Here is a 56,601-nt window from a genome sequence, read left to right on the forward strand (position 1 = left end):
CGGGATGTTTGCCCGAAGCGGCAGCGCCAGCACGGCGGAGGCCGGGATCTGGCCCATCGGGATCAGAATGCCCGTCACCATGCCAAGCGCGACGCCGCGCGGGACCGAGCGCCGCGTGAAGCGCCAAAGCTCGGGAGCAAGCACGCGATGCGCCACCGGGCGAAGCCAGCGGTTCTCCCCCATGCTTTCGCGCGTCGGCATGTTCGCCGCCGCCCACCGCAGGATGCGGACGCCGAGCTGCTTGTCGCGCAAGCGCGTCAGCCGCGATCGCGCAGCAGCCGCTGCTGCTCGCGCTTCCAGTCGCGTTCCTTGATGGTGTCGCGCTTGTCGTGCGCCTTCTTGCCCTTGGCGAGCGCGAGCTCGACCTTCGCGCGGCCGCGGCTGTTGAAGTAGATCGACAGCGGAACCAGCGTCATGCCCTCGCGCGCGACGGCGCCGTGCATCTTGTTGATCTCGCGCATGTTGAGCAGCAGCTTGCGCGGGCGCTTGGGCTCGTGATTGTAGCGGTTGCCGTGGCTGAACTCGGGGATGTTGGCGTTGACCAGCCACACCTCCTCGTCCTTCACCTCGGCATAGCTCTCGGCAATCGAGCCCTCACCGAAGCGCAGCGACTTCACCTCGGTACCGGTGAGCGCGATGCCCGCCTCGTAGGTGGTCTCGATGAAATAGTCGAAGCGTGCGCGCCGGTTCTCGGCGACGGTCTTGCGCTTGTCGAAGGTGGCGGGTCTGGGTCGGGCCATGGGAGGCCGGACATAGGCGCTCGCGTCGCGCAGGGAAAGGTACTCGACGGTGCGATGTGCACGCCGCTGGACGGCGCGGCCAGGCGACTGCAAGAACGGGGCATGACCGAACCGCTGCGCAGCCTCTACCCGCCGATCGAACCCTATGAGAGCGGCATGCTCGACGTCGGTGACGGCCACCGCGTCTATTACGAACGGTGCGGCACGCCGGGCGCCAAGCCCGCGGTGTTCCTGCACGGTGGCCCGGGCGGCGGCATTTCCGCCGACGTCCGCCGGCTGTTCGACCCGGCGCGCTATGACGTGCTGCTGTTCGACCAGCGGGGCTGCGGGCGCTCGACCCCGCACGCTTCGCTGGAGGCGAACACCACCTGGCATCTGGTCGCCGACATCGAGCGGCTGCGCCGCCAGGTTGGCGTGGACCGCTGGCTGGTGTTCGGCGGCTCCTGGGGCTCGACGCTCGCGCTCGCCTACGCCGAGACGCATCCGGAGCGGGTGAGTGAGTTGGTGCTCCGCGGCATCTTCACGCTGACCGAGCGCGAACTGCACTGGTACTATGAGTTCGGCGCTTCCGAGGTGTTCCCGGACTATTGGGAAGCATTCCAGGCGCCGATCCCGGAAGCCGAGCGCGGGAACATGCGGGGCGCGTACCGCCGACGGCTGGTGGGTGACGATGCAGAGGCGCAGATCGAAGCGGCCAAGGCGTGGAGCCTGTGGGAGGGACGCACGATCGCGCTGCTACCTGATCCGAAACTAAGCGCCGGTTTCGAGGACCCGCACTTCGCGCTCGCCTTCGCGCGGATCGAGAACCACTATTTCATGCACCATGGCTGGCTGGAGCCGGACCAGCTGATCCGCGACGCGCATCGCCTGCGCAGCATCCCGGGCACGATCGTACACGGGCGCTACGATATCGTCTGCCCGCCACGCACTGCCTGGGCGCTGCACAAGGCATGGCCGGAGGCGGACTTCCGGCTGGTCGAGGGTGCGGGCCACGCGTGGAGCGAGCCGGGAATCCTGGACCAGCTGATCCGCGCGACCGACCGCCACGCGGCGGAGTAAGCGCCCTTCCCTCTTCCTCGTACTCCGGCGCAGGCCGGGGCCCAGCGACGACGGATTCGGCGACGTCGCGCACGCTTCGGAGGCTTTCCCAACTACGCCCCGGCCTGCGCCGGGGTACAGAGAAGGGCGAACCCCGCGGTGGCTCGTCTTCGTTCAGTCGGACTTCTTCGGCGTGACCCACACCGACACCGGCACCACCACCTTGCCCGGCGCGGGCTTGCCGACCTCGACGCGGTCGGCGGTGACGAGCTCGCCGCTCTCCAGGTTGAACGAGGCCCAGGGCTTGGGCATGCGGCCGAAGGTCATGCGCTGGATGGGCTGACCGGTGGTGGTGTTCATGATCGTAGCAATGATGGGCATCGCGGGCGGATAGCGGCGGCGGCGCGCCGCTGTCCAGCCGCGATGCGATCAGTCGCCGTGCTTCCAATAGCGGACGTAGTCGACCGACATCCGCTGCGGGAGACTGGCGTCGTCGATCCCCTTTGCGCCACCCCAGTCGCCGCCCACCGCCAGGTTCAGGATCAGCGGATAGGGTCGTGTGAACGGCCATGCCGCCTTGCCACCCGGCTGATCGTTCGCGACCCGCATATAGGCGCGGCCGTCGACGCCGATGGTGATCGAATCCGGCCTCCAATCCAGCTGGTAGTTGTGAAAGGCGGTGCAGGCCGTCGCCACTTGCTTCTGGGCGCCGCGCTGCGTGCCGAGCCGATGGTTGAAGGCGCCGCTGTGCAGGGTCGCGTGGATGACGTTGGGGTCCCAGCCGACCATCTCCATGATGTCGATCTCGCCGCCGGCGGGCCAGGAGGCGTCCTCCGGAACCATCCAGATCGCGGGCCAGGCGCCGCGGCCGCAGGGGAGCTTCGCGCGCACCTCGTAGAAGCCATAGCCGAGCGTCTGGCGGGTCACGAGCTTGGCGGAGCTATAGACCTGTCCTCCCCAATCGGGGAACTTCGCCTTGGAGAGCGGCTCCCGCCGCGCCTCGATCACGAGCACGCCGTCTTCGACGCGGGTATTTTCCGGCCGGTCGGCCGCGTAATATTGCTTCTCGTTGTTGTACCAGCCGGCGGCGTTGCGGGAGGTGTCGTACCGCCAGATGCTTTGGTCGACTTTCTTGCCCGCGAATTCGTCCGCGAAACTGGCCGGGGCGGCGGGCGGCGCCATTGGCGCGTCCACGGCATAGTTGGTGGCCCCCAGCGTCGCCGCCTGAACCGCGAGCAGCATCCATTGCATCGGCATCTCCTCCGCTTCTCCGGTCTCCAACCGCCGGATACGCAGATCCTAGGCGGTACCGGCGAGACTGGGAAGCGGATGCCGGCCGTCTACTCGCTCGCGCCGAGCCCGCGAAGTGCCCGCGCGCGTTGCACGTCGTGCTCGACCACCGCAGTGGTGAAGCGCCGGAACAGGCGCTGTGCTTGCCGCCAGGAGCCGCCGACGGGCGCGGTCCGCTCGCGGGTGCGCACGAGGCCGCTGCTCCAGTCGGAAGCGATGCGCTGCAACTCCGCATCCTTCTCGTCGATCGCATCGCCGATCACCAGCGAGGAAAACGGCATCGCGATCCGGGGCGCAGCGAAGCGGCCCCGCAGATCCTCCCGCGCTTCGCCCGGCGCGAACAGCAGCGCGCCCGCGACCCGCGCGGCATAGTTGGCGGGCGAGAGTTTCGCCCACCAGCCGACGGCAAAGCAGCTGAGGCCGCTGGCGATCAGCAGCACCGACCGGTCCGACTCGGTGACTGCCCGGTCGAGCTTGGCCGCCCAGCGCGCCCGATCGGACCGCGTCGCGAAGCCTCCAGTCAGATGCCGCGCGCCTTCGGCGGGCCACCCGAGCTTCTGCCAGGCAGGCAGCGGGTCCTGCGGATCCGAAAGCGTGATGACGGAGAGATCCTCTCGCCACGTCGCCAGACTGGTCATAGGCAGCTCCCTTTCCTGTTTCGTGCGACGGCCTGCGGTCCCCTGCGCGTGCCGCCTTCCTGTTTCCCTATGCCGGCCTCACGCCGGACGTGCTTCGAAGCCGCCGAAGTCCGCGCGGCGCCGCACCTCGCGCGCGACAAGGCTGCGTGCTTCCACCGGGGCGGTGCCATGTCCCCCCGCCTCGAAGCTTTCAAGCAGGACACCGTCGAGCAGTTCCTGTCCCGCGCGCCACTCGCCGAGGCCGCTGTCGGCGTTCAGATGGCCGCGCGCGCCCGCATCGATGAACTCGCTGCCCCAGTCGGCGGCGAAACCGCGCGCACGCTCGAGCGTGATCCACGGGTCGTTCCGGGACGCGACCACGATCGAGGGAAACGGCAGCCGCAGGCGCGGCGTCGAGGCAAAGCCCTTTACCTCCGCGGGCGCCTCCGGCCGATCGACGTCCGCCGGTGCGACCAGCAGCGCGCCGACCACCGGCCCGTCCGGCAGCTGCGGCGAAAGCTCCGCCCACCAGGCGACGGCGATGCAGCCCAGGCTGTGCGCCACCAGCACCACCGGCGCCTCCGCCCGGCGGATCGCCTGGTCGAGCTTGGTCACCCAGCTGTTGCGGTGAGGGGTGTGCCACATGCCGAGATCGACCCGCACCGTATCCGGGCGGCTCTGCTCCCACAGCGTCTGCCAATGGGAGGGACCGGACCCGTTCAGGCCCGGCACCGTCAGGACGGTCGGATGCAGTGCTTCGTTCGAAGAGGAACTCGCCATCGCGCTTCTCCTGGTTCCGAGAAGAACCCTTTCACTATCACGCCTGCCAGCCGGTTCGAAGATAATCCTACTATGCAGCTGGACAATCAAGCTGCGCCCGAACGGCCTTGCCGTGCGGCCAATGCTATGCCCGTCAGGCGGAAACGCCGCCGGCGCGGGAGGGGTGCGCGGCGTCGCCGGCGTGGTAGCGCACCGGGTCGAGCATGCCCGCGCGCCGGGCGATGACGGTCGCACCAGCCCCTGCCCGGCGACGTCGATCGCAGGGCCTCCCATGTCCAGGATCGGATCGATCGCGAGCAGCAGCGCACCGCGGCAGCTCGCGCCGCAGTCCCGAACGACCGCGGGTGCTACCGCCTAGAGATAGGCGAGCGCCTGCAGCACGCTGGCGTAGTAATCGGCCTGCGGGGTTGGCGCCGGCAGCGGCTGCCCCAGCAGGCGACGTACGCCCACCATTGCCCCGCTGGAGAGGGCGAAGGGCGCGGTCTGCCCCGTGCGGACGTCGACCCAGGCGGGAATTGGCCCCGCACCGAAACCGCGCCAGAAGCGCGCGATCGTGTCCGCCTTGGCGCCGCGACCGGCCATCGCAAGATAGAGCGGCACGCGCACCGCGTCGAAGCCGAACCGCGGGTCGCGGCCCGGCGTCGGCGACATGCTGCCGTCCGGCGCCACGTCCACCCAGTCGGTGGGCAGCCCATGCTGGCCGAACCGCGCGCGGGCGATCAGCGCCTCACCCCCCTTGATGACGGCGCCCCATTTCTTGTCGCCGTCCGCCGCCCGGAAGCGTTCAAGCGCGGGCCAGACGTAATAGGAAGGGTTGAGCGTGAGCCGGCCCTGCTGCTCGAAGCCGGTGCCGCCGGGAACCAGGAAGAGGTCGTTGCCGACCTGCCGCAGCATGGTGTCGTGCAACGCGTTGCGGATGGCCGCGGCCCGCTCGGCCAGGAAGCGCTCGCGCCAACGGTCCGCACCGATCATCAGCCCCCAGGCGATCAGCATGTCGCCGTCGGTGGCGTTGTTCGGATCGCCGACAGGCTGGGCGGCATTGGGATCGTAGCGCCAGGAATAGAGCGGGTCGCTGCTGCGCGTCAGGGTCTTCTCGGTCCAGGCGAGGATGCGATCAAAGGCGTCGCGGTCGCCTGCCGTGGCGGAAAGGACGAGCGCATACCCCTGCCCTTCCGTGTGGCTGACGCCGTTGTTGCCGGTGTCGATCACCCGGCCGTCCGGCTGCACGAAGCTGCCCTTGAAGCCGGTCCAGAGCGACGGGATCAGGGCGGGGTTGCCGCCGGTCACCGAGGGCGTCTTGCGCGGTGCCGCTGCATTGCCGGCGGTGTCGTGGCCATTGTCCGCCGCGCGCCCCGAGCATGCGACAACGAAGCTGCTGCCGGCACCGAGCAGCAGCGCACGTCGATCAAGCACCATAGAAGAATTCCACGCTCCGTTCGCTTGAACCGATGACACGCGTGCGGATGCTCGCACCGCCGCCGAGTTGGCCGAGCCAGTGATCGTAGATGCCGGAGAGCACCGCTACCGTCGTCTCGTGCCAGCGGCCCTCGTCCATGCCGGAGGGTGCCAGCGGCAAGTCGGAATGCTCGATCTGCAGCCCTCCTCGTGCGAAGCGCAGCACCGCCCTGCCCCAACCGCTTTCGGCCCAGAAGGCGTTCATCGCGGCGAAGATCTCGTCGTTGGAATGCGCCTCGCTGAGTGGATAGGCGCGCGCGATCCGGGCGCCAATGGCACGGAAGAAGGCCTGCGCCTGCACCGGCTCCGCCACCTCCCACGCCTCGTCGACCATGTGGCACGCGAGCATGACCGGGGGCTGAAGCCCGGCTTCTGACGCATCAAGCCGCCAAGGCATCAGCATCGGCTTGCTCACTTGTCGCCTCCCAACGTCTGTTTGATACCTACCGAGGTACGAACTTCGTTGTATTGGCCAAAAGTGTTAACATTGATGTCACCACCCACGCGGGTGCTGCCGGCGAGCCCGTAGTAGACGGATGCACCTGCGGCGAGGCCGAAGCCGGTGTCGCTGAGACTGTCATAGCGCGCCCGCACGTCGGTATTCCGGGCCTTTAGCTGCTCCAGAACCGTCTGCGCGCCCGGATCGGTCGGATAGAGCGGCGCCTCGTCCTGGTCGTAGCTCTGGTAGCCGGGCGCCGCGTTGGCGCTGATCTCGAAACGGTCGGTGTTCATGGCGAAGCGCACCGGGAAGCTCACGCTGAAGAAGCTCTGCGGGCTGAAGTACCCGCCGTGCCCGTAGCTGAAGTAGTTCTGATTGTTCCCGAACGTCTGGTAGTTCGCATTGATCCCGACGGTCAGCGAAGAACGCGTATCCCGGTAGGCGCGCGTGTAGCCGCCGGCGTTGAACTGCATGGAGTGGTTGTCGCGCACGCCGGTGCCGTCATAATGGTGCCAGGCGCCATCCACATAGGCGCCGGTGCCGTCACGATCCCACGACAGCGAAGCGCCGCCGCCGGTCCGCATCACCGAGCCCCAGAAATCCCCCGTCACCGGATCGATCGTACCGGCATAGGAGACGATGCTGTCCGTCACCGGCCGGCGCTCGGCCCAGATCCGCCCGCTCGCCTGCGGCGAGAAGCGCGGGGTCAGTGCGACACCGCCCGCAGCATGGCGCTTGGCGAAGCCCAGCGGCGTGGTGCCCACGTCCGCCTGGACGAGATCGCCCTCGTAGGTGGCGGCCACCGCGACCCCGGCGTCGTGCTGGGTAGCCGCCTGCGTCAGCTGCGACGGCTGCTGGGCGACGATCCCTTGCGCTTCGGCGGTGCCGTTGCGCCCGAAGCGGGCAAGGCCGGAGCCAGTTGGACGGCCCGAGTCGAGCACGACCGCCTGCGCCTGCACGCCGAGGCGGCCGCCGGCAAAGCCGGTCGAAACCTTTGCAGTGCCGCTCAGCTCCTTGAGCGAGCTGAGCCCGGTTTCGCCCGAGCGATCCCGATAGCCGGTGGTGACTTCCGCACGAGGTGCGCTGCTCGCGGCGAGCCGGCGCATGTCGGCCTCGATGCCCTGGAGCACCGGATCGCCGCCTTGTGCGGCCATCTGGGGTGCCGGGCCGGGCGAGCCGGGAGCGCCGGGCATCCAGCCCTGTGGTACCGCCGCAGCGCCACCCGCCGCGTAGGGGGCGGCATAGCCGTCGGACCGTGGCGAAGTGGCGAAGGGCGACCCGGGCGCGCCACCGACCGGGGCGAGGGCCACCGGCGCCGCAGACGCGGTCTGTACACCGCCCGAGCCGAAGGCGAACGGATTGCTGCCCGAAGCGACCGGAGCGAAGGGATTGGTCGCGACCGTTGGCTGCGCCATCTGCGCGAACGGGTTGCCGGCAAACGGGTTGGCACCGCCGGCACCCGCCTGCCCCACATAGAGGGTGCGCGCCTGCTGGAGATATTTGCGCGCAGCACCATCGTCCCCGCGCGCCTGCTCGACGCGTGCCGCGGCAAGATAGGTGCGATAGTCGCCGGGCGCGGCGCGGATCGCCTGCCGGGCCGCCTCGCGCGCTGCGCCGTGCTCGCCGGCCGAAGACGCCGTCTCGGCAAAGCCGATCAGCGCATCCCGATTGTTCGGGTCCTTGGCCAGGATCATGCGATAGGTCTGCGCCGCCTGCGCGTTCAGCCCGCCGGTCTGGTAGAGCCGGCCGAGCGAGGCGAGCACGTCCGTGTCGCCGGGCGTCGATGCCCAGGCCTGCTGCAGCACGTCGAAGGCGGGCGCGTACTGGCCGGCCAGCCGCAGCCGGTCGGCCCGCGCGACGGCCATCGCAGAGCGCAGGGTCGCCACCGTCTGCATCCCCTGCGCGGTCCCGCCGGCGAGCTGGGTCGCGCGCGACAGCGCTTCCTCGGCCGCCATGTCCTGGCCGGTCGCCGCAAGGACGCGAACGATCGGGTCATAGGCCTCGGCAGACGCCACGGGCATGCCCGCAGCGCGCTGCGCGAGCATCGAGGCGGTCTGGGTGTCGCCCAATTCGAAGAGGGCAGTCGCGATGGTGGCCGTCTGCGCCGCCGGGAGGCCGGGCATATCGGCGATCTGGCGGAGCGACTGGAGGGCGGTCTGCTGCTGCCCCTGCGCACCCAGCGCGCGGGCGCGGGTGACCGCGGCCTCGGCGCGCAGGCCAAGCACGAAGCCGTTCATCTCCTCGCTGCGCGACCCTTCCGGAATGCGCGCCATCAGCGTCTCGGCCGCACCCAGTTGACCGGACTGCTGGGCGAACAGCGCCGCGGCGTAGAGCGACTCCGGAGCCGCCGATTGGGCGAGCGGGCCGATGATCGTGGTCGCGTCCATCGGCCGGCGCTGGTCGCGCAGGAACCGGGCATAGTCGTAGCGCAGCCAGGGATCGTTCGGATCGAGCGAGATGGCCCGGTCGTAGAGCTGCTGTGCCTGGCCTGGACGGCCGGCGGCCACCTCCGCCTGTGCCTGGGCGCGGATCGCGCTTACCCGCAGTGCGCCTACCTGGGCGCCCCCGCTCGCGCGTGCGGCCTGGGTGTAGAGATTGGCGGCGTCCGCATAGCGGCCCTGCTGCTGGTAGATCCGTGCAAGCAGCTCGGTTGCGGTCTGCGCGGCGGGATTGTCGCTGCGCGACAGGCGCTCGGCCGTCGCCTGCGCCTCCGCGACGCGCCCCGCGTCGAAGTCGGCCTGTGCCGCGCGGAGATCCGCAAAGAAGCTCGCCGACTGGAGCGCCTCCGCCCAGCGGCTGCCGTTGCCGCGGCGCGAGGCGCGCTGAAGCAGATCGCGGGCTTCCGCAAAGCGTTCGCGCCGCAGTTCGACGAGGCCGAGGCCGCCCAGCGCGTCGCCGTCGTTCGGCGAACGCTTGAGGGCGCTGCGGAACAGTGTCTCCGCGCGATCGAGATTCCCGTTGTCGAGCGCGACGAATCCGGCTGCGCGCGCATCGCCGCCGGCATCGCGGGATGGCGGGGGCGCTGCCGGACGACGCGGGGCGGCGGGTGCGGCGGGAACCGGAGCGGCCGGCGCGGGCCGCGCCGCAGGCTGCTGCGGCTTGGGCTGCGGACGTGCTGCGGGGGGTTTGGCCGGTGCAGGCGCAGGCGCCGGTGCGGGGGAGGCCGCAGGACCTGCCACGCCGCGCTTCGCCGTGGCATTGTTGGGGTCGATCGCGAGGACGCGGCGATATGCCTGGAGGGCAAGGTCGCGGCGACCGCGACCCTCCCAATACTTCGCCTGGCGAAGCAGTGCCGGCACGGCATCCGCCTGCGCCTGGACCGCCACGGGGGGCGCCATCGTGACGAGGACGGCGCCGCTCAGCAGCCACTGCAAGGATCGGGTTCGCATCACTTTTCCACCGCTTGGAGCCGCTTGCGCTCCTGTCGCTTGAGCAGGAAATAGGCAGGCCAGGACAACAGGATCGCGGCCAGGATGCCGGCAAACGCCAGCAGCCAGGGACGCTGGCTGGTCCAATAGGCCGCCTTCATCCAGAAGGGCAGCGCGCCGACCCAGTAGCGATCACCGACCGCGAAGCTGGCCATGTCGTCGCCCGTGAAGATCGAGAGATCGCCCTGGACCGCCGCGTTGATCTTCACGTCGGCCAGGCCTGCAACCATCTGGGGCAGGTTCAACGGATCGTTCGCCAGCAGCGCCACCACGGTGCGATCGCTGTCGAACGGCGACTGGAAGCTCACGATCCCGCTGAAGTTGTCGGTGCTGTAGAGCGCCTCCCCCACCGACTCCTCGGCGTCACGGCTATCGGGGGAGACGAACTGGACCGCGCGCATGATCGCGTTCCGCTTGCGCACTTGCAGGCGGCCGTTCTGATACTGGACCGGCGCGTCCGCGAAGAGCGAGCCGCTGGCGAGCTTCATGTCACCGACCACGAGCACGTTCTTGCCGGTCGCGCGGTCAGCCGCGCCGTCGGTGATCACCGTCACCTGCGTGGCGGCGGCGCCGGTAGAGTCCCCGAGGCGCCCCATCACCGCCAGCAGCGCCTCGACCGTCGCCGGGGCCGGATTGGCGCCGACCATCACCACCGTCTCGCCCAGGTCCGGGCGAATGGTGAAGGGATAGCCCGCACCGGCAAAGGTCGCGAGGTCCGGCATGCGGATGGCGTGATAGGCGTGACCGAGATCGATCGTGCTTTCCGGCAGGATGCTGACCCGGACGTTGTCCGGAAGCGTGCCTTCGCAGCGCTTCTTGTCGGCGACGATCAGGTTGTAGTCGAGGATCAGCTGGTTCTGCCCGAACAGGTTGTAGTCGGGCAGCACGATGTCGGCGGTCGACGTGTAGGATTCCGCCGCATCATCACCCGTCAGGCGCCGCCACCAGGAGGCGCCGCGCAGCGGCTCCGTACCGAGATACTGGTTGTTGATCGAGATATCGAGCCGCGAGGCGCGGCGGTCGAGCCACGGCGCCCCCGGGTAGCGATAGTGCAGCCGCAGGTCGCCGCCCTGACGCGGCCAGAAGAACAGATCCGGCGCGACGCGGAAGGACGTCGTAAGCGGCCCCGGCGGCAGTCCCTGCCCCTGAAGCGCATAGGCCTGAGTGAACTCGCCGAGTTCCACCGGGCGATCGGTCCGCAGCCAGCGCGGCGCGCTGTAGCGCGGCATCGACGGGATGCGCACGCCGGCAAAGGATGCGGTCGTTCCGCCGGCCAGCCCACGGCTGAGCGCCAGGGCCGCAGCCGCCTGCTTCAGTTCGCGGTCGTCGCGTCCCATCACCAGCAGCAGGGTGCCAGATGGATCGGCCGGGTTGCGGACCACGGAGGCCGAGGGCCCCTGGATGTTGCCGCCGAAGTTGCCCATCCGGCGCGTGTTGGTCAGGAACAGCACGGCATTGCCGCGCGGCAGCTGATTGTACCGTGGCGGGAAGGAAAAGCCGCGGTAGCTGGCAAGGCTGCCGAACCAGGAAGCGAGCGCAGAGGCCGCCTCCAGTTCACCGGCCGTCGGCGTGCTCAGGAACACGAACGGCAGGTTGAGCGCACGGGGATCGGCGCGATCGACGAACGGCGCCGGCCAGCGCGAGAGATTGGGGTTGAGCGGCAGCGGCTGGACGGAGAGATCCAGATAGGTGCGCGTGTTGCTGATGTTCGCCCACAGCGAGCTGTGGAACGGGTCCTCGCAGTCGCGGGCGTAATGGCCCAGGAACCGCAGGTTGAGGCGGTTCTCCCCCGGCAGGAAAAGCGCCGGATCCACCGCGAACGTCAGCTGGGTCCCGCCTGCAGCCTCGCGCACCAGCGGAATGGTGCGGACCGTCTCACCGTTGACCAGCACCACCATCTGGCTGAGGTCGCCGAGCAGCGCGGGCGAATAGGCGAAAGTCAGTGTCATCGTCGCTGCGGTGACGACCGCGTCGGAGCGCACGCCGAACGGAATGCCGATCTCGCCATGGGTGCTCCCCAGACGGATCGGCTGGCGCTGCTGCAGGTCGCGCAGCGTCAGGCGGATCTGGCGCGCCGTGCCGTCGGCAGCGGGAGCGACAGCCGCCTCGGCGGTCTCCGGCGCCACCTGTGCCCGGGCAACTTCCGGAGGCAGCATCGCCGCACCGACCACGGCAAGCGCCAACGCGGCAGCAGCCTTGATCGGCGCCGGGGTACCGGCCGCCATGTTCTTGGGCTCCCGCCGGAAGATGTTGCCCAGCGTGCCGACGCCGATCGCGGTGATATGCGCGAGCGAACGGAAGCCGGAGACGGTCGGGTGCGGCCCCTCGGGCTGCCAGGCATCCGCGCGGCCCATCACCGAACGCACCAGCAGGCGGACCCGGTCGGGCGACAGCTCGGGAAAACGAAGAAACGCATTCGATCCACGGGTTCGCATCGTCTCCACCGGCAGTGTCAGCATGTCGTCTCCCATCGGCAGGGCAACGTCAGTCACCGTTCGCCCTGTCAGCGATACGCCTTCAGGAAGCGTGAGCGACAGACCGCCCAGCGACACGTCATTGGTTGTCCCGTCGAGTACGTAGCCATCGTCGAGGTACACAGTCACCGGCAGCTTCACCGGTAGCCGGATGTGCTGGCGCGTCTGGCGCCGCTCGCGCGCGACCGACACGGCCGCAAGCAGAATGACCACGCTGAACAGCGCCCAGGCGGTGTTGAGGAACAGCGTGTCCAGCTGCACGTCGAACTCGCCCGGGAACAGCAGCCGCCGCGCGAAGCCGAAGGCGATGCCGAAGAGCAGCAGGCCGATAGTGATCAGGTGCGGCTTGACCGTGGCGAAATCGAAATAGGTGCGGTCGAGCAGGCTGCCCTTGTCCGTCACGTTGAACTTGCCCTCGTGCGGGCGGAACAGCGTGTAGACCGTCGGCTTGACGAGGTGGAAGGCAAGCAGGGTCTCGTAGATCTCGCCCCAGAACGGACGGCGCTCGCCGCCCTGGATGCGCTCGCTGGACTGCATCGCCAGGAACAGGTGCGGCGCGGCATAGGCAAAGATCAGCCCGGCCGAGGCGTGGATGATGTTCGCGCCGGCAAGCAGATAGGCCAGCGGCGAGGTCAGGAACACGATCCGCGGCAACGGAAACTGGAAATGCAGCATCGCGTTGATGTAGCAAAGCCGCTGCTGCCACTTCAGGCCGGGGCCGAACAACGGATTGTCGATGCGCATGATCTGCGTCATGCCGCGCGCCCAGCGGATGCGCTGGCCGATGTGGAGGACCAGCCGCTCGGTCGCGAGGCCGGCCGACAGGCGCGCGCCGATGTAGGCGGTGTTCCAGCCCATGCGCTGCAGCTTGAGCGCGGTGTGCGCGTCCTCGGTCACCGTCTCGCCGGCGAAGCCATTGGTCTGCATCAGTGCCTCGCGGCGGATGATCGCGCACGAGCCGCAGAAGAAGGTCGCGTTCCACAGATCGTTGCCGCGCTGCACCGCGCCGTAGAAGAGGTCCCCCTCCCCCGGCATGTCGGCGGCGCCGGCCAGGTTTCGCTGCACGGGGTCGGGCGAATAGAAGTGGTGCGGCGTCTGCAACAGCGCGAGCTTGGCATCCTTCTGGAACCAGCCGACCGTCAGCTGCAGGAAGGCGCGGGTCGGCACGTGGTCGCAGTCGAAGATCGCGATCAGCTCGCCCTCCGTCTTGCGGAGCGCGGCGTTCATGTTGCCCGCCTTGGCGTGGAGATTGTCGGTGCGGGTCAGATAGCCGCAGCCGACCTGCCGGGCCATCGCCCGGAACTCCGGCCGGCGACCATCGTCCAGGATGAACACCCGGAAGCGGTCCCGCGGATAGTCCATGTCCATCGCCGCATAGGCGGTGTTGCGGACGATCTCGAGGCTCTCGTTGTAGGTCGGGATGTAGAGGTCGACCATCGGCCAGGTGTCGGGCGTCCCCTCGATCTCGATCACCGGCCGATCGAGCGGCCAGCTGGTCTGGAGGAAGCCGAGCACCAGGATCACCCAGGCATAGACCTCGGCCAGGTAGAGCCCGGTGCCCAGCAGCATCTCCGGAATCGAGTCGAACTCCAGCGTCGTCGTCGTCCGCCAGATCAGGTAGCGCGTCGACATCAGCAACGAGAGCGCCGCAATCGCAAGCGTGCCCCGCCGCGACTTGTTGCGCCCGATCAGCAGCGCCCCGATGATGGTGGTGCCGGCGAAGATCCATTGCGTGCGGAAGTCGAGCGGAATCAGAAGCACCCCGATCACCGCCACCAGAACGGGAACGGCAATCAGCACACGCGCCACGCGCGACATCCGCGAGGCGGGCTCCGTCATCGCCGCCCCTTGGCTCATGCAGCGGCGTCCTGCAAGCGCCCGCCGGGCGTGAGGCCGCAGCGCGCGATCACCGTCTCCGTCAGCTTCTCGACATCCGTGAGGGCCGCACTGGCCGGCGCGAAGGTGGCGAGCGGCTTCATGGCAGCCAGCGCCTCCATCACCGCCTCGTCGCGACGCACCGTGCCGAGCAGCTGATCCCCCAGCAGCGTGCGAACCAGCTTGTGGATGTCATTCGACAGGCGGCGGCGATCGTCCATCTGATTGAGGACAAAGGCGGTGCGCGTGAGCGACAGGACCGAGGTCAAGGCATCGACCTTGGTCAGCGAGGCCAGCGCCAGCGGCGACGGCGCCAACGTGCAGATCTCCAATGCGGCATGCGGCAGCAGGCGGTCGCGCAGCTGCGCGCCCGCCGTGCCGAGGTCGACGAGGCAGACCTTCCCCTTCGCGCAACGGGCGAGCAGCTGGTCAGCCACGTGTTCCACGTCCTGCTCAGGATATGCCTGGAACAGCTCGACGCCGGCGATGGCATCCGGTGTCGCGTCGGCGTCCAGCATTTCCAGCGTCTGCGCAGGCGACAGGCCGAAATAGAGCTTCAGCGCCTCCTGGGTGGTGCAGTCCACGGCCGAAACATCATGCCCCCGCCCCGCCAGGGCGATCGCCAGCCGGGCCGTCAAGAACGTGGTGCCCACACCGCCCTTGGGCGAGCGCATCAGGATCATGGTCATGCGCGGCCTTTCCCGAGCTCATGGAGGAAGTTGCGGAGGTCGGGCTCGCGGGGCGGTTCCGGCGGCTTCGGGGCCGGTGCCGCTGCACGGCCATATCGACCGAACAGGCCGGCGGTCGGACGGGCCTCGGCCTCGGCGGAAGGAGTGCGCAAGGCGGCGGGCGCGGCTTCCTGGGCTTCGGGCTGCGCGCGGTCGGCAGCGGCCTGCACCGGCTCGGACTGGTCGCGGTTCCCGACGATTCGGGGATCACGAAGCAGCGTCTGAAACAGCGGCCACAGCTCGATTTCCTCGGCGACGGCCGTGAAGTCCTGATATTCGAGATAATGCCGATCCAGTCGATCGAGCAGCGTTTTCGCGTCCTGCCGCATGGCTGTCCCCTTGTTCAGCTCGGCACCTACGGCAAGATAGTTAACGAAGAATATTTCTTAGCGGCCCTGCCAGGGTTTTGCCACGGAGCACACCGATTTCTTCGTTGCGGCGCGGGTCGTGCAGAGTTGGCCCGTCAGGAACCCTGTGCCATCCGACCCATTTCAGAGCGGTGTACTCAGTTCTTAACTATTCCCGCGTACCGATGGGGCACCTTGTTGGGGTGTGCGTGTGAGACGAGCGAAGATTAGTGTAGACGAAGGGGCGCGGCTGGCTGCGGTTGCGGAATACGGCCTGAGCGACCCCAAGACGGATGCGCGTCTGCAGGAAATCGCCGGCCTGGCAGCGCGCAGGTTCGAAGCCCCCGTCGCACTGGTCACCCTCGTGCGCGAGACCGACCAGATGTTCGTGGCCGTCCTGGGCCTCCAGGAAAGCGGCACCCCCCGCGATATCTCCTTCTGCTCGCATGCGCTGGACAGCGACGACCTGCTCATCGTGCCGGACGCCACGCTGGACCCGCGCTTCTCGGGCAACCCGCTCGTTCTCGGTCCGCCCCATGTGCGCTTCTACGCGGGCGCGCCTCTCCGTTCCCCATCCGGCCATGTCGTCGGCACCCTGTGCGTGATCGACCGGCGGCCCCGCAGCGGATTCTCGGCGCGCGATCGGCAGGCGCTGCGGGCCCTGGGCGTACAGGCCGCGCAGAGGCTGGAGGAACTGCGGCTGGCGCACGCGCGGGCCGGTGGCCCGCACCGCTTCCGCCAGGCTGCGGGCGCTTCTCCCGACGCCGTCGCCTCTACCAATGCGAAGGGGCAGGTCGCCTTCTGGAACGAGGCGGCGGTGCGCCTGTTCGGCGTCCCCGCTTCCGAGGCGATGGGGCGCGACCTGGTCGAATTTCTTCCTTCGCTCCGGAACCAGCCGGATACGTCCGCGCGGCCCGACGAGCGGGTGGACGGGGATGCGCGAGGGCGAGATGGATCGCTGTTCCCGGTGGAGGTGCTGCTCCATGCCAGCCCCAGCGGGCAGGACGTCGTGGTGCGCAGCATCGAATCCCGGCGGCGGAGCGACGATCTGGCCTTCCACGCCGCCAATCGCGACACGCTGACGGGCCTGCCCAACCGGGTCGTGCTGATGGAACGGATCACCGAACATCTTGCGCGGGGCGAGCAGATCCATCTGCTGCACGTAGGCCTGGAGGGGCTTCATCACCTGGACCCGGCGGCATCGCCCGGAAGTCGCGACCTCGCGCTGCAGAAGGTCGCGCGCCGGCTCGTCGAAAGCGTCTCGCCGGCCGACACGGTGACGCGACTGGACGAGGACGAGTTCGCGATCCTGCGTCCGGCGGAAGCCGGGGAGCCTCGCTCCGCGGCATTGGTGGTGGCGGATCGTATCCTGGGGTCGCTGATTGCTCCTGTCGAAATCGGCAAGCAGCGGCTGCGTCTCCGCGCCCAGGTGGGCATCGCCTGCTTTCCCAAGCATGCCGACACTACCGACGCACTGATGGCCGCCGCCGGCGTTGCGCTGCAGGATGCCCGCCGCGAGGGACGACGGACCCGCCGGGTCTATGGGGAAACCCTGAAGCACGAGCCCCTGGAGGAAGGGGAGTCCGGCGAGACGCTGGCCCAGGCGCTCGCCCGGGGGGAGTTCGAGCTGTTCTACCAGCCGCAGGTGGATCTGGTGGACGGAAGCCTGATCGGTGCCGAAGCGTTGATCCGCTGGAACCACCCGGAACGCGGCCTGCTGATCCCGGGCGAGTTCCTCGACCAGATCGAGCACGGGCCGCTGGCGGTGGATGTCGGCACCTGGGTGCTGGAGACTGCCTGCTCCCAGGCCGTCGGATGGCGCCGGCGCGAGCCGCGGTTCCGGATGGGCGTGAACCTGTTCGAGGCACAGTTTCGCGGCCGCGACCTGGCAGGCGAGGTCCGGGCGATCCTGGACCGCACCGGCCTCAGCCCGGCCGGGCTGGAACTGGAGGTCACCGAAAAGATCATGCTTCGGAACGATGCCGCCACGCTTGAGGCATTGGTGTCGCTGCATGCTCAGGGAGTCCGCGTCGCGTTCGATGATTTCGGCACCGGCTATGCGGCGTTGAGCATGCTCAAGGCCTGCCCGCTGAACCGGCTGAAGGTGGATCGCAGCTTCGTACAGGACATCAAGAATGATGGCCCCGATGCCCTGATCGTGGCTGCGATCGCGACCCTCGGGGCGGGGCTCGGCCTGGATGTGCTCGCAGAAGGGATTGAAGACGAGGCGCAGTGGGAGTTGGTCCGTACCAGCGGCTGCCGGAGCGGCCAGGGATATCTGTTCGGTCGGCCCATGCCGGCCTCGCAATTCGAGGATTGGATGCGGCACCAAGCGTCGCCCCGGTCCAGCGAGGTGCGCGCATGAAGCTCCTCGCCTCCCTGAGCGCCCGCATCTATGCAGTCATGGCGCTCTGCGCCGTCGCCACCCTGTCGCTCGGCGGCTTGCTCCTTCACAGCAGCTACGAGTCCCGCGCCGCGTTCAATTGGGTCGGCCACTCGCAACGAGTCATCATCAGCCTGAACTCGCTGCAAGCCAATCTCGGCCAAGCCGAGTCCGGGCTTCGCGGTTACCTGATGACCGACGATGCCTCTTACTTGGCAAACTTCGACGACAACATCGCCCGTGCGGCCGCGCTTCGCGAAGCGGTGATCGAGCTCGTGCAGGACAATCCGCAGCAGTTGCGACGAGCCGAGGCGCTCCGGACGCTCGCCTCCGACAAGGCGCTGGTCATGACCCGGGCGGTGCAGCGTGGCCGGAAGGTGGGGGCAATCCAGGCGACAAATCCGGTCGCGCGGGAGCGCGGCCGATCGCTGATGGAGCAGATCAACGCCATCACCGTGGCGATGCGGGACGACGAACGCCGTCTCCTCCTCCACCGGACCGAGGCAGCGAATCAGAGCTACGAAGTGGTGCGCGTCCTCCTGTTCGTGGGCTGCCCTCTGCTCGCATTGTTGATCACGCTGCTCGCCTGGCAGATCCGCACGGGAATGACCCGGCCGCTCGAGAACCTACTCGAAGCCGTGAATCGCTTCGGTGCAGGGGACCGGGATGCCCGCGCGCGGGTGGCGGGCGGCGTCGAATTCCGCGAACTCGCCCACGCGCACAACGTCATGGCGGAGCAGCTGGCAACCGCCATCGAGCAGTCCAACATGGCGGAGGCGCAGCTCGCCCGCGCCAACGCCGAACTGGTCCAGCGCAGCCGGGCCCTGGAGACCAGGCAGAAGTCGATCGAGCTTCTGAGCGGGATGGCGCGGAGGCTGCAGGCGATCCGCGACGAGGGCGAGCTCACGACCGTGCTGGACTGTTTCCTGCCGCAGGTGCTGCCGGACGTGGCCGGCGCGCTCTACGTGCTCAACCACTCGCACAACCTGCTCGTTCGCATTTCGCGCTGGGGCGAGCCCTACGCCAATCCGGAGACGTTCCTGCCCGACCAATGTTGGGCGCTGCGGCGCGGCCAGTCGCACGAGGTCGTGCGGCCGGGAGCCGACATCGTCTGCGTGCACGCCGGTGGAAGTGTCCCGGTCGAACGCCTGTGCGAGCCGGTGATCGCGGGCGGTGAGGTCCTGGGCCTGATCTACGTAGAGGGCCTGTCGAGCCCGGAGGACCGCTTCCGGCTCGAACTGCTGATGGAGAATGTGGCGCTCGCGCTGGTGAACGAGAACCTGCGCGCCCGCCTCCGCGAACAGTCGATCCGCGATCCCCTCACCCGCCTCTTCAACCGGCGGTACCTCGAAGAAGCCATGCAGATCGAGGCCGCGCGCGCGCAGCGGACGGGCGCGCCGCTGGCCGTCGTCATGGCGGACGTCGACCATTTCAAGCGCTTCAACGACACGCATGGACACGAGGCCGGCGACGCGCTGCTGCGCGAGGTGGCCGGCCAGATCCAGTCGCACTTCCGGCATGGCGACATTGTGTGCCGCTATGGCGGTGAGGAGTTCACGGTGATCGCCCCAGGTGCGTCGCTGGAGCTGATCTGCCGCCGGGTGGACGAGCTTCGTCGCGCAGTGCGCGAGATGACGATCGAATTCCGGGGTCAGCGGCTCGGGCCCGTGACCATGTCGTTCGGCGTCGACGTCTGGAATGCTGCCGATGAGCGCTCGACGGACACGCTTATCGGAGAAGCCGACCGGGCTCTGTTCCGCGCCAAGCGGCTGGGCCGTGACCGCATCGAGGTGGTGCCGCCGCGGGTGGACGAGGCGGCGGAATAGGCTGCCCGCTCAGGCGGCGGGTGGTTGCGCCCGCATGCCCGCACTCTCCCGAAGCACGTCGATTTGAAGCGAAAGCCAATTGCGCACCGCGCCGGCGGTGTCGCGGATGGGTACGACGGTCCATCCGAGCACATATTCCTGGCGGCGTTTGTCGTAGTTCATGACCTCGCCTTCGAAGCAGCCCTGGCTCTCCAGTTCGCGCCGGAGCCGCTCCAGTTCCTCCCGGTCCGTGTCATAGCCCTGCAGCAGGCGGGGCGTGTTTCCGATCAGCTCCGCGCGCGAATAGCCGCATAGCCGCTCCAGCGCGGCATTGACGTAGACGATACGCGGACCCGGCACTGCAAGCGCCGCCTCGGTGATCAGGACCGCGTCTTCGCACTCGTCGAGCGTGTCGAAGAATGCCCCCGCCTCAATACGGCATGCATAGGCCGTCGCGCGCTGCAATCTGGACATCCCTGCGGGCTCCAGGAGAAGACGGCGTCATGCCGCCTTTCTCCGCCCGGAACAGTAGCTTGGAAGTGCCCCGTCTGAAAGCGGGTCGTGCGCCCGATCGTTACTGGATGAGCCCCGCGTGGGCCAAGGCCGCATCCACGGCCTTGCGGCTGGCCTCGGACGGGGGCGTCATCGGCAGGCGCATCTCGGCGGAAAAGCCGGGCCGCAGGCGGTTGAGCGCGTACTTGACCGGGCCGGGCGATGCATCGCTGAACAGCGCCGCGTGCAGCGGATAGAGCTGGTCCTGAAGGGTGAGCGCACGGCCATAGTCCCCTGCCAGGCACGCGTCCTGGAATTCCGCGCAGAGCGCCGGCGCCACGTTCGCGGTGACCGAGATGCACCCACGCCCGCCCATCGCCATGAAGGCGAGCGCCATGTCGTCGTTGCCCGACAGCTGGCAGAAGTCCGGTCCGCAGGCGGCACGCTGGGCGGAGACGCGCTGGATGGCGCCGGTCGCATCCTTGAGGCCCACGACGACTTCGGGGAACGCGGTCACGATCCGCGCCATCGTCTCGACCGCAATGTCGGTCACGGTGCGGCCCGGCACATTGTAGAGGACGATCGGCAGCCCGCCGTCGCGCGCCAGCACCTCGAAGTGGCGGAACACGCCCTCCTGGTTCGGGCGGTTGTAATAGGGCGGCACGAGCAGCGCCGCCGCGGCGCCGGCACCCTTCGCCGCGCGCACATGCTCCAGCGCCACCGCCGTGTCGTTCGACCCGCAACCGGCGATCACCGGCACGCGCCCCGCTGCCTGGTCGATGCAGACGCGGACCACGTGATTGTGCTCGGCAATGGTCATCGTCGCCGCTTCGCCGGTGGTGCCGCAGGGCACCAGGGCGGTGGAGCCGCTTTCGATCTGCCAGTCGATGTGCGCGCGGAAGGCTGCCTCGTCGAACGCACCGTCCGTGAACGGGGTGACCAGGGCCGGGATCGAGCCGGAGAACATGGGCGGGGAGGCTCCAAGCAACAGATGAGGAAGAATTGGCTGGCGACATAGGGCCGCCTTCCATATCATGTCCAGCATGCTCACCCCCTTGCTTTCGCACATCTTGAAGGGCGGGCTGATCGCGGCGGGAGTGACCGGCGCGTCGGTCGCCTCCGGCCCCATCCAGCACCGCGCCGCGTCGTTCCTCTACGGCCAGGCCCTGCCCCTGCCCCAGCAGCTTCCCGGCCAGTATCCCGCGAGCCAGCAGATGGTGCAGCCGGTCATGCAGCCAGTGGTGCCGAGCGATCCGATCGCCGCGCCGCTCGCCGAGTGGAAGCGGCTGCAGCAGTCGGACAACCTGCCCTTCACCGACTATGCTCGCTTCCTGCTCGCCCATCCGGGCTGGCCGGGCGAGACAAGCCGCCGCGCAGCAGCGGAGACGGCGCCGGGTGCGGGCGATCCGTCGCTGACGACCCGTTTCTTCGAGCGTTTCCCACCGCTGACCGCAGCCGGACGCCTCCGCCATGCCGAGGCGCTGATGGCGACGGGCCGCGTGGATGCAGCGCGGGAGGCGGCCCGCGCCGCCTGGCGAAGCGGCGTGCTCCGCGCGTCCGACGAGGCGCGGCTGACCAGCGGCTTCTCCAGCGCACTGACCCCGGCGGATCGCGAAGCGCGGCTCGACCGGCTGCTATGGGCGAACTCGACCACTGCGGCCGCGCGCGAACTTCCCTATGTCTCGCCCGCCAAGCAGGCGCTGTTCCGCGCTCGGCTCGCCTTCCGCACCAATGCGCCCGACGCGTCGATGCTGGCCGGCATGGTGACAGGGGCCGATCGCAACGATCCGGGCTTCATCGCGGATCGCGCCACCTGGCTGCGCAATTCCGGGCAGAGCCCCGCCGCACGCGCCTATCTCGCACAGCCGCGTACGCTCTCGGCGCTGCCGGGCAATGTGGAGAAATGGTACGAAGTGCTGCTCGCGAACGCGAGCGGCGCCGCGAACGACCGGCAATATGCGATGGCGTTCGACATCGCCCGCCAGATCGACGACGCCTATCCCGCCGGCACCGACGTTTCGGACAAGCCCTATGGCGAGCGGGACGACTATACGAGCCTGGCCTGGCTCGCCGGGCGTATCGCGCTCAAGAACCTCGGCCGCCCGGCAGACGCCGTCGGCATGTTCAGCCGCTACGGCAACGGATCGCGTACGCCGACCACTCGCGCCAAAGGCTTCTACTGGGCGGCACGCGCAGCCGAGGCCGCCGGCGACACGGTGACCGCGAACCGCTGGTACGAAAGCGCGGCGGCGCTGTCCGACGTCTACTATGGCCAGCTCGCGCTGGAGCGGCTTGGCCGCCCGCTGCGGGCACCCTCGGCCACGGCAGCGGTGGTGCCGGATCCGGCGACGCGGCAGGCATTCTATGGCCGCGAAGTGGTGCAGGCGGTGCAGTATCTCGGCCGCACCGGCGCCTACCAGGACCAGACGCTGTTCGTGCGCCAGATCGCCAATGCCGCTACCAGCGACACCGATCATGCGCTCGCTGCCGAGCTCTCCAAGAGGATCGGCCGACCCGACCTGGGGGTGATGGTCGGGCGCAGCGCGCTGATGAACGGCCACAGCGACTATACGGTCGCGGGGTATCCCTCGGTGCCGGTGCCTGCGACGCAGCAGAGCAACTTCACCATGATCCACGCGATCGCGCGGCAGGAAAGCCAGTTCGATCGCGCCGCGGTAAGCCATGCCGGCGCGCGCGGGTTGATGCAGTTGATGCCCGGCACCGCGCGCGAGGCGGCGACCAAGCTGGGGCTGAGCTACAGCAGCGATTCGCTCACCAGCGACACCGGCTACAACATCCAGCTGGGATCGAGCTATTTCCAGCGGATGCTCGACTATTACGGCGGCAGCTACCCGCTGGCGGTGGCGGCGTACAACGCCGGGCCGGGCAATGTGAACAAGTGGCTCGGCGCCTTCGGCGATCCTCGTACGGGTGCCGTGGACACGCTCGATTGGGTGGAATCGATCCCCTATACCGAGACCCGCAATTACGTGCAGCGCGTGCTGGAGAATGCGGTCGTCTATGACCTGCTAAACCCGCAGCACGCCCGCTCGCGCGGGCCGGCGAACCTGTCGTGGTACCTGGGCAAGAACCGGCCCGGCTGAGTTCCTTGCCCATGGATCGCCCGAACTACATCACGCCGGCCGGCTATTCGGCGTTGAAGGCGGAATATGACGCGCTGTTCGCGACCGAGCGGCCGAAGCTGGTGGAGACCATCTCCTGGGCCGCCGGCAACGGCGATCGTTCGGAGAACGGCGACTATATCTACGGTCGCAAGCGGCTGCGCGAGATCGACCGGCGGCTCGGCTGGCTCGCCAAGCGGATGAGGGCGGCCAAGGTCGTCGATCCCGCGCAGCAGCCGGACCGCAGCCGCGCCTGGTTCGGCGCCACCCTCACCATCGCGGACGAGGACGACAACCAGCGCGTGCTGACCTTGGTCGGCGACGACGAGGCGGAGGCCGCGAGCGGGCGGATCGGCTGGAACGCCCCCCTCGCCCGGGCCCTGCGCGGCGCCGCCGTGGGCGATCTGCGCCGCGTGATGCTGCCGGCGGGCGAGCGCGAATATGAGGTGATCGCCATCACCTATCCGGCCGGCTGACGGAACGCCCCTGCCCCTTCGTCGATTGATAGCGGCGAAGGAGAGCAACCATGGAAAATCCGCGCACCGAAAGTGCCCGCATCCACGACGACCGCGCCGTGATCGACGCGGCCGAGGATGCGCCCGCCACCGCAAGCAGCGCGGGCGGGAACCTGCAGCGTGACGTGGCCAGCCAGAACGAGGTGGCGCAGGCGCTCGATCCCGAAGCGCTCACCCGCCCCAAGAAGGACGACGCGATCCACAACGACCAGGCGCGCCGCAATCAGCGTGCGCCCGACGCCTGAGCATCGAAGGCGACAGCCTTCGCGAGTTCGTCGCGCGGACGGGCCCTCGCCACCAGCGGGGGCCCGTTTTCGGTTCTGCCCGCATCGCCAACGGTCGCCGGCTGCTCTAGGGAAACGCCATGGATCGCCCCTCCCCCCACCCGACCGCCCCCACGGGCAACGTCGCGCTGCTGATCGACGCCGACAACGCGTCTCACGCGTCGCTGGACTATGTGCTCACGGTCCTGGCGGAGCTAGGCACGGTCAACGTCCGGCGCATCTACGGCAACTGGCGCAAGCCCGCGCTGAAAGGCTGGGCCGACCTGACGCTGCGCTATGGCATCGAGCCGTTCCAGCAGTTCGACGTCACCAAGGGCAAGAACGCCACCGACATGAAGATGACGATCGACGCGATGGACCTGCTGTTCCGCGGGCGAATCACGGGCTTTGGCATCATGTCCTCCGACAGCGACTTCATGCCGCTGGCCCAGCGCATCCGGCAGGAGGGGGTACCGGTCTATGGCTTCGGCACCGACCGCACGCCCGAGGGCTTCCGCGAATCCTGCAGCCGCTTCATCGACGTCTCGCGCGCCCGCGCGTTGCAGAGCGAGGCGGAACCGGAGCCGGAACTGGTTCTGCCGCCTGCGATCGGCCGGACGCGCGAAGCGGCCAAGCCCGCTCCGGCCAGCACGACGGCGCCGGCAGGAAAGCCCGCGCCGGTGGAATCCGCGGCCGCCAACCAGAAGCGCAAGGTCGATGCTGCCCTCGTGAAGCTGCTGGTGGACGCCTATGCGCAGTCCCGCCAAGACGCGCAGAAGTTCGCCAGCCTATCGGAAGTGGGGCAGCGCGCCGGAAACCGCTCAAGCTTCGATACCCGCAACTACGGCTTTGCGCGTCTTTCCGACCTGATCGAGCAGGTGCCGAACTTCCAGGTCGAGCGGCGGGACAACGGGGTGTTCGTGAAGCGGGTGCGCTGATCGGGGAACGCTCCGGCGGCTCCGGCGCTTCTGTCGGGATGGAGCTTCCCCGGGATCCCGCACTCGACAGCACACGCGCCTTCTTTTCCGAAGGATATGACTGGATCGGCAACCGCTGCCGGGCACTCGGAAGCGACGTGTTCCGCGCCCGCATCCTGCTCCGGCCGGTCGTGTGCATGATGGGCGAAGAGGCGGCGCGCCGCTTCTACGATGGGGATAGCTTCACCCGCGCCGGCGCCATGCCGCAGACGACGCTTCGCCAGTTGCAGGACAAGGGCAGCGTGCAGGCCCTGGACGGCGCAGCGCACCGCCATCGCAAGCAGCTGTTTCTGTCGATGATGGTCGGCGATCCGGCCGAGGCCCTGGCGGACGCCTTCGAGCGCCGCTGGCATGCCGACTTGCCTCGCTGGCAAGGACGCGCGGAGGTGCGGATGCACGAGGCGTTCGGGCGATTGCTGTGCGGCGCCGCCTGCGATTGGCTGGGCGTTCCGGTGGAGAACGATGCGCTGCGCCGCCGTACCCGCGAGATGCTGGCGATGATCGGTGGCGCCGGCAGCGTCGGCCCCCGCGCCTGGCGGGGCCTGGCACTGCGCCGGGGTGCCGAGCACTGGGCCCGCGAGGTGGTGAGGCATGTACGCGACGGGACGCTGGCGGTCAGGAAGGACACGCCGATCGCGCGCCTCGCCGGCTTCCGCGACCTCGACGGCGAACTGCTGGACCTGCGCACCGCGGGCGTGGAACTGCTCAACATCGTGCGGCCGACGGTCGCCGTTTCCCGCTTCCTGTGCTTCGCCACGCTCGCGCTCCACCGGCAGCGGGGCGCTGCAGCCTTTGTGAAGGATCGCGAACCCGCGCGGCTACAGGCCTTCGCGCAGGAGGTGCGGCGCTTCTACCCGTTCTTTCCGGTCATTGGTGGCCGCGTCCGGACGCCCTTCCGGTTCCGCGGCCACGCGTTCGGCCGGGGCGACTGGGTGTTGCTGGGGCTGCACGCCACCAACCACGATCCGCGACTATGGGAGGCACCGGAAGCGTTCCGCCCGGAACGCTTCCTCGATCGGGAGCCCGGCGCTTTCGCCCTGGTTCCGCAAGGCGCCGGAGCCCATGCGGACGATCACCGCTGCCCCGGCGAGTGGATCACCCTTGCGCTGCTGCGGCGATTGGTGCCGCTCCTGCTCGCCACCGAACACCGCCTCCCGCCGCAGGACCTGAGCATCCCCCACAACCGGTTCCCGACGCTTCCGCGCAGGGGGCTCCGGCTGGGCTTCGCCTGATCGGCTCTAGCGGCGGACGTTCAGCAGCCAGGGCTTGCTCAACCCCGTCGGCCGGGGAACCCCGTCTAGTCGCTGCGCCCGCAGGATCTGCACGGGCTTGACGATCATCTGTCCCTTCATCGCCTCGCGTCCGCAGCAGGTCGGCAGCGCCAGGATCTTGCGGACGATGTCCATTCCGCTCACCACACGCCCGAAGGCTGCGTAGCCGCGATAGCTGCCGCGCGCGTCCAGCGACGGGTTCGGCCCCACCATGATCGAGAAATTGCCCGTGGCCGAATCCGGGTTGGCGGCGTGCGCCATCGAAACGACGCCATCGAGGTGGCGGATGCCGGTCTTGTCGGTGGCCTCCAGCACGACAGGGCTCAAGGTCCGGCGCGCGTCCGTCCCGACGCCGCCTTGGATGAACCCCTGCTTCGGATTGCCCTTCCGCGGCGCGGAACGATAGAATTTCGTTCCGTCGAGCCGGCCGTCGTCGACGTATTTCAGGAAATTCGCGGTGGTCTTCGGAGCGCGTTTCCCGTCCAGCGCCAGAACGATAGGCCCGGCCGAAGTGACCAGGCGCACGCGCACGGTACCGGGCGCCGGCGTCGCCTGTGGCAGTGCTGGGGTGGCGAGGAAGAGCAGCGGAGCGGCGAAAGCGAGGCCAAGAATCGAACGCATAGGCCTCCCTAACGCCTGATCGCCGGGTTTGGGACCCGCTGACCGCGCCGTGAAGGCAATAGAAAGGGGCGGGCGGCACCTGGCCCCCGCCCCTCCCGGATGTTCGAAAAAGACGCGATCAGCGCGTCAGCTTCTTGTACGCAAGGCTCGTCGGACGATCGGCGGCGTCGCCCAGGCGACGGCGCTTGTCTTCCTCATAGGCTTCGAAGTTGCCCTCGAACCATTCGACGTGGCTGTTGCCCTCGAATGCCAGGATATGGGTCGCGAGACGGTCGAGAAAGAAGCGATCGTGGCTGATGACCACGGCGCAGCCCGCGAAATTCTCGATCGCCTCTTCCAGCGCGCCCAGCGTTTCCACGTCGAGGTCGTTGGTCGGTTCGTCGAGCAGCAGCACGTTGCCGCCCTTCTTGAGCATCTTGGCGATGTGGACGCGGTTGCGCTCACCGCCCGACAGCTTGCCGACGTTCTTCTGCTGGTCCTGGCCCTTGAAGTTGAACGCGCCGACATAGGCGCGGGTCGACATGTCGTGGCCGTTGACCTTCACATAGTCGAGCCCGTCGGAGATCTCCTCCCAGACGTTCTTCTTCTGGTCGAGGTGATCGCGGCTCTGGTCGACATAGCCGAGGCGCACGGTGGTGCCGATGTCGATCTCGCCCGAATCCGGCTGTTCCTGACCGGTCAGCAGCTTGAACAGCGTCGACTTGCCGGCACCGTTCGGGCCGATCACGCCGACGATGCCGCCGGGAGGAAGCGAGAAGTCCAGGTTCTCGAACAGCAGCTTGTCGCCATAGGACTTGGTCAGGCCCTTGGCCTCGATGACCTTGCCGCCCAGCCGCTCGGGCACCTGGATGACGATCTGCGCGCCGCTCGGCTTGCGGGTGTCCTGCGAGGCGACCAGCTGCTCGAACTTGGCGATACGAGCCTTGGATTTGGTCTGGCGGGCCTTGGCGCCCTGCCGGATCCACTCCAGCTCGTCCTTGATTGCCTTCTGGCGGCCGGAAGCCTCGCGGTCCTCCTGCTCCAGGCGCTTCGCCTTCTTTTCCAGATAGGTCGAATAGTTGCCCTCGTACGGGAAGTACTTGCCGCGGTCGATCTCGAGGATCCAACCCACCACATTGTCCAGGAAGTAGCGATCGTGGGTGATCATCAGGACCGCCCCCGCATATTCCTTCAGGTGGTTTTCCAGCCACTTCACGCTTTCGGCATCGAGGTGGTTGGTCGGCTCGTCGAGCAGCAGGATCGACGGCTTCTGGATCAGCAGGCGGGTGAGCGCGATGCGGCGCTTCTCACCGCCGGACAGGTTCTCGACCGGCCAGTCGGACGGCGGGCAGCGCAGGGCCTCCATCGCCACCTCGAGCTGGTTGTCGAGCGTCCAGCCATCGACCGCGTCGATCTTTTCCTGGAGCGTGCCCATCTCTTCCATCAGGGCGTCGAAGTCGGTGTCGTCCTTCGGGTCGCCCATCTCGGCCGAGATCGCGTTGAAGCGATCGACCATGTCGGCCACCTCGCGCGCGCCATCCTTGACGTTCTCCAGCACCGTCTTGGAGGTGTCGAGCTGCGGCTCCTGCTCCAGATAGCCGACGGTGATGTTCTCGCCCGGCCAGGCTTCGCCGGTGAAGTCCTTGTCGACGCCGGCCATGATCTTCATCAGGGTCGACTTGCCGGCGCCGTTCGGGCCGACGATGCCGATCTTGGCACCCTGGTAGAACTGCAGGTTGATATTGGACAGCACCGGCTTCTGCGCGCCGGGGAAGGTTTTCGTCATGTCCTTCATGACGAAGGCGTATTGGGCGGCCACAGGGGTCTCCAAGAAAGCGGGTCTACAGGTCTGGGATTTTCGCACCGGGACATAGCGATCCGAGGCGCGATTGGCAACGCGGGGCCCGGCGGCTTGCGCCCGACGGTACTGCACCGCATCATGCGCAATTGGGGGGCGTCGGGCTCCCCATGCCACTCCCATGACGGAACGCCCATGCCGCTCAAGCCTGCCCTTCTGCTCGCCGCCCTTACCCTGCCATTGCCTGCGATGGCGCAGATGTCCCCCGCCCAGGTCGCGAAGCTCCGCGATGCCGCGCTGAAGGACGAGATCGCCTGGGACATCACCGAGGGACTCACCACCGAGATCGGGCCGCGCCTCGCAGGCACCGATGACGAGGCCAGGGCGCGCACCTGGGCCGTGGCCAAGCTCAAGGCGCTGGGCTTCAGCAACGTGCGCGTCGAACCCTATCAGATGCCGGTCTGGGTGCGCGGCGAGGAGAAGGCGTCGATCATCGCCCCCTTCCCCCAGCAGCTCCAACTCGCCGCGCTCGGCAATTCCGGCGCGACCTCGGCGGAAGGCCTGGAAGCGGAAGTGGTCTACTTCCCGACCCTCGCCGACCTGGAAGCAGCACCCGCCGCACGCGTCGCGGGCAAGATCGCCTTTGTCAGCCATGCGATGCACGCGGCGCAGGACGGGTCGAGCTACGGCCCGTTCGGCCAGGTCCGCCGCGCCGGCCCGGCGATCGCCTCGCGCAAGGGCGCGGCCGCGATCCTGATCCGCTCGATCGGCACCGACTATCATCGCAACGCGCACACCGGCGTGACCACCTTCCCCGAAGGCGTGGCGCCGATCCCGGCGGCCGCGCTTTCGCTCCCCGACGCCGAACAGCTGGAGCGCGTGCTCGAACGCGGCAAGCCCGTCCGCGTGAAGCTGCTGCTCACCCCGCGGCAGATCGGCACGCGCGAGTCCGGCAACGTCATTGCCGAAGTTCCCGGTCGCGATCCCAAGGCGGGCGTCGTGCTGATCGGCGGCCATCTCGACAGCTGGGACCAGGGCACCGGCGCGATCGACGATGCGAGCGGCGTTGCGATCACCGCTGCGGCCGCCAAGCGCATCATGGCAGCCGGCCGGCCGCGGCGCACCATCCGCGTCGTGTGGTTCGGTGCCGAGGAGGTCGGCGGCTTCGGCGGCACCGCCTATGCCAAGGCGCACGCGGGCGAGCGGCACGCGCTGGCGGCCGAATCGGATTTCGGCGCCGATCGGGTGTGGAAGTTCGACACCGCCCTTCCCGCCAGCGCAGCCGCGATCGCCGACCGGCTGCAGACGGCACTCGCACCGCTCGGCATCACCCGCGGAAATGCGGTGGCGGGCGACGGCACCGATATCGCACCGACGCTCGCCCTGGGTGTCGCCGCGGTAGACCTGACGCAGGACGGCACCCGCTACTTCGACTACCACCACACGCCGGACGACACGCTGGACAAGATCGATCGTGCGCAGTTGCAGCAGAATGTCGCTGCCTGGACGGCGATGCTGGCGGTAGTGGCCGACGCGCCGGAGGAGATCGGGGCCGTTCCCCGCCCTGCTGCGGGCCACTGATTGCCACAACAATGCCGCGATGATGACACGCGGATGAATTTGCGGGATTGACGCCGCAGACGCGAACGTTATTGCGGCAGCCTCGCGACGGCGACGGGCCGGCCGCGAACTTTGGATTGCTTGGGAGCACCCGAATGAAGAAGATCGTTCTTGTCGCTGCTGCCGCCGGCCTGCTGTCGCTCACGGCCTGCGGTTCGAACACTCCGGCTGAAAACGCGGCTGACGCGCAGGCGGACAACCTCGAGATGATGGCCGACAACATGGAAGACATGGCCGACAACGCCACCACCGAGGGTTCGGAAGCCGCTCTCGAGAACCAGGCTGACAACCTGCACGAGGCAGCCGACAACGTCGAGGACGCGGGCGCAACCAACGCCATGTGATCCGACGCCCGTCCGGTTCATCCGGACGGACCGGTTAGAAGGGGCGTCCCGGCAACGGGGCGCCCTTTTCTTTTGCCTGCGCGGGGGAGAGGTTGCGCGTACCACCGATCCGCCGCCCATTCCTTTCGCGCTCTGACGCTTCACCGCTCGGACGCACGGGCCGGCGAAGCCTCCGCGATCCCACGACACCGTCCGAGGCCGTTTCGGGAGCCGTCGCGTGCGTGCCTGCCGCCTTCTGCCTTATATTGCCGCGGGCGATATTGCCGCTTGCCCCGGTGCAGGGGGTCAGCCTAAGGGCAAGGCCGCGTCGGGGAGTGGCGCAGTCTGGTAGCGCGCCTGCTTTGGGAGCAGGATGTCGCAGGTTCGAATCCTGTCTCCCCGACCATTCGCATCTAAGTCTCTGATTTCGCTTCTTAACGACGGCGATCAGGGACGGTCGCACCCCCGACTGTACCGCTCGCTGTACCCCATAGGGTGGCGGAATGGGCTTTTCGAACGTGGCGTTGCGCGGCAGCAGCTACTGGTGGCGGAAGAAATTGACGGTCGCGGGCATGCGATTAACGCTGGCGTTACCGATCGGCGGGATGAGCTTCAAAGACGCGCGGGTTATCGCTTCTACGGCGGAAGCATTGCGCATGGGATATGGCGAATGTGTGACGCTACATCCATCCGTAGGCGAGCTGACCCGTCGCGGAACACTTACGTCCGCACACCATCTTGGAGGGCCGCTATCGCTACATGCTGCTCCAAGAGCCGACAGTCCGCGACCAGCCCAGAAGCCGCTGGGCCGTTTCCGGATGGAGCTGCCGGGCAGAAATGCGCCTTCATCCCGGTCATTCGGCAGCGTCGAGTTGCTGCCTGGAAGCTGTCACGCTGGCATTGGGCTACGCGATCCTGGAAGGTGAACATCCGGGCGTCCTACGCGCAGCTCCGCTGCAACGCCTGTGCTTGGGCATGTGGGCCGAGCCGACCAACCAGGTCCGCGACACATCAACGTTCCGCCCCATTCCAGACTTTGCACGTTGACGATATGGTATATCATTTCGTACTCGCCGCTGCGAATGAGGGCGGAGTACAAGACTATGCGTTTTCCCACTAACCGCGGCGCAGCGGCGCTGCTGGCCACAGCCGCTTTGGTGCTTGCGCCGTCAGTGGCTTGGGGCCAGTCAGAGTCCGGCGCGCAAGATGAGGACGATCGGCAACGGCGCGGGCGGGACGGTTCGAGTGACATCGTGGTCACCGGGCGCTCGCTCAAGACCGAAGAGGGCGCCCTGCCGGTTCAAGTGCTTGAAGGCGATGCGCTCGTCCACCGGCGGCAGGGCGGTCTGGGCGAGACGCTCGCCGGCCTTCCCGGCATTCACCTCGATAATTTCGGCGGCGGCGCCTCGCGTCCGGTGATCCGCGGCCAAACCTTGCCACGCATCGAAGTGCTGAGCGACGGCGCCAATCTGTTCGACGTGTCTTCGGTCTCACCCGACCACGCGATCACCACCGATCCGTTGCTGCTCGACGCGATCGAAATCCAGCGCGGTCCCTCCGCCATCCGCTATGGCGGCAACGCCACCAACGGCGCGATCAACCTGATCGACAGCAAGGTGCCCAAGTCGGTTCCGGTCGGCGGCGTCAGCGGGGCAACCGAGGTTCGCTACGGCACCGGCGACGAGGAAAAGACGGTGGTCGGCCGCATAACCGCGGGTGTCGGCCAGTTCGCGCTTCATGCCGAAGGTGCGCGCCGCGCGGCAGAGGATTACGACGTGCCGGACGCCTATGGGTCGGACCGATTGCGTGACTCCTTTGCCGAGAGCACCAGCTATGCCGTCGGCGCTTCTTGGGTCACATCGAAGGGCTATATCGGCGCTGCCTATTCGCGAATGGAAAGCGAATATGGGCTTCCCGGCCACAGCCATCGAAACGCTGTCTGCCACACCCATGGCCTCGACCTCCATTGCGCAGCGCATGGCAGCTTTGAAGACCCGTTCGGCGGGCCGGACGATCACACCGCCGCGATCAGGCTGCGCAGCGACCGGGTGGATGTCCGTGCAGATTATACGGACCTGCTGCCGGGGTTCTCCGACGCCCGGCTGCGTCTTTCCTATACCGATTATGCGCATGACGAGATCGATGGCGATCTCCTGTTCACGCGCTTCACGAATGAGGTCTGGGACGGGCGCCTGGAGCTGACCCACAAGCCGGTTCTTGGCTTCACCGGCACGCTTGGCGTGCAATATACCGACGGCAGGTTCGGCGGGATCAACGTCAACGACCTCCACAAGCCCTTCCCTGAGGGTGCCTATGGCTTCGACGGGAACCCCGACTTCCTGACCGAGAATGTGGGAATCTTCTTCACCGAGCGCCGCTCGTTCGGCGCGCTCGATATCGAGGCAGCCGTGCGCAAGGACTGGCGCAGGATCGACGTGACGGTGCCGACTTGGCGCTCCACGCTGAGCCCGGAGGTCGAGGCCCTGTTCGTCGAATGGTATGGAACCGAGTGGAAGAACATCCTTGAAGGCGAGGACGTCGACGCGTTCCGGGCGCGGAATCCAACTGTGCGGCACAATCCGTTCTCGGCGTCGCTGGGCGCTACCTGGAATGTGGGGCAAGGTTATGCGCTGGCGCTTTCTCTCGGGCATACCGAACGTGCCCCAAGCGTGCGCGAACTCTACGCGCGCGGCAACAATCTGGCCACCAACAGCTACGAACTGGGGCTCGCCGTCGGCAATCCGATCCTGGGAGAGGCCGGCCTCTCCGCAGAAGATGTCCTGGAGAAAACCGATGCCATCAACCTGACGTTCCGCAGAGCGGGTGGCCCGCTCGAATTCGAGGTCGGTCTCTTCTACCAGAGCGTGGATGATTATGTGTTTGCACGCTTGCAGGAGACGGAAACCGAGACCGGCATACCGCACAATTTCCTCATCTACACCGCGGCGGATGCGCGTTTCGCCGGGATCGACGGCCAAGTGAGCTACGCCTTCGACCCATCGTCGCGCCTCACGCTGTTCGGCGACTATGTCGACGCCGACCTCAAGCGCCAGGACGACAATCTGCCGCGCATCCCGCCCGGGCGTCTCGGCGCGCGTTATGACGTTTCGACAGGCGCTGTGTCGGGCGACGTGGAATACTATCGCACCTTCGCGCAGGATAAGCTGGCTGCCTACGAGACGCGCACGCCGGGTTATGACATGCTCAATGCCACGCTCAGCTACCGCCTCGACCTTGGGCAGACCAAAGGGGTGGAACTATATGTGCGCGGCACCAACCTGCTCAACGAGCTGGCTTTTGCGCACACTTCATTCGTGAAGGACCAGTCACCGCTACGCGGTCGCAGCCTTGCGATCGGCATGCGGCACTCGTTTTGAGTTTCGGCGCCGGCGTGCATCTGCACGCCGGCGCTTCCAATTGCATCCTCCACCCGGGAGGCGACGCGCCATGGGCATGCTCGCAGGAACGCGAGCGATCGAACATGGACCTCTGCAGGCAACCGGACGGCCTGGGAGCCAGATAGCGGGTCCGGCGACGCCACCAGCTCCGTCGCTACGCCCGCCGGCACTGTTCTGGCGCCCTGCCGGCAGGGTCACCGAGCACGTCCCTGAACAGGGCGCCTGCCTCAAGCCCATGCGACCCAGCCCCTGAAGGAGAAGGCGGCATAGAAGAGCGCGACCTCGCGAAAGCCGGCCTCGGTCAGGATTGCCTCCTCCTCACCTGTCGGCAGCACGGGCAAACGCTCCGCCATCGTCGCGGCCGATGCGGATGCCCGCGCGAGATCGGCCGTCGAACCTCCGGCGAACGCTACCGATCGCGCGAGCCAGCGGGCCATATCGCCGGTCTCGGGGATGCTGTGATGGGCGACGACGAGCGCAGCGCCGGGCTTGAGGCGTTCATGGATTTCCCGCAGGATGTGCAGCCGCTCGTCCCGCTTGAGGAAGTGGAGCGTGAGGAGACAGGTCGCGCCGTCGAACGGACCCGAGGGGGCAGCGTCGACATAGCCTTGCTGCAGCTCGACCGACGCCCCCAGCGGCCCCAACACATGGCGCGCGAGGTCGAGCATCTCGGCCGAGGGGTCCACGCCGACGAAACGCCATCCGGGTTGCGCCTCGGCGAACGCCTTGAGCTCGAGGCCGCCGCCTGCGCCTACCACCAGAATGTCCGCCGCGGCCGGCGCACGCTCCGCCAGCAGCAACGTCGCCATGCGATGAAGATCGGCGAAGCCCGGCACCTTGCGCGGCGTGCTCTGCGCATAGGTCGCGACCATCGCGGGGTCGGTGAAGGGTTGCATGGGAGCCGCCGTTCAGCCGAACACGAGCGCACGGTGAGCAGCGGTCCCCGCCGTGACGCCATCGGCAACCGCCCAGCTGACCGTATGCGGAGCGCGTGCGATGTCGCCGGCGGCATAGAGGCCGGGTACGGTGGTCATCTTGTCGGCATCGGTCCGGATCACCGGCCCCATCGGACCTTCGTCGATCGCGGCGCCAAGCTGCTCGGCAATCGGACTCGCCATGCAGGATTGTGGGGCCACATAAAGCGCCTCGACCGGCCTTGTCCGCCCGTCCTCGAACTCCACGGCAGACAGGCCGGCATTCTCCCCGACCAGCCGCTTCAGCTTGCCTGCCTCGACCGCAACGCCGTGCTTCGCGAGCCTTTCGGCGCTCTCGGAATCGAGCTGCGCGCCGTTCAGGAACAGAGTCGTCGGCCCCCATTCGGCGATCAGGCAGGCCTGGTGTGCTGACATTGCCGTTCGGAACAGCACGCCCAAGGGCCGGTCGGCGAACTCGAAGCCATGGCAATAGGGACAGTGGAGCACGGTCTTGCCCCAGCGCTCCTGCAGGCCAGGGATCGGCTCCAGCGTGTCGCGCAGCCCGAAGGCCAGAATAGCCTTGCGTGCCGAGACCTCCTCGCCGCTCGCAAGCGATACTGCGAAGCCATCAGGATACGTGCGCGCTTGCGTCGCCTCCGCTTCGATCATCGTCACGCCTGGATAGCCGGCCACTTGCCCGCGCGCCTTGGTAAGGATCGATTGCGGATCCGCGCCGTCGAAGCCGAGAAAGCCGTGCGAGGCGTCGGCGAAGCGATTGCGCGGCCGGCGCGCGTCGATGATGCAGACGCGCCGCCGCGCACGGGCGAGATAGGTGGCGGCGGCGAGCCCGGCGAAAGCGCCGCCGACGATGACGACATCATGCTGCATGGTTGGTCTCCAGGGCGAGCGACCCGCCGAGTTCGGCGAGGCGCGTGTGAAAATCGGCGCTGAGTGCAGCAAGCGAGACTTCGCCGAACCGACGGAGCAGCAGTGCTTCGGCTTCATCGAAGGCCTCGCCGAGCGCAGCGTTCACCGCCTGCTCGACAAGGCAGCCTGGCGCCTCGGTCCGGTTGCCCATCGCCAGGAGTTCGGGGCGGCCAAGCGCTTCGTAGACGTCGCGGAGCGTCACCGTCGCGAGATCGCATGCGATCGTCCAGCCGCCGCCATGGCCCTTACCGGAGCGGACATAGCCCCGATCGCGCAAGCCCGCCATGATCCTGCGGATCACCACGGGGTTCGTGCCCATCGCACGCGCCAATGCCTCCGATGTGACCGGAGCCGGCTGTTCCGCCATGTGGAGCAGGACGTGGAGCACGCCCGAGAGTCGGCTGTCTCTTCTCATGCAACTTCATATGTTACCGATGTTGGTCGGCTTCAAGTGCGTTTGGCATTCCCTCGCAAGTTCACCACGAGTCAGTCGACGCATGCCGGCGGGGCCTCGCCGTGCAGCAGCCTTGGGCCAGGTGCAGGCATCGGTGCGCGGCATTGCGACAGGCAAGCCCACAGGCTCTGTTGCATCGCAACGGGAATTCCCTATGAGATGATGCAACATACCATGTCGTGAGAATATCGATTGTGCCTGTTGAGCCCTTTACGCGTCTGCGCTCGTCTGCCCTCTGGCTTGCGCTCTCTGCCGGGGCGATGACCTCCAACGCGCAGGCCCAGGACAGAGCCGACCAGCCTCTGCAAGATGCCGAGCAGTACGACATCGTCGTACTCGGATCGCGCGACACCGTGGATCGCACGCTTTCCTCCGATCGCGTAACCGAACGCATGTCGCACCCGAGCCGGTCGATCGAGCGGGACATACTGGACGCGGCAGGCACTTACCGCCTGAGCGACGCACTCGAACTGGTGAGCGGTTTCAGCCAGCAGAACAATCGTGGCGGCGTGATCGACAACTTTGCCGTCCGCGGATTTCTCGGCACCCCTGATGGGGGTGCGGAATATTATCTGAATGGCTTCATGGCGAACCGCGGCATGGCGCCGCCGCGCGATCCGGCGACCACCGAACGGATCGAAGTGCTGAAAGGGCCGGCTGGCGCGCTGTTCGGCGATGTCGATCCGGGCGGGCGGGTCAACATCGTGACGAAGGTGCCACGCTTCACGCCCCACGCCAACGCCATGATCAGCTACGGCTCCTTCGACACGCGCCGGGTGGAAGTGGATGCGACCGGGCCGCTCAGTGATAGGCTGGCGGCACGGATCGTGGTCGCGGCCGAAGACAGCGACGGGTGGCGCGACACGGTGTCGATCCGGCGTCGCGTCGTGTCGCCGTCGCTCACCTGGCGCCCGAGCGAGGCGGTACGGCTGACCTATTCGGGCGAGTTCAGCCAGTTCGATACCCCGTTCGACCGCGGTATTCCGGCGATCGACGGAGACGCCAATGCGCTGCCGCGCTCCAACTATTATGGGGAACCCTCGAACGGCCTCACCAGATCGCGCAACGACCAGCACCAGCTGACTGGACTTGCGGATCTCGGGGATGGCTGGACGCTGAATGGCGGCATCGTCTGGCGCACGGGGACGCTGAAGGGTCTGTCGGCGGACCAGTCGCGCATCGTCGGCACGTCGCTATGGCGCCAGCGCCGGTCGCGCGACTTCAGCGTCGATGATCTGTCGGCACGGCTGGAGCTCGCCGGCCAGCTCGGGCGGCATCGCCTCAGCGTCGGGCTGAAAGGGTACCGCTTCCTGTATGGCGAGCGCTGGATGCGCATCAATCCGTCGGCGACCGCGCCTTACGCGATCGACCTGTTCGATCCGGTCTATGGCTCGGTGGCGGCGCCGCTGCGGCCGTTCACCAACAATGACGAGAGCCGCTGGGCGGGTACCTTCTACCTGCAGGACATGTGGGAGATCACCGATCGGCTGACGCTCGTCGGCGGCGCGCGGATCGACCCCTATCGGCAGAAGATCGTCAACAACAACACAGGCGGCACCGGCCGCAACATCGACGAGCCGGTGAGCTTCCGCCTCGGCGGCCGTTATCGCTTGAGCGACGCGATCGCGGTGCATGCCAATTGGGGCGAGAACTTCTCGCTCAACACAGGAACGGATCGCAACGGCGCAGGCTTCGGACCGGAAACCGGCCGGGGCTATGAGCTGGGCATTGCCGCCAATCTGCCGGGGATCGACGTGGCGGCGACCTGGTTCGACATCCGCAAGCAGGACATCCTCACCACTGATCCGGTCGATCCGAACTATCTCGCTCCGGTCGGCAGCCTGGTCAGCCGCGGGATCGAACTCGACGCATCGGCACGGCTCGGGCAGCGCTGGCAGATCGTCGCCAACTATGCCTGGCTCGATGCGAAGGCGGACGATGCGGCCTTTCCGACGCCCGAGGTACTGAACGTGCCGGAGCATTCCGGCACGCTGCTGGTGGTGCACCGCATTCCGACAGGACGCGGCGACTGGCAGTTGAGCGGCGGCGTTGCTTATGTCGGCGACCGGGCCGGGTCGGTGGCGGCGACGCCGGTGCTGCTGCCGGGCTATGTCAAGGCGAAGGCGGCGATAGAAGCGCCCCTCACCGAGAACCTCCGCTTCCGGCTGGAGGCGGACAATCTGTTCGACGAGCGGTACGCGGCCAGCTCCTACAGCGCCTTGTGGATCTACCCCGGTGCACCGCGCACCGTGCGTGCCTCCCTCCGCTTCGACATCTGAGGATCAGCCGATGACCAAAGACACTCCCGCACCGATCCTGATCGACAATCTGGTGCTCGCGTACGGCCAGCATCGCGTCCTCGATGGGCTTTCCTTGCAGGTGCCCGCAGGCAGTATCACGGCACTGCTCGGCGGCAACGGCGCGGGCAAGTCGACGACGCTGGCGGCGCTGCTCGGCTTCGTGCGCGCGCAATCGGGGACGGTCCTGGTGGCAGGCGTCGACCCGGGCATGGATCCGGACGCCGCGCGCCGGCGCATCGCCTATCTGCCGGAGAATGTGGCGCTCTACGAGCACCTGACCGCCGCCGAGAATGCCGATTATCTGCTGGCGCTGTCCGAGGAACGCAAGGAACGGCGGATCATCACCGATGCCTTTGCCGCGGCGGGGCTTCAGGAACGCGCCTGGGACCAGCGGCTTGGCGGCTTCTCCAAGGGGATGCGGCAGAAGGTGGCGATCGCGGTCGCGTTGCTGCGTGAAGTGCCCGTGCTGCTGCTCGATGAGCCGACCTCCGGGCTCGACCCGCGTGCTACCGTCGATTTCAATGCGCTGGTCGCCGCGGTGCGCGATCGCGGCACCGCGGTGCTGATGGTGACGCACGACCTGCTCTCCGCCGCCGATGTCGCCGACCGGATCGGATTCCTCGAGGCCGGCCGCATTGTCGAGGAAGTCGCGGCGAGCGGGCCGGAACGGTTCGACGTGCGCGCGCTCCACGCCCGTTTCGCGGTGGCGGCGGAGCGGCTCGCGGCATGAGCGCTACTCGCCTTATCGCTCGCGACGAGCTGCGGCTGATGGTCCGCAATCGTGTCGCGGTGATCGCTTTCACACTTCTGGTGCTGCTGACGCTGGTGGCGGTGCTCAGTTCCTGGGCGCACCAGCGCGGCAACGCGGAGCTCCGTGCCCGGCACCAGCATGTCGCGGAGCACGCCTTCGATGCACAGCCCGATCGTCATCCGCACCGGGTGGTCCACTATGGCCACTTCATCTTCCGGCCGCTGGGACGGCTCGCCGCCTTCGATCCCGGCGTCGACGCGTTCACGGGCAGCAGCATGTTCCTCGAGGGGCACCGCCAGAACACCGCCAATTTCGGCGACGTGCGGCAAAGCTCGCTGCTGGTCCGCTTCGGCCAGCTAACTCCCGCCTTCGTCCTTCAGGTCGTCGCGCCATTGTTGTTGATATTCCTGGGCTATGGTGCGCTTGCGCGGGAGACTGAACGCGGCACGATGCGCCTGCTGATGCTGCAAGGCGCGTCGCGCGGCCAGGTGGTGCGCGGCAAGCTGCTGGCGCTGGGCGGGGTGGCGCTGCTCGCGGGGCTGCCGGCGATGATCGGCTTCGTCGCAATCGCCGGCCAGCCCGGCGCGCTGGCCTTGCCCATGGCGATTATCGCGATCGGCTATGCCGCCTATCTCGCGCTCTGGGTTGTGCTGATCCTGCTGGTTTCCGCTTCGGTCCGCCGCAGCCGCGATGCGTTGCTGGCGCTCGTCGCATTGTGGGCCGTCGCCGTCGTGCTGCTGCCGCGTGTCGCGCCCGATCTGGCGAGTGCCGCGGTGCCGCTGCAGAACCGGCTTCAGACCGATGTCGCCATCGCGCGCGACCTGCGACGGATGGGCGACAGCCACAATCCAGACGATCCGCACTTCGCCGCCTTCAAACAATCGGTGCTGAAGCGCTACGGTGTGAAGCAGGTCGAGGATCTGCCGGTCAACTACAAGGGCCTTCTGGCGCTCGAGGGCGAACGGCTCACCTCCGAACTGTTCGATCGCTATGCCGGCAAGAGCTACGCCGCGCAGGACCGGCAGAATGCGCTGGTGGAGGGAGTAGGCGTGCTGAGCCCGGCGATCGCGCTTCGCTCGCTGTCGATGGCTGCCGCCGGCACCGACTTTGCAGGACACCGCCGCTTCCTCGAGCAGGCGGAAGCGTATCGCTACGCGCTCGTCCAGCGGCTCAACCGGATGCAGGCCGAGGCAGTCAGCTACAGCGACGATACCGCCACCGACGCCGATGCCGACCGGCGCAAGCGCGTGGCGGCGGACAATTGGGGACAGATGCCGGACTTCACCTATCGGGCGCCGAGCGGCGCCGCACTGGCAGCGGGCGCGCTGCCCGGACTCGTGATCGTGCTTGGCTGGCTGGCCGTCGCTGGCCTGCTGCTCGTCCGCGCCTCCCGCCGCCTGGGAGAACGCCGATGACGCTTTGGAAGCATGAATTGCGGCTGCTGCTGCGCGGGCGCCTCAGCACCGTGGCATTGGCGCTGCTGGCGGTTCTTTCGGTAGCCGCCTTGGCCGCGGGCATGGCAGAAGTGTCGCGCCAACGCGCCGCAATCGCCGCGATCCCCGCGGCGCAGGCGGAGGACATCGCCGCCGTCGCGGACTATGTGGACCGGACCAAGGATGCCGGCAGCGCGGCCTATTACAGCTTCCACCCGACGTGGGACGCGCCATCTCCGCTCGCCTTCGCGGCGCTCGGGATGCGCGACGTGTCGCCCTACATCCTGCGCGTCCGTGCGCTGGGGCTGGAAGCGCAGATCTACGATGGTGACACCTTCAATCCCGAGCTCGCGCTTCCCGGGCGCTTCGACTTCGCCTTCGTGCTGGTGTTCCTTGCGCCCTTGTTCGTGATCGCGCTGTTTCACGATCAGGTTTCGGGCGAGCGCGAGGCGGGGCGGCTGCGCACGCTGACGGCGCTTCCGCGCGGCGGCTCGGGGCTGATGCGCCGCCGGACCTTGGTGCGGCTGGCGTTGCTCTGGGCGGTGCTGGCGGTGCCGTTCACTTTCGCCGCTATTGTGTCCGGCGTCGGCATCGGCGCGATCCTGCTGATCCTCGCGGTGATCGCGGCGTATCTGTCGTTCTGGATTGGACTGGCGGCGCTGATCGGCCGCTTGCGCTGGAGCTCGGTCGCCAACGCCGCGACGCTTGCCGCCTGCTGGCTGGTTTTGGTGCTGATCGTCCCGACTCTGGCGCATGTCGCGATCAACCGCGCGGTTCCGGTTGATCAGGGGGCCGAGATCGCCCTGGCGCAACGCGAGCGCGTGAACCACGCCTGGGATATCCCGCGCGAGGAAACGATGCGGCGCTTCTACGCCAATCACCCACGCTGGGCGGCCTCGGCCCCACTGGGTCCGGAGTTCCACTACAAATGGTATCTCGCGTTCCATCAGAACGGCGACGAGAGCGTGGCGGGCCAGGTGCGCGCCTATCGCGCGGGGCTGGAGCGGCGCGACGCTGCGGCGCGCGCGCTTGGCTGGGTGCTGCCGTCCGTTGGCGTGCAGGCGCTGCTCACCCGACTGGCCGCGACGGATCTGACCGCACAGCTCGCCTATCAGGACCGAATCCGCGACTTCCACCGCCGCTTGCGCGATTTCTATTACGCTTACCTCTTCAACGATCGCCCGTTCGGCAAGGAGGATTTCGCGCGAGCGCCTGTCTTTGGGCGGTGACTTTCATCCGGGTGGTACAAGGCCGATTGCTGGTCCTGATGGACGAAAAGGCATCGTGATCCACGGCACCGGCCGTCCCCATCACCTTCGTACCTTCCTGGCAGCGTTCCGCGTCTGCGAGTAGGGGCGTCAGCGGTTATGAAGCCTTAGGGAGCGCCGGGCGGCAGCTATCGCGTCTCTCACGCCAAAAGCAGACGGGCGGCTACCGGCCCAATTCAAGTCGTACTTGGAGCCAAGCCGGCCGCCTCGGGATCGTACACCATGCCCGCCAATGTGCCGTCGCCGATCCGTTCGACGATCTCGTTGACGACGTGCAGCGGCACCAAGAACCATTCGCGCGGCCGGACCGGTTTGCCGAAGCGGTCGGCAATTGCGACGTCGAAGCGTACCCGGCGGAGGACCCGATGGATTAGCGCTTCCAGGCGCGGTCGATTGACGTCGTAGAGCTTATACGTCGCGACCAGATCGACGTCCGCCAGAAGGTAGGTGGCGTCATCGGCAGCGCCGGAGATGCGCGCTTCGACCGATCCGCCCGTGATCCCGATCTTGTGTATAAGCTCACGATTGGCTGCAATCGTCGGGTGGCTCGAACGGCTGCGCAGGACATAGAGCGTCCCCGTTGCCAGCTGTTCGGGTTCAGCCTGAATCGGGTCGGCCTGCCCGAACAGCGGGCCGGCTGTCGGCTCGCTGATCCGCCGCCCGCCTTCATCCTTGTACAACGCGCGCTGGAGCGAGCGGAGCAGCAGATCGCTTTCGGTGCCATTGGAGTAGATGACGCGAAGCCGCGCGTCGGTCTGGCCATTGGGCGCCTTGATAGGGTCGCCCACCTCGGCAACATAAGCGGTCTGCCCGCCCAGAATGAAGAACTCGCCGGGCTGAATATCGGCCTTGGACATGCCTAGGTCGCGCACGAACGGGCGGGTCGCGCGCACGCCCGCCTCCAGGTCAGCCCGAACTTGGGCGAACAGCGGCTTGAAGGTGGCGAAATCCTCGCAGCGCTTCGCGTCGGCAATGTCCTCGGCGGCTTTGCGCTCGCTGTTCGGACGGACATTCCGCAACTGTGTGATGTCGTCGGGCGCCGGGACGTCGATCCCCAGCTCGGCCAGGAGGGCACCGTCGTCCAGCGCATCGGGCGCGGGACCGGCCGCAGTGTCGCTACCGTCAAGCAGGCCATGACTGTCGATGCCACCCAGCAATTCGCGAGCTTCGGGCAGAACCCGCAGACGGTCTAGCCGCACGGCATAGAGGCGCTCGAATATGTCCCTCCCCTCGCCGTGCTTGGGTCCGCGGCCGTGCTCGTCCCGGAACCTCACGATATCTTCGAAACCGGCGATGATCCGCTCCTGACCGTCGAGATGCCCGCCAGCGGCAGGAAGGTCGCAAAGTGGCGCGGCAGGTCGGCATAGGCGCAGGCAACCACGTCGCCACCGACCAGATTCTCGGCTCCACCGTCTCACCATCGGTTGCGAGGATGAACTTCGCCTTGGCGCCGGCGGTCTTGGGGGTTGTGCGCAGGGTCGCCAGCATTGCGCCGACCTCGCCTGCGGGCGCTATGCCGACGTGGATGTTGTTCCGCTGCAGGACGCCGCCGACATCGATTGGTTGGTGCCGTTCTTCGACGCGCGCAGCCGATCGACAGTCGCCTTCTTGGCTCCGAACGCCGTGATGAACTGGAACGGAAACTCGGCGGCGTCGAACGGCTGCAGGACCAGGTCGGAAACGGCTTCTTCGATCTCTACGGCATTCATCAGGCGCAACTATCCAGCGGGAGTCCCGCCGCGGCGGGAGGGTTCAGCTCCAACGATAGGCGACCCGAGCCCGTCCGTCACCGGGGTGCAAATCCGATTGCCTCGCTGTACCCCTTCTTGTACCCCTTGCTGCGCAACTCGCCGACAGACGGGCTGCGCGGTGACGTGAAATCAAGCACTTAGCTGGCGAAGAAAATAGGTCAGGAATCCTGTCTCCCCGACCAACGCTGCGCTGTTGGGCGACCCCGCGCGCGGGCTGTTCCTCGATCTTGCCGGTCGGGGAGCTGACTCAGTCCGGAGCCTGCCCCTTCCCGTCCTGCTCGGATCCGGTCAGCGGATAGCCGGAGCCGCCCTGACGGTCGCTGTCATAGTCCTCTCCCGGATTGCCGCCGCCCGCGCCCGCGCCGCTGCCATGGACCTCGCCGGTCTTCTGGTTGATCCATGCCCGGCTGCCATTGTCGGGCGGAAGGTCCTGCCCCTCGGCTGCCTCCGCGCCGCCTCGCGGGAGGCCGCTTTCATGGACAGGCGCAACGGAACTGTCGCCATATTCCTCGAGCGCGCGCTCGGGCGTATATTCCTGACCCGAGGTGCCGTCGCTCCGATCAAAGGCGTTCTTGGGCTCGGTCCGTTGCGGATCCACCTGCGGGTGATCCCGGTCGAAAGGTCCGGTGTCGTTCATGGGCGATCTCCTCGCCCTTGAAACGGCGGCCGAAGCGCACCGTTCCGCCCACCACCGCAGGTTCGCCACGGATTGGGATAGCCCCGAAGCTTCGCCCGTCGATCGAGCACGCAGCCATCGAAGGAGAGGCGCTGGTGGGCCCGGCACCCATCGAACTAAGCACCATCAGCGTCGGAAAACCGCCATTCCGGCAAGCCGGGCGCGGCTGGATACCCCCACGGATACCCCCAGCCGCATAGCAATAGGTGCCCTGCAGATCGCACGACGGTTCCCGCCTCTATCCGCCCAGACCTGCATGGACGGCGAGACGCCACGCGCGTAGCAGCCCTTTGATGCTCCTCCTTGCTGCGCTTGCCGCCGTGGTGATCCCCGCCGGCCAATCTTTTACCTGCACTCCAACCCGTGTTTGGGACGGAGATGGACCGGTTTGGTGCAAGGAAGGTCCACGCATCCGACTTGCCGGGATCGCCGCGCGCGAGTCCGATGGTAGCTGCCGGAGCAACCAGCCTTGCCCGCGGGCTTCGGCCGAGGAAGCGCGGCAGGCCCTGGTGCGACTGCTGGGGACGGCCACCGGCAAGAGCAAACAGGGCCACGTCTTGGTGCGCGGGCCGACGCTTCGGTGCACGTCGACCGGGCAGGCCGTGGGCAGCAGGACGGGCGCTTGGTGCGTGTCGCCGACCGAGGGCGACATCTCCTGCGCGATGGTGCGCGGCGGGACGGTGCTGCGGTGGTCGCGGTACTGGAAGGGGCACCGGTGCTGAAGGCGGCACGGGAAGGGGTGACACGGCGGCCTGGCTCTTTCATCAACATGTCACAGTCGAGCGCCAGAGGGGCCGGGCTGACTTCATCCTCTGTTGCTCAGCTTTACGGTCCCGCCCTGTACCCCCAGGGAACTAGCCCCGCCTGCCCCCCGCTGGCGGGGTTTCTTTTACCGCCGCCGCCACGACGATAGGCGCGATCTTCCGCACCAGCTTCGGCGCGACCAGACCGACCACACCCAACGCATCTCCGGGTTCTTCTTCGCGGCGCGGACGGCGCCCTTCAGTTGCTGGTCCGGGGGCCGGCGCTGCGCTGCACCTCGACCGGGCCAGCGGTTGGCAGCAGGACGGGCGCCTGGTGCGTTTCACCGTCCGCAGGCGATGTTTCCTGCGCGATGGTTGCCACCGGGACGGTTCTCCGCTGGTCTCGGTACTGGAAGCGGCATCAGTGCAGACGCTGATGTAGCCCAGGCAGCAGATCAGACCTTCTTGCGCAACTCGGACAGGCCCATCCGTATGGCGATCTGCCGCCGAGCGGCAGAGTAGTTTTCCGCAACCATTGGGTAGGTGGGCTTCAAATGATAGCGTGTCCGGTATTCTTCCGGAGTGAGGCCGTACGCCGCTAGATGCAGACGCAGCGACTTGTACGGCTTTCCGTCGATCATCGAAAGGATGTGGTCCTTAGACGCTAGCGACTCACTGACAGTTACCGCCGGGGTGTGTCCTGACGCCGTCCCCTGCGGATTGTCGCTCGCTCGCCGAACACCAGCCTGAACACCTGCTAGACCCTCGTGGATCCGCTCGATGAGTATTGGAACTTCATCTACCGCGAGCTGGTGCCTTGGATTATTGAGCCAAGCCACGGCAATCCGCGTCAAAATTCCAAAGATGTCGTTCCGGTCTTGAGACATTGAGTCGTCCCTATCAGCCATCGCAGGCGCACCCCCGCGGCCGATGGCAGGTCTTGTCACGTGCGATGCAGCTATTCCCGCACGCTTTTCCCTTGGAGCACGTCTTGCAACAAGCGACTGATGCCCCGGACGCAGCATTGCATGGGTTCACGTTGGCAGGGCCAACGGCGAGGATTACGGCCAGCAGCAGGTATCGCATGTGATTCTTCCCCTCACCGAAGCTGCAGCGGCAAGGGAAATGAGTCTAGCTATTTACAAATATCCGGGGGAGCGGGCCCGAACTGGATTCCCAGCCGTTCAGTTCATGAAGCGTCGCGCTGCCCTTGGCACGATGTGATCAAGGAACTCCCATGACGCTATCGGTCACGTTCTGTCGGGCTCAAGAAGCCCGCCAGCTAGCACTCGCAACGTCCGCTCCCTTGGAGAACAGCCGGCGAGTTGCCGCGGTTGCGGCTGTGGCATGGGCCAAGGAAGCTGACACCGCGGAGCGCTCCGATGCTCGGAAACTGAGGAGTGCGGCGCTGCAGCAACGGGCAATGAACCTACGAACCGAACAAGACCGGTTGATGAGTGAGAACCCCGATCGGGGCTTCGCCTGAGAACGCCTCGGATCGCCAAGATGCAATGCGTAATCTGACCGGGCGGGAACCCGGGCGCAGCTCGCCCGTGCTTCAAGGCGGGGGTGAGCGATGAACCCGCAACGTCGATGGACTCAGACCGACATCACCGGGCTTCGGAACCAGCTTCAGCAAGGCCACCCCGTCGCGGAAATCGCCAACCGGCTACACCGCAATCCCGAGGAGATCTCCTCCATGATGTGGCGCCTGCGCCTCCGGCTAATGCCAGCGCAAGTAAGCTTCGACTAACAGGATCGTGGCAATGGAACGGTCGAATCGTATCGTGGCCGTCGGGCTGCTCTGCCAGCGAGACCTCGAAGTTCTCGGCGCTGGGTTCAAACGTGCGTATCCGGTGGAGAATGTATCCTGCTTCGATCACCTTCTGAAAGCTATAGACGCCGCAGAAGCCCAGAGCCCTGGTGAGCCCGAGCAGGGAAGCTGACGAGCGGATACAAGCCCAGTGCGACCTTGCGCCTCATGTGCCCGGAGCGCAGTTTAGACAAGGATCGAGAGGATGTCGGGATGAGCGCGCGACTTCGAGGAGTGAGCACATGACCGACTTCGCAGCACTTGACGCAGCCTTCCAGCGGCTAGAGTCTTTCCGAAAGCGATACGCCGATAACAACACGGTGATTGACGCGTCGAGCGGGCTGACCGTCACTGATATCGATATCCTGCTGCGGCGGCTGCACCAGACCAGAAATATATCGACGGTGCCGATGTTTAGCGCCGCTGAGGTGCAGGCATTTCTCGCATCCCGCCGAGGTAGCGCATGAGGCAGGATAATCAAAAGTTGGCTAGTTACCCGATTTATGGCGGCCCTCTAAATGGACAGAACACCCAAGAAGCCGCCGTGGTCTACGCCTACCGGCGAGTAACGGCACCAGCAGTCTGCCGTGACGTACCGGGCGAGATCGGGAAGGGCCCGAATTACGTCTACCATCTGTACGTCATCGGCGACGGTAGGAAAGCATTCCTGCCGCGGGATGATGACGACCTATTGAAGGCCTACCAACAGACCATCGGCGACGTTGGTGATCCCGCTATCGAAGCGTTGAGGGGCGAGATCGAGCGCCGCACGCCCGACCGTTGATCGCGCCCGAGCGGCCTTTTTTCCATGGCCAGCGAGCGTTTGATGTGGGCGCAGGCGCGGAACTTCGCACCAGACCCACCCGTTGATGATCGCGCGCAACCGGTTTGAGTAGTTTCCCGCCTGAACCAGCCCCGCTCGTGCAGGCGGGGCCTTTTTTAGCTGCTTCACCGCTTCTGCTGCGTAGGCCAAGCCTCCAACAGCAGCCGTCGCTTCGCCTCGCACGCGGCGAGGTCGAACCGCCCATCGCGGATCGTCCCATCCTCATCGGCCGCTGTCGCGCTACCGTCCGCCTGCCGCCGCTGCGGTGTCGGCTCGCACGGGACCAGCGCCGCCGCCGGCGGATCCGGCAGCCTCGGCGAGTTCGGCATCGAGGGCGTCGATCGCGCGCACCCGGTCAGCATCGCGGCACAGCACGCGCCCAGCATCAGTTTGCGCATATTCCCTCACGGTGTTGGTGGATCGAACAATGATCGGTTGGCGCGCCGCCAAGCCATCGGCGTAGTTGGTCGCCGCCTGCGCGAGGTTGGTGGCGAAACGCCGCTCTGCCGCCAGCCGCGCCTTCTCCACATCGTCGAGCGCCGAGGTCCAGGCGGACCGCTCGGCGCGCAGCGTGGCCGTGCGGTCGGCCAGGGTCGCCCGTGTGGCGAGTAGCGCGGCGCCAAGCACCATCATCGGCAGCGCCCACCAGAAGCGGCGCAGCAGTGCGAGCGCGGTCATTCCGCTTCTCGCACCTGGCGCGCGACCCAGCCGTACAGGAACACCTCCTGCGTTCGGTTGGCCTCAGCGATGTCCGCATAGCGCCCGGTCCGGAAGGCGCGCACGAGCCACAGGAGCACCGCCCTACCCTCGCCGTTGTTCCGCTGCCTCAGGTAGCCGTCGAGCGACGCCAGCGTCATTGCGCCGACACCGCCGTCAACTGCGATGTCCGGATAGTGCTTCGCCTCGCTGTTCAGAAGGTTCAGCGCGCGCTGCAGGAACTTGCCCGCCCAGGCCGGGCCCATGTTCACGCCAGCGTCGAACAGTTCGGCTGCAATCGCCGCGTCACGCTGTGCCACCTTGTCGAAACCGGGCGCGGTCCAATAGCGCTTGAGGTAGATCTCGACTGCGGTCTGCCGCGGCAGGACGCGCATGTCGCCCTTGTAGCCATAGGCGCGCGCCACCTGCTCGGTGATGCCCCAGTTCGTGGGGCCGCCCCGGTCGGCCGGGTGGTTGCTATAGCCACCCTCGCGCGCGATCACGCCGTCGACCAGCTGGCTCGCCGTCTTTGCCATTGTTGGTCCTTTCAGGAGGGCCGGCCGCGCCGGCGCCGCACTACTTGCGCGGGTTGAAGAAGCCGTCGATCGCGCCGCGCAGGCGCTCCGAGAACTGCTCCGCGAGGAACTCGAGCAGGCCCAGTCCGATGAAGCCGGCAGCAGCGCCGACGCCCAGGGCGCGGAAGGGCGTCAGTTCCATGTCGGCGGAGATCGCGATCATCCCCATGCCGAACAGGGCCGTCAGCGCCATGCTGGTGCGGCTGGTGACACGCTCCTCCCCCTCGCGGCGCACGGACTGGGCGATGTACCGGCCGAGCACTACACCGGAGACGCCGAACAGCGCCGGCATGATCGCCACGTTGAGGCCCAGGAACGCGATCGCGGCTGGCCCCACTGCGGCCGCGACCATGTTCTGCCCGGCCACTAAGCCGCCACCGCCCAGGCGAGCGCCAGCGTGAACAGAATCAGGACAATCATCGTGTCGTGGCGGAACTGCACCTTGGTTCGGTGCTCCTCCGAGGTCGGCCGGCGCGTCAGTTGGTCGTTCATCCGCGCGCGCTCCTTGTCGACGATGAAGGCGGCGACCAGCAACCCCACAACCAGGATCACGCCGCGGGCGGAGGCGAGGAAGGTCACGATCCGCTCCGCCATGGCTCGATCGCCGATCCCGAACATCAGAAAGACGCCGGCGGGTGCGACGATCACGAGCATGGGCACGATCAGTGCGATTTTGATCCAGCGGTAGACGTTAACTGGGTGCCACAGGCCGAGCTGGTAATCGTGGCACACCTGCGCCGCCGCCCTGAGCGTGAGCGACAGGGGCAGGAAGGTGCCAACCAGCACCGCGAACATTCCCCAAAGTGGGTTCATGGGAGGTCTCCCTGCCCGGGAAGCGCCGGGCGTCGCCTAGAGGCCGGTAGGTGGCAGCGGGCTCAGCTTTCCGCAGCCAACACCCGGATTGGCAGCTGGAAAGCCGGCGCGACGTGCCAGAGCGGCCGGGCGATACCGCCAATGGTCGTCTTCTCCGGGGTGCTGTCCCGAAGGCACCCGTTCTTCGACATCTGAAAGGTGTTGGCAGCGGACGTGTAATCGAGCCCGTGCCGAATGATCGGGTTCGCGCCCAGCGCGCGGTTGAGCGTCATGGTGACGCTCGCACCGTCGCTGCCGATGGCGATGCTCGACAGCGTCAGCGCGCCCGTATCGTCCGAGACCTTGAAGCCCATGTCCGTCACGGCACCGAAGGTCGCCGGGTCCAGCACGAGCGGCAGCCGTGGCGCGCGGAACTTGACGCTGAGGACGTTCCCCTTGGCGTAGGCTCGAAGGGGCCAAACGCAGTCCGGCTGCCGAGCCTCGTACACCGCCTGATAGATTGCGCGCCCCAGCATCCGGCCGTACCAAAGCTCCGCGACCGCGGAGAGGTGCACGTTGTCGGTCGCGGGCGGCAGGTGGACAACCGGGGCAACGAAGTGGATCAGCTCCGGGCGCGCGTTGACCGCCCCAAACTGCCCCAGAGTGGGCACATCGAGGTTGGTGCGCGAGGTGCTGGCCGTGGTAGCCGTCTGGTAAACGAACAGGTGCACCGGCTCCGCCTGCCCGGTGATCGCCCGCACGTCCGCGTCGATGTCGGTCTGAAGCTGCAGCAGGAGGGACTGGTACGTCGCAACCGTGTCCGACGCAGTGGTATTGGCCTCCCCCTGCATCCACGACACCGCGTCGACACGGTAGGTCTTTCCTGCCGCGACGGCGAGCGCCCGGGCATCGCGCACATGGTCGAGAAAATTGGCGTACCAAGCCGAGCTCTTGCCGAGCTGCGTAATCCGATAGGAGCCGTGACCAGGCGCGCTCGCGAACACCACGTTCGCCGCCGGGTCGACGCCGTTGTTGATGAAGGCAAGCTCCACGAACGTGTTCGCCGCGCCGGAGCACGGTGTCTCGCCTGCCGAGCCGGCGCCGTCCGCGGCGGCGGTATCCTCCACCAACGGCTTCGAGGTGGACGTCCCCGGGGAGGTGTTGCCGGCATTGTAGGTGTTTCCAGCCTTCCCCGACTTCGGCCCGCTGCCGAACGTGAGGTTGCTATAGGGCTGCGCGGTCGAGATCGGCGGCACGGACAGCCATGCCGAGGAAAGCGACTGCCCATAGGAGAGCAGCCCGCTCCAACCGTCCGGTGTTGGCAACGGGATTCTATTGGGCTGCGACAACGGGAGAATGGGCCCGCTTGCAGGGCTGCTGCCGCTGCCGCCGCCCGCGGCGACTGCCTCTTGCAGCGCCTGAAAGCTGTCCGCGGTCACGATCGGCGTCGTCGTGGTGACGGATAGCCGGACCTGGAAGCTGTTGGTAGTGAGCTTGGCGCTCTGAACGGTGCCGCTGGCGGGCATCCCTGCCGCGGTCGTGTAGTAGCCGCCAGCGTCATTCGTGCCCGTGTAAGTGAAGCTCGCCGCGCCCTGCACGGCGATCAGCTCACCGGCCTTCACCGGGATGTCGGTTGCCACCGTCTGCAACCCGCCTGCGGCCAGCGTGTAGGTGTAGGACGCGACCAGCGTGACGGTCGTTCCGGACAACGTGTAGCGTCCGACCTTCATCGTGCTCGGCTCGCCAGCGAAGGTTTCCACCTTCAGCCTGCCGTCCTTGGCGATCGGCGTCGCGAAGATCACGGTCGCAGAGTTCGCAGAACTGCCGGTGACGGGCTCCGACGTGCGGCCGATCGTCTGCGTCACGCCGGTGCGGCTCAGCCCGGCCACGATCAGGGAATCTGCGGAGACCGTGCTCTGGAGAGCCGCCGCGGCAGCCTGAAGGGCGCTAAACCCCGACGCGGACACCACCTGCTTCGACACGGTGATGCGGACCTCGATGCGCGAAGCGATGTTCCCGTCCGTCGCGGCGCCGCTTGCCGGCAGTCCGGCCGCCATCTGCTTCCATGCGAAGGTGTCTGTCGCGGTGGATGCCGTATAGCTTAGCGGCCCGTTGCCGTAAAAGCCGATGTAGTCGCCCGCCTGGACGGGAAACTCCCCGTAATCGGCAGAGGTCAGCGTCTTCGCACCGGCGTCGTTGATCGTGACGACCGCGCTTGCCGCCTGCCGCGTGTAGATCCCGTCGGCGAGCGTATATCGGGCAAGTTGGAAGGTGCCCGCACCGTTTGAAGCGAACTCGACGCTGCGGACGAAGTCGGCGGCCGGGATCGGGCCGATCAGGAAGGTGTTGTTCGCCGCCTTCAATCCCGCGACCGGCGCCTGCATACGGCCGAGGACAGCGTCGGAGTACAGCGTCTTCGTTGCATGCTGCACCATGGCGAGAGCCTGCTGAGCGGCCGCCGCTGCAGTTTGCGCGCTGCCGAGCAGCGGGCCCAGATCGCCAGCACCATCCAGCGTGACCTCGATCGCCTCGTCCGCGGAAATGGTGGCAGAGATCTCTACCGTGTCCGCCGACACGAGGCCGCGCTGGACGCCAGCCAGCGGCTCCCGCTGCAACGGCGCAGCTTCGCTATCCAGCACCGTCGCGCGGGCAACCCAGCGACCGTAGAAGCGGGTCTTTCCGTCGATCTCGATCTCGTGGACCATGGGATAGTCGTCGCCGACCTCGCCGCCGTAGGGCAGCTTGTCGCGCATGGTGGTGAGATTGTAGCGACCGATGATCGTGCTCACCGGCGCGCCGTCGACCACCTCGACGGCCGCCAGGCGCAGGCCTTCCGCCGTCGCAGAGGTCACCGTCTCCAGCGCGATCACCGGCGCACCGGGAGTGTCCGGCGCCAGGCGCACCTGCTGGCGCATCGTCTTGCCGGTGAGATCCACGCCCTTCAGCCGGATCGTGAACGTGCGCACATTGTTGCGCCGGAACGCCATGTCCCAGCGGGCATCAGTCGCCATTTGCGGTTCCCCTGATTGGAAGCGTGTCGTGGAGGCGCGCGCCTCAGGCTTGGTTCGGCATCTCGGGCGTGTTCATCTTGATGTTGTGCGAGAGGACGCCGTTCGAGACGTAGGTGTGGGCGTCGGTCACGGTCATCTTCACGATGGTGTGCGTGCCGGCGAGCTGGGCACCGATCTCCCGCATCGGCCGCCAGCTGCCGGTGTAGACGAGGTGTTCGCCGGTCGCGCGGAGCATCCGGCCGCCCACCTCGGCCTCCCAGACGTCCTCGCTCTCCGCGATCTCCACCGCCTCGACCGGGAAGATGCCCCAGCCTCCTGCGACATCGTTCAGCCGCAGTTCGTGGCGGGTCCGGACGCAATCGCCCACCACGATCTCACCAGCCGGCTTCTCGCTGCCATCCGCCATCAGGATCGGCGTGTCCGTAGTCACGCAGTACCCGCCCGGCGGGGCCGCCCCGCCCCCGCCCGACGGCGGGCTGCCGGCGGTGGGGATGATGACGTAGCCGAGGTAGTGGCGCCCAGGATGGTCCGGAGACGCGCGGGCGTCGATGTCGTCCTCGAACAGCTGATAGGCGACCGCGCCGCCTTCCCGGTCTTCGTCGTCATACCCGATCGCGCGGAAGGCGCCGGGCTCCAGGCCGGTGTTGATCGTCGCGCCGTTGACGGCGACGTCGACGTGCCCGTCCGTGTAGCGACGCGTGTGCGCGCTGATCGCCACCGCTCCGGTGTCGGCGGCCGACATCGTCAGCCCGATCGGGAAGGAGGTCGCGATCGCCGCCTGCGCACCGCCGGAGGCGCTGAACACGCCAGCCGTGACAGGTCCCAGCACCAGCCGGTCGCTATAGGTCCCGCCCACCATGTAGCGCACCGCGACCTCGTACTGGGTGTCGGAGGTGACGCTGGTGATCTCCTTGCGCGTGATCCCCGGCCCGTCGAGACCGCCGCCGCTCCAGCCGGCGTCCGAATCCGCATCGGGGATGTACGGCCGATACTCGAACAGCACGCCCGCCAGCGGGCGATCGTCGGCCGAGCCGGTGACGATCACCGCCGGGAAGGACACGCCGTTGGCGCTCAGCACGGCGCCATTGGCCGTCCAATCGCCGGCATCCGGTGCGCTCAGGTCCAGTTCCGGGATCGAGAGGTCGGGCGTGGGCGGCGCCGTGCCGCCGTGCCCGAGCGCGAAGCTGTGCTTGGAGGCCGTCTCCGACCGGCAGGTGAACGTCACGCCCACAGTCGCCATGTCGATCTCGCGGTTGCGGACTACGACGTCCCGGCCGACCATCGCCGCTTCGGGAATGTCCACCGTCAGGCAGTCGCCCGGCCGGTAGCCGATCATCGTCGCCTTGCAGGGAAGAAGAATGCCGTCGAGCTCGCGGCCGTTCAGGATCTCGTAGAGCCCCAGCTGCGCGCCCTGGTCGACCTGCTGCACCAGCGGGAAGGTGATCTCCTTCGGCCGGCTGCCGCCGTCGACCGCCACATAGTCGGGGATCGCGATCGCGTTCAACGGCACGACCTCCCAGCCGTGGCTCTCCAGCCGCACCCGAGGAATGACGGTGTTGCGGCGGGCGCGGCGGCTGGCGGTACCCGGCACGTCGACGTCGCCGATAATGTCTGCGCTCGTGATCGTGCCGATCGAGACGCGCGGCGCGTTGAAGGTCACCGACAACTGCCCGCCGACCGGCATCGGCTCCGCACCGCCCGCCTGGCAGATCATCTTCAAGATGTCCCAGTCGTTGTCGGCGCTGGTGTAGACGATCCCGCCCGCCTTCCAGCCGTTGGCATCGCAGACGTTGGCCCACTCGACGAAGGGCGCCAGGTCGATCCCCACGACCTTCATCCCGCCGCCGGCTACCAGCGTGCCGTTCTGCACCCGGCCATAGGCCCAGGTGATGGCATGCAGCGCCGGGCTCTCGCTGTAGACGTAGGTTGCCTCCTGCCCCAGCCGGCACGGCCCGGAGCCGCCCGGATAGGTGCTGTCGAGGCGCGGATCGTAGACGAACACGCCCTCCAGGATCCGCCCGCGCTCGGGGACGCCGTTCGGGTACTTCTTGCCCTTGGTGTCGAACTTGAGCGTCCAGAGATCCGCGGCGAGGCCGGACAGCTTCGACGTCGGGTCCCAGCCGGGGAACGGCCCCTGCGGGCCCTGTAGCGCGCGGGCTTCCGGGCAGGCGCCCAGCTGCTGGTCCAGCCACATATAGCCCGCATAGGTCCCGATCGCGGCGCCGTTCTGGAATGGGACGGTGGCCTTCGACACCTGAAACGGTCCGAGGCTCTTGATCGGGCCGAGGCTATGGACCGCAACCCAGCTCTCCAGGCTGTTCTTCGAGCCGTAGTACTGGCGGTGCACGACCTTGCCGGCCGAATAGGTCCGGCCGATCGCATACGGGATGCCGGACTCCTTATCGATCGTGAACTCGGTCGGGTTGCCGCCGAGCGAACCCTTCGGCTGCGCGATCGAGGCGGCGATGGAGAGCGCGGCGGCGCCAACCTGGGCCACGGTGGCTACCGTCGCCACGGTGGCGGTGGCAGCACTTGCCGCAACCGCGCCAAGGGACACGGCCGCGCCGACACCGGTTGCGGCGAGCGCTACTGCGCCTACAACAAAGGCTGCCGTACGGAGAGCCTTGGCCATGCGTGCTCCTGAGGGAGGGATCTGATGAAGATGATTGCCGCGGCGCTACTGCTGCTCAGCGCCCCCGCCCTGTCTGGGCCGTTGTCGAAGTTCGACGAGAAGGAACCCGTCGCTGATTACGACACGCCTGCTTCGATCGGTGATGTCGAGCGGTGCCTGATCGATATGGACGGCTGGCTCGCGCCCAACGTGTACCGCCAGCCGGACCGGCCAGATCGGGTGACGTTGGTGTGGATCGCCGGGGGCGTCGGCGCAGGGAAGGCAGCGGCTCGGATAGACCTATCGGTCACTCCGGCTGGTACGCACGTTCGCTCCTGGATGCCGGCGAAACAGGCGTTGGCATGTGCGCCTATGCGGCCGGCAAGCTAGACGCGCCAAGCCGCGAGGTACTTCACCGGCTGGAGGATGTCCGCCCCCTCCACGTCTTCGTGATAGCCGAGCACACGGCCGTTCCCCACCGCGACGCTGAGGGCACCGCCGAACGGCCCGTCGGCTGGCAGCAGCACCAGGTCCGCCACCCATGCAGCGGCAGGTGCGATCCGAGGCAGCCCGAGCGCGTCGACCGCCGCCGCGAGATCCTCGAACCCGGCGCGCTGCAATGCGCGCGCCGCGCCCAAGGCGTTGCTGTAGGTCCCTGCCCTCGCCAGCTGTGGCCGGTGCCCCATCTTGCGCAGGACGAAGGCCGCCAGCCGGACGCAGTCGTTCTTCCCGTATGCGAGCGGCTGGCCCTTGAACCGGTCGACGGCCGCCTGTGCCGCCTGCTGGCGGCGGAGAGGCGCGCTCATAGCCCGATGTTCCCCAGGAAGGATGCGGTGGCGCTGCCGCCGGTAACGCGCACGGTGGAGGGCGGCTTCTCGACGCCCCACATCGATGTCTTGTCGGTCCCCGTCATGTTCGCGAGACCGGTTTCGTTCGGCCACACGAGCCGGTGCCAGCTGTCGGACAGGCGCGCGCCCTTCTCTTCGTCGTGGAACGGTTCGAGCGCGGAGGCGCAGCGCCACTCCAGGGCTAGGGTGCCCCGACCCACACGGACCCGTGGCACGTCCAGCTCGCCGGCGAACAGCTGGATCGGCTCCGGGAGTAGCCGCCCGTCAGCGGGGTTGATCAATCCCAACCAACCCCCGACTTCGCCCCCTTGGGCTGTCGCCGCGACCAACTCCGAAACTGCCGCCCCCTGCGGAGCAACAAAGGTCAGGGACCAGTCCGGCGCCTCGTCGACCACGCCATCCTTAAGGTTGCTCGCGGCGACCAGGATGCCAAAGCG

General features: G+C 67.6%; 50 protein-coding genes and 1 tRNA gene (2 of these 51 only partly in view). 20 read left to right on the top strand and 31 right to left on the bottom strand.

What is annotated here, in order from left to right; genetic code table 11:
* On the bottom strand, window positions 1-201 hold the 5' portion of the coding sequence (locus tag EO081_RS07165; RefSeq protein WP_129341487.1) for a DUF2062 domain-containing protein. The gene continues 330 nt to the left of window position 1, outside the view; 201 of the gene's 531 nt are visible here — the first part of the coding sequence; the start codon lies at window positions 199-201; its stop codon lies off the left edge, out of view.
* 56 nt (window positions 202-257) lie between these two features.
* The gene (gene smpB / locus EO081_RS07170) at window positions 258-740 is read right to left on the bottom strand and encodes an SsrA-binding protein SmpB (RefSeq protein ID WP_129341159.1); all 483 of its coding nucleotides are present in this window, start codon (window positions 738-740) and stop codon (window positions 258-260) included.
* 102 nt (window positions 741-842) lie between these two features.
* Between smpB and pip the strand changes: the two genes are divergently transcribed.
* Window positions 843-1,799: a prolyl aminopeptidase gene (gene pip / locus EO081_RS07175; RefSeq protein WP_129341160.1), complete on the top strand. Its 957-nt coding sequence runs from the start codon at window positions 843-845 to the stop codon at window positions 1,797-1,799.
* Window positions 1,800-1,952: 153 nt separating this feature from the next.
* Here the strand turns inward: pip and EO081_RS07180 are convergent, their stop codons facing one another.
* The 10 genes from EO081_RS07180 to EO081_RS07225 all read right to left on the bottom strand — a co-directional run bounded on the left by EO081_RS07180 (window position 1,953) and on the right by EO081_RS07225 (window position 15,193).
* Window positions 1,953-2,159, bottom strand: coding sequence for a hypothetical protein (locus tag EO081_RS07180; RefSeq protein WP_129341161.1), 207 nt, complete (start codon window positions 2,157-2,159; stop codon window positions 1,953-1,955).
* Between the two features lie 48 nt (window positions 2,160-2,207).
* A complete protein-coding gene (locus EO081_RS07185; RefSeq protein ID WP_240697571.1) occupies window positions 2,208-3,029 on the bottom strand; it encodes a glycoside hydrolase family 16 protein in 822 nt (273 codons plus the stop codon).
* An 89-nt stretch (window positions 3,030-3,118) separates the two neighbouring features.
* A complete protein-coding gene (locus EO081_RS07190) occupies window positions 3,119-3,706 on the bottom strand; it encodes an alpha/beta hydrolase (protein ID WP_129341163.1) in 588 nt (195 codons plus the stop codon).
* 78 nt (window positions 3,707-3,784) lie between these two features.
* Window positions 3,785-4,465, bottom strand: coding sequence for an RBBP9/YdeN family alpha/beta hydrolase (locus tag EO081_RS07195; protein WP_129341164.1), 681 nt, complete (start codon window positions 4,463-4,465; stop codon window positions 3,785-3,787).
* A 354-nt stretch (window positions 4,466-4,819) separates the two neighbouring features.
* Window positions 4,820-5,881 (bottom strand): family 8 glycosyl hydrolase, encoded by a 1,062-nt coding sequence (locus tag EO081_RS07200; RefSeq protein WP_129341165.1) that lies wholly within the window; start codon window positions 5,879-5,881, stop codon window positions 4,820-4,822.
* Window positions 5,871-6,335 carry a cellulose biosynthesis protein BcsD gene (bcsD, locus tag EO081_RS07205; protein WP_129341166.1) on the bottom strand — a complete coding sequence of 155 codons (465 nt, stop codon included), beginning with the start codon at window positions 6,333-6,335 and terminating at the stop codon, window positions 5,871-5,873. Before bcsD ends, EO081_RS07200 begins: the two co-directional genes overlap by 11 nt.
* Window positions 6,332-9,748 carry a cellulose biosynthesis protein BcsC gene (locus tag EO081_RS07210; RefSeq protein ID WP_129341167.1) on the bottom strand — a complete coding sequence of 1,139 codons (3,417 nt, stop codon included), beginning with the start codon at window positions 9,746-9,748 and terminating at the stop codon, window positions 6,332-6,334. The genes bcsD and EO081_RS07210 overlap by 4 nt, the downstream gene beginning before the upstream one ends.
* Entirely contained in the window at window positions 9,748-14,100 is a 4,353-nt protein-coding gene (gene bcsA / locus EO081_RS07215; RefSeq protein ID WP_129341168.1) for a UDP-forming cellulose synthase catalytic subunit, read from the bottom strand. The genes EO081_RS07210 and bcsA overlap by 1 nt, the downstream gene beginning before the upstream one ends.
* Window positions 14,101-14,114: 14 nt before the next feature.
* Entirely contained in the window at window positions 14,115-14,825 is a 711-nt protein-coding gene (locus tag EO081_RS07220; protein WP_129341169.1) for a cellulose synthase operon protein YhjQ/BcsQ, read from the bottom strand.
* Window positions 14,822-15,193, bottom strand: a complete 372-nt coding sequence (locus EO081_RS07225; protein WP_129341170.1) for a hypothetical protein — start codon at window positions 15,191-15,193, stop codon at window positions 14,822-14,824. The genes EO081_RS07220 and EO081_RS07225 overlap by 4 nt, the downstream gene beginning before the upstream one ends.
* A gap of 229 nt (window positions 15,194-15,422) precedes the next feature.
* Between EO081_RS07225 and EO081_RS07230 the strand changes: the two genes are divergently transcribed.
* Window positions 15,423-17,576, top strand: coding sequence for a putative bifunctional diguanylate cyclase/phosphodiesterase (locus tag EO081_RS07230; protein ID WP_165284532.1), 2,154 nt, complete (start codon window positions 15,423-15,425; stop codon window positions 17,574-17,576).
* Window positions 17,573-19,420 (top strand): sensor domain-containing diguanylate cyclase, encoded by a 1,848-nt coding sequence (locus EO081_RS07235; protein WP_129341172.1) that lies wholly within the window; start codon window positions 17,573-17,575, stop codon window positions 19,418-19,420. Before EO081_RS07230 ends, EO081_RS07235 begins: the two co-directional genes overlap by 4 nt.
* A 9-nt stretch (window positions 19,421-19,429) precedes the next feature.
* Here the strand turns inward: EO081_RS07235 and EO081_RS07240 are convergent, their stop codons facing one another.
* Together EO081_RS07240 and dapA are read right to left on the bottom strand one after the other, a co-directional pair.
* Window positions 19,430-19,873, bottom strand: coding sequence for a PAS domain-containing protein (locus tag EO081_RS07240; protein WP_129341173.1), 444 nt, complete (start codon window positions 19,871-19,873; stop codon window positions 19,430-19,432).
* 100 nt (window positions 19,874-19,973) lie between these two features.
* The gene (dapA, locus tag EO081_RS07245; RefSeq protein WP_129341174.1) at window positions 19,974-20,858 is read right to left on the bottom strand and encodes a 4-hydroxy-tetrahydrodipicolinate synthase; all 885 of its coding nucleotides are present in this window, start codon (window positions 20,856-20,858) and stop codon (window positions 19,974-19,976) included.
* Window positions 20,859-20,925: 67 nt separating this feature from the next.
* On the opposite strand from dapA, the gene EO081_RS07250 reads away from it, so the two are divergent.
* The 5 genes from EO081_RS07250 (at window position 20,926) to EO081_RS07270 (ending at window position 26,000) form a co-directional block, all read left to right on the top strand.
* The gene (locus EO081_RS07250; protein ID WP_129341175.1) at window positions 20,926-22,995 is read left to right on the top strand and encodes a lytic transglycosylase domain-containing protein; all 2,070 of its coding nucleotides are present in this window, start codon (window positions 20,926-20,928) and stop codon (window positions 22,993-22,995) included.
* 11 nt (window positions 22,996-23,006) lie between these two features.
* Window positions 23,007-23,489, top strand: a complete 483-nt coding sequence (greB, locus tag EO081_RS07255; RefSeq protein ID WP_129341176.1) for a transcription elongation factor GreB — start codon at window positions 23,007-23,009, stop codon at window positions 23,487-23,489.
* 50 nt (window positions 23,490-23,539) lie between these two features.
* A complete protein-coding gene (locus tag EO081_RS07260; protein ID WP_129341177.1) occupies window positions 23,540-23,773 on the top strand; it encodes a hypothetical protein in 234 nt (77 codons plus the stop codon).
* 119 nt (window positions 23,774-23,892) lie between these two features.
* Window positions 23,893-24,729 carry an NYN domain-containing protein gene (locus EO081_RS07265; RefSeq protein ID WP_129341178.1) on the top strand — a complete coding sequence of 279 codons (837 nt, stop codon included), beginning with the start codon at window positions 23,893-23,895 and terminating at the stop codon, window positions 24,727-24,729.
* A 38-nt stretch (window positions 24,730-24,767) separates the two neighbouring features.
* On the top strand, window positions 24,768-26,000 hold the full coding sequence (locus EO081_RS07270; protein WP_129341179.1) for a cytochrome P450: 1,233 nt from the start codon (window positions 24,768-24,770) through the stop codon (window positions 25,998-26,000).
* A 6-nt stretch (window positions 26,001-26,006) separates the two neighbouring features.
* Here the strand turns inward: EO081_RS07270 and EO081_RS07275 are convergent, their stop codons facing one another.
* Together EO081_RS07275 and ettA are read right to left on the bottom strand one after the other, a co-directional pair.
* Entirely contained in the window at window positions 26,007-26,660 is a 654-nt protein-coding gene (locus EO081_RS07275) for a peptidylprolyl isomerase (RefSeq protein ID WP_129341180.1), read from the bottom strand.
* Between the two features lie 118 nt (window positions 26,661-26,778).
* Entirely contained in the window at window positions 26,779-28,458 is a 1,680-nt protein-coding gene (ettA, locus tag EO081_RS07280; RefSeq protein ID WP_129341181.1) for an energy-dependent translational throttle protein EttA, read from the bottom strand.
* Between the two features lie 174 nt (window positions 28,459-28,632).
* Here ettA and EO081_RS07285 point away from each other — a divergent pair, with 174 nt between their 5' ends.
* From EO081_RS07285 to EO081_RS07300, 4 genes are all read left to right on the top strand, one after another.
* Window positions 28,633-30,018, top strand: a complete 1,386-nt coding sequence (locus tag EO081_RS07285; protein WP_129341182.1) for a M20/M25/M40 family metallo-hydrolase — start codon at window positions 28,633-28,635, stop codon at window positions 30,016-30,018.
* A gap of 134 nt (window positions 30,019-30,152) precedes the next feature.
* Window positions 30,153-30,401: a hypothetical protein gene (locus EO081_RS07290; RefSeq protein ID WP_129341183.1), complete on the top strand. Its 249-nt coding sequence runs from the start codon at window positions 30,153-30,155 to the stop codon at window positions 30,399-30,401.
* Between the two features lie 308 nt (window positions 30,402-30,709).
* Window positions 30,710-30,786, top strand: a tRNA-Pro gene (locus EO081_RS07295).
* 697 nt (window positions 30,787-31,483) lie between these two features.
* Window positions 31,484-33,757 carry a TonB-dependent receptor domain-containing protein gene (locus EO081_RS07300; protein ID WP_129341184.1) on the top strand — a complete coding sequence of 758 codons (2,274 nt, stop codon included), beginning with the start codon at window positions 31,484-31,486 and terminating at the stop codon, window positions 33,755-33,757.
* A gap of 248 nt (window positions 33,758-34,005) precedes the next feature.
* On the opposite strand, the gene EO081_RS07305 is transcribed toward EO081_RS07300, so the two are convergent.
* Genes EO081_RS07305 through EO081_RS07315 form a run of 3 tightly spaced genes read right to left on the bottom strand, consistent with a single transcriptional unit; the run spans window position 34,006 to window position 36,034 of the window.
* Window positions 34,006-34,674 carry a class I SAM-dependent methyltransferase gene (locus EO081_RS07305; protein WP_129341185.1) on the bottom strand — a complete coding sequence of 223 codons (669 nt, stop codon included), beginning with the start codon at window positions 34,672-34,674 and terminating at the stop codon, window positions 34,006-34,008.
* Between the two features lie 12 nt (window positions 34,675-34,686).
* A complete protein-coding gene (locus tag EO081_RS07310) occupies window positions 34,687-35,580 on the bottom strand; it encodes an NAD(P)/FAD-dependent oxidoreductase (RefSeq protein ID WP_129341186.1) in 894 nt (297 codons plus the stop codon).
* Window positions 35,570-36,034 carry an Rrf2 family transcriptional regulator gene (locus EO081_RS07315; protein WP_129341187.1) on the bottom strand — a complete coding sequence of 155 codons (465 nt, stop codon included), beginning with the start codon at window positions 36,032-36,034 and terminating at the stop codon, window positions 35,570-35,572. Before EO081_RS07315 ends, EO081_RS07310 begins: the two co-directional genes overlap by 11 nt.
* 299 nt (window positions 36,035-36,333) lie before the next feature.
* Between EO081_RS07315 and EO081_RS07320 the strand changes: the two genes are divergently transcribed.
* Genes EO081_RS07320 through EO081_RS07335 form a run of 4 tightly spaced genes read left to right on the top strand, consistent with a single transcriptional unit; the run spans window position 36,334 to window position 41,786 of the window.
* Complete coding sequence (locus EO081_RS07320; protein WP_129341188.1) at window positions 36,334-38,352, top strand: TonB-dependent siderophore receptor; 2,019 nt, start codon at window positions 36,334-36,336, stop codon at window positions 38,350-38,352.
* A gap of 10 nt (window positions 38,353-38,362) precedes the next feature.
* Window positions 38,363-39,103 (top strand): ABC transporter ATP-binding protein, encoded by a 741-nt coding sequence (locus EO081_RS07325; RefSeq protein ID WP_129341189.1) that lies wholly within the window; start codon window positions 38,363-38,365, stop codon window positions 39,101-39,103.
* Window positions 39,100-40,539 carry an ABC transporter permease gene (locus tag EO081_RS07330; protein WP_129341190.1) on the top strand — a complete coding sequence of 480 codons (1,440 nt, stop codon included), beginning with the start codon at window positions 39,100-39,102 and terminating at the stop codon, window positions 40,537-40,539. Before EO081_RS07325 ends, EO081_RS07330 begins: the two co-directional genes overlap by 4 nt.
* Entirely contained in the window at window positions 40,536-41,786 is a 1,251-nt protein-coding gene (locus EO081_RS07335) for an ABC transporter permease (RefSeq protein ID WP_129341191.1), read from the top strand. Before EO081_RS07330 ends, EO081_RS07335 begins: the two co-directional genes overlap by 4 nt.
* A 215-nt stretch (window positions 41,787-42,001) precedes the next feature.
* On the opposite strand, the gene EO081_RS07340 is transcribed toward EO081_RS07335, so the two are convergent.
* From EO081_RS07340 to EO081_RS07350, 3 genes are all read right to left on the bottom strand, one after another.
* The gene (locus tag EO081_RS07340) at window positions 42,002-43,099 is read right to left on the bottom strand and encodes a GIY-YIG nuclease family protein (protein ID WP_240697572.1); all 1,098 of its coding nucleotides are present in this window, start codon (window positions 43,097-43,099) and stop codon (window positions 42,002-42,004) included.
* Window positions 43,100-43,336: 237 nt separating this feature from the next.
* Window positions 43,337-43,534, bottom strand: coding sequence for a type IIL restriction-modification enzyme MmeI (locus EO081_RS16945; protein WP_322612200.1), 198 nt, complete (start codon window positions 43,532-43,534; stop codon window positions 43,337-43,339).
* 289 nt (window positions 43,535-43,823) lie between these two features.
* Complete coding sequence (locus tag EO081_RS07350; protein WP_129341193.1) at window positions 43,824-44,213, bottom strand: hypothetical protein; 390 nt, start codon at window positions 44,211-44,213, stop codon at window positions 43,824-43,826.
* A gap of 332 nt (window positions 44,214-44,545) precedes the next feature.
* Between EO081_RS07350 and EO081_RS17015 the strand changes: the two genes are divergently transcribed.
* Window positions 44,546-44,974 (top strand): thermonuclease family protein, encoded by a 429-nt coding sequence (locus EO081_RS17015; protein WP_129341194.1) that lies wholly within the window; start codon window positions 44,546-44,548, stop codon window positions 44,972-44,974.
* A gap of 476 nt (window positions 44,975-45,450) precedes the next feature.
* Here the strand turns inward: EO081_RS17015 and EO081_RS07360 are convergent, their stop codons facing one another.
* Window positions 45,451-45,882, bottom strand: a complete 432-nt coding sequence (locus EO081_RS07360) for a Ros/MucR family transcriptional regulator (protein WP_129341195.1) — start codon at window positions 45,880-45,882, stop codon at window positions 45,451-45,453.
* 1,168 nt (window positions 45,883-47,050) lie between these two features.
* Here EO081_RS07360 and EO081_RS07370 point away from each other — a divergent pair.
* Complete coding sequence (locus EO081_RS07370; RefSeq protein WP_129341197.1) at window positions 47,051-47,275, top strand: hypothetical protein; 225 nt, start codon at window positions 47,051-47,053, stop codon at window positions 47,273-47,275.
* Window positions 47,272-47,592: a hypothetical protein gene (locus tag EO081_RS07375; protein ID WP_129341198.1), complete on the top strand. Its 321-nt coding sequence runs from the start codon at window positions 47,272-47,274 to the stop codon at window positions 47,590-47,592. The genes EO081_RS07370 and EO081_RS07375 overlap by 4 nt, the downstream gene beginning before the upstream one ends.
* A 279-nt stretch (window positions 47,593-47,871) precedes the next feature.
* On the opposite strand, the gene EO081_RS07380 is transcribed toward EO081_RS07375, so the two are convergent.
* The 6 genes from EO081_RS07380 to EO081_RS07405 form a co-directional block, all read right to left on the bottom strand.
* A complete protein-coding gene (locus tag EO081_RS07380) occupies window positions 47,872-48,309 on the bottom strand; it encodes a hypothetical protein (protein ID WP_129341199.1) in 438 nt (145 codons plus the stop codon).
* Entirely contained in the window at window positions 48,306-48,863 is a 558-nt protein-coding gene (locus EO081_RS07385) for a glycoside hydrolase family 108 protein (protein WP_129341200.1), read from the bottom strand. Before EO081_RS07385 ends, EO081_RS07380 begins: the two co-directional genes overlap by 4 nt.
* Before the next feature lie 40 nt (window positions 48,864-48,903).
* On the bottom strand, window positions 48,904-49,269 hold the full coding sequence (locus EO081_RS07390; RefSeq protein WP_129341201.1) for a hypothetical protein: 366 nt from the start codon (window positions 49,267-49,269) through the stop codon (window positions 48,904-48,906).
* A complete protein-coding gene (locus EO081_RS07395; RefSeq protein WP_129341202.1) occupies window positions 49,269-49,715 on the bottom strand; it encodes a hypothetical protein in 447 nt (148 codons plus the stop codon). The genes EO081_RS07390 and EO081_RS07395 overlap by 1 nt, the downstream gene beginning before the upstream one ends.
* Before the next feature lie 62 nt (window positions 49,716-49,777).
* Entirely contained in the window at window positions 49,778-52,705 is a 2,928-nt protein-coding gene (locus EO081_RS07400; RefSeq protein ID WP_129341203.1) for a sialate O-acetylesterase, read from the bottom strand.
* A gap of 43 nt (window positions 52,706-52,748) precedes the next feature.
* On the bottom strand, window positions 52,749-55,337 hold the full coding sequence (locus tag EO081_RS07405; protein WP_129341204.1) for a Hint domain-containing protein: 2,589 nt from the start codon (window positions 55,335-55,337) through the stop codon (window positions 52,749-52,751).
* A 24-nt stretch (window positions 55,338-55,361) separates the two neighbouring features.
* On the opposite strand from EO081_RS07405, the gene EO081_RS07410 reads away from it, so the two are divergent.
* Window positions 55,362-55,706 (top strand): hypothetical protein, encoded by a 345-nt coding sequence (locus EO081_RS07410; protein WP_129341205.1) that lies wholly within the window; start codon window positions 55,362-55,364, stop codon window positions 55,704-55,706.
* Here EO081_RS07410 and EO081_RS07415 read toward each other — a convergent pair.
* Together EO081_RS07415 and EO081_RS07420 are read right to left on the bottom strand one after the other, a co-directional pair.
* The gene (locus tag EO081_RS07415; protein WP_129341206.1) at window positions 55,703-56,122 is read right to left on the bottom strand and encodes a DUF6950 family protein; all 420 of its coding nucleotides are present in this window, start codon (window positions 56,120-56,122) and stop codon (window positions 55,703-55,705) included. The two genes, EO081_RS07410 and EO081_RS07415, sit on opposite strands and share 4 nt — an antisense overlap.
* On the bottom strand, window positions 56,119-56,601 hold the 3' portion of the coding sequence (locus EO081_RS07420) for a hypothetical protein (RefSeq protein ID WP_129341207.1). Its footprint extends 162 nt past the window's final position; the window shows 483 of its 645 coding nt (coding positions 163-645); its start codon lies off the right edge, out of view; it ends in the stop codon at window positions 56,119-56,121. The genes EO081_RS07415 and EO081_RS07420 overlap by 4 nt, the downstream gene beginning before the upstream one ends.

The sequence above is a fragment of the Sphingomonas desiccabilis genome, assembly GCF_004135605.1.
Classification (GTDB): domain Bacteria; phylum Pseudomonadota; class Alphaproteobacteria; order Sphingomonadales; family Sphingomonadaceae; genus Sphingomonas; species Sphingomonas desiccabilis.

Bases quoted from the DNA above. Each gene is read 5' to 3' on its own strand.
- EO081_RS07265 (WP_129341178.1), top strand. From the start codon at position 23,893: ATGGATCGCCCCTCCCCCCACCCGACCGCCCCCACGGGCAACGTCGCG.
- EO081_RS07400 (WP_129341203.1), bottom strand. From the start codon at position 52,705: ATGGCGACTGATGCCCGCTGGGACATGGCGTTCCGGCGCAACAATGTG.
- EO081_RS07320 (WP_129341188.1), top strand. From the start codon at position 36,334: ATGACCTCCAACGCGCAGGCCCAGGACAGAGCCGACCAGCCTCTGCAA.
- EO081_RS07220 (WP_129341169.1), bottom strand. From the start codon at position 14,825: ATGACCATGATCCTGATGCGCTCGCCCAAGGGCGGTGTGGGCACCACG.
- pip (WP_129341160.1), top strand. From the start codon at position 843: ATGACCGAACCGCTGCGCAGCCTCTACCCGCCGATCGAACCCTATGAG.
- EO081_RS16945 (WP_322612200.1), bottom strand. From the start codon at position 43,534: ATGAATGCCGTAGAGATCGAAGAAGCCGTTTCCGACCTGGTCCTGCAG.
- dapA (WP_129341174.1), bottom strand. From the start codon at position 20,858: ATGTTCTCCGGCTCGATCCCGGCCCTGGTCACCCCGTTCACGGACGGT.
- EO081_RS07335 (WP_129341191.1), top strand. From the start codon at position 40,536: ATGACGCTTTGGAAGCATGAATTGCGGCTGCTGCTGCGCGGGCGCCTC.
- EO081_RS07195 (WP_129341164.1), bottom strand. From the start codon at position 4,465: ATGGCGAGTTCCTCTTCGAACGAAGCACTGCATCCGACCGTCCTGACG.
- EO081_RS07385 (WP_129341200.1), bottom strand. From the start codon at position 48,863: ATGGCAAAGACGGCGAGCCAGCTGGTCGACGGCGTGATCGCGCGCGAG.
- EO081_RS07285 (WP_129341182.1), top strand. From the start codon at position 28,633: ATGCCGCTCAAGCCTGCCCTTCTGCTCGCCGCCCTTACCCTGCCATTG.
- EO081_RS07375 (WP_129341198.1), top strand. From the start codon at position 47,272: ATGAGGCAGGATAATCAAAAGTTGGCTAGTTACCCGATTTATGGCGGC.
- EO081_RS07325 (WP_129341189.1), top strand. From the start codon at position 38,363: ATGACCAAAGACACTCCCGCACCGATCCTGATCGACAATCTGGTGCTC.
- EO081_RS07210 (WP_129341167.1), bottom strand. From the start codon at position 9,748: ATGCGAACCCGATCCTTGCAGTGGCTGCTGAGCGGCGCCGTCCTCGTC.
- EO081_RS07235 (WP_129341172.1), top strand. From the start codon at position 17,573: ATGAAGCTCCTCGCCTCCCTGAGCGCCCGCATCTATGCAGTCATGGCG.
- EO081_RS07380 (WP_129341199.1), bottom strand. From the start codon at position 48,309: ATGACCGCGCTCGCACTGCTGCGCCGCTTCTGGTGGGCGCTGCCGATG.
- EO081_RS07250 (WP_129341175.1), top strand. From the start codon at position 20,926: ATGTCCAGCATGCTCACCCCCTTGCTTTCGCACATCTTGAAGGGCGGG.
- EO081_RS07275 (WP_129341180.1), bottom strand. From the start codon at position 26,660: ATGCGTTCGATTCTTGGCCTCGCTTTCGCCGCTCCGCTGCTCTTCCTC.
- EO081_RS07300 (WP_129341184.1), top strand. From the start codon at position 31,484: ATGCGTTTTCCCACTAACCGCGGCGCAGCGGCGCTGCTGGCCACAGCC.
- EO081_RS07180 (WP_129341161.1), bottom strand. From the start codon at position 2,159: ATGCCCATCATTGCTACGATCATGAACACCACCACCGGTCAGCCCATC.
- EO081_RS07405 (WP_129341204.1), bottom strand. From the start codon at position 55,337: ATGGCCAAGGCTCTCCGTACGGCAGCCTTTGTTGTAGGCGCAGTAGCG.
- EO081_RS07330 (WP_129341190.1), top strand. From the start codon at position 39,100: ATGAGCGCTACTCGCCTTATCGCTCGCGACGAGCTGCGGCTGATGGTC.
- EO081_RS07315 (WP_129341187.1), bottom strand. From the start codon at position 36,034: ATGAGAAGAGACAGCCGACTCTCGGGCGTGCTCCACGTCCTGCTCCAC.
- EO081_RS07240 (WP_129341173.1), bottom strand. From the start codon at position 19,873: ATGTCCAGATTGCAGCGCGCGACGGCCTATGCATGCCGTATTGAGGCG.
- EO081_RS07305 (WP_129341185.1), bottom strand. From the start codon at position 34,674: ATGCAACCCTTCACCGACCCCGCGATGGTCGCGACCTATGCGCAGAGC.
- EO081_RS07290 (WP_129341183.1), top strand. From the start codon at position 30,153: ATGAAGAAGATCGTTCTTGTCGCTGCTGCCGCCGGCCTGCTGTCGCTC.
- EO081_RS07360 (WP_129341195.1), bottom strand. From the start codon at position 45,882: ATGTCTCAAGACCGGAACGACATCTTTGGAATTTTGACGCGGATTGCC.
- EO081_RS07185 (WP_240697571.1), bottom strand. From the start codon at position 3,029: ATGCAATGGATGCTGCTCGCGGTTCAGGCGGCGACGCTGGGGGCCACC.
- EO081_RS07190 (WP_129341163.1), bottom strand. From the start codon at position 3,706: ATGACCAGTCTGGCGACGTGGCGAGAGGATCTCTCCGTCATCACGCTT.
- EO081_RS17015 (WP_129341194.1), top strand. From the start codon at position 44,546: ATGCTCCTCCTTGCTGCGCTTGCCGCCGTGGTGATCCCCGCCGGCCAA.
- EO081_RS07415 (WP_129341206.1), bottom strand. From the start codon at position 56,122: ATGAGCGCGCCTCTCCGCCGCCAGCAGGCGGCACAGGCGGCCGTCGAC.
- EO081_RS07410 (WP_129341205.1), top strand. From the start codon at position 55,362: ATGAAGATGATTGCCGCGGCGCTACTGCTGCTCAGCGCCCCCGCCCTG.
- EO081_RS07270 (WP_129341179.1), top strand. From the start codon at position 24,768: ATGGAGCTTCCCCGGGATCCCGCACTCGACAGCACACGCGCCTTCTTT.
- EO081_RS07395 (WP_129341202.1), bottom strand. From the start codon at position 49,715: ATGAACCCACTTTGGGGAATGTTCGCGGTGCTGGTTGGCACCTTCCTG.
- EO081_RS07370 (WP_129341197.1), top strand. From the start codon at position 47,051: ATGACCGACTTCGCAGCACTTGACGCAGCCTTCCAGCGGCTAGAGTCT.
- EO081_RS07310 (WP_129341186.1), bottom strand. From the start codon at position 35,580: ATGCAGCATGATGTCGTCATCGTCGGCGGCGCTTTCGCCGGGCTCGCC.
- greB (WP_129341176.1), top strand. From the start codon at position 23,007: ATGGATCGCCCGAACTACATCACGCCGGCCGGCTATTCGGCGTTGAAG.
- EO081_RS07200 (WP_129341165.1), bottom strand. From the start codon at position 5,881: ATGGTGCTTGATCGACGTGCGCTGCTGCTCGGTGCCGGCAGCAGCTTC.
- EO081_RS07225 (WP_129341170.1), bottom strand. From the start codon at position 15,193: ATGCGGCAGGACGCGAAAACGCTGCTCGATCGACTGGATCGGCATTAT.
- EO081_RS07260 (WP_129341177.1), top strand. From the start codon at position 23,540: ATGGAAAATCCGCGCACCGAAAGTGCCCGCATCCACGACGACCGCGCC.
- bcsA (WP_129341168.1), bottom strand. From the start codon at position 14,100: ATGACGGAGCCCGCCTCGCGGATGTCGCGCGTGGCGCGTGTGCTGATT.
- EO081_RS07350 (WP_129341193.1), bottom strand. From the start codon at position 44,213: ATGAACGACACCGGACCTTTCGACCGGGATCACCCGCAGGTGGATCCG.
- smpB (WP_129341159.1), bottom strand. From the start codon at position 740: ATGGCCCGACCCAGACCCGCCACCTTCGACAAGCGCAAGACCGTCGCC.